The organism is Flavobacterium saccharophilum, assembly GCF_900142735.1.
Taxonomy (GTDB): Bacteria; Bacteroidota; Bacteroidia; order Flavobacteriales; family Flavobacteriaceae; genus Flavobacterium; species Flavobacterium saccharophilum.
In genome coordinates this window covers 749,729-807,399 of sequence record NZ_FRBY01000001.1, presented here as the reverse complement: position 1 = coordinate 807,399, position 57,671 = coordinate 749,729, and the positions used below count along the sequence as shown (strand labels likewise).

The 57,671-nt window shown below is 34.4% G+C and carries 50 protein-coding genes (2 of these 50 running past the window's edge); 38 read left to right on the top strand and 12 right to left on the bottom strand.

Annotated features, from left to right (window positions below):
• From BUA98_RS03400 to BUA98_RS03380, 5 genes are all read right to left on the bottom strand, one after another.
• Nucleotides 1-1,987, bottom strand: partial view of an efflux RND transporter permease subunit gene (locus BUA98_RS03400; protein ID WP_072970216.1) — the 5' portion only. Its footprint begins 1,190 nt before the window's first position; 1,987 of the gene's 3,177 nt are visible here — the first part of the coding sequence; the start codon lies at nt 1,985-1,987; its stop codon lies off the left edge, out of view.
• A gap of 114 nt (nt 1,988-2,101) precedes the next feature.
• Nucleotides 2,102-3,169 carry an efflux RND transporter periplasmic adaptor subunit gene (locus BUA98_RS03395; RefSeq protein ID WP_072970215.1) on the bottom strand — a complete coding sequence of 356 codons (1,068 nt, stop codon included), beginning with the start codon at nt 3,167-3,169 and terminating at the stop codon, nt 2,102-2,104.
• Nucleotides 3,170-3,178: 9 nt separating this feature from the next.
• Entirely contained in the window at nt 3,179-4,513 is a 1,335-nt protein-coding gene (locus BUA98_RS03390; protein ID WP_072970214.1) for a TolC family protein, read from the bottom strand.
• Between the two features lie 13 nt (nt 4,514-4,526).
• Nucleotides 4,527-5,126, bottom strand: coding sequence for a TetR/AcrR family transcriptional regulator (locus BUA98_RS03385; RefSeq protein ID WP_072970213.1), 600 nt, complete (start codon nt 5,124-5,126; stop codon nt 4,527-4,529).
• Nucleotides 5,127-5,232: 106 nt separating this feature from the next.
• Nucleotides 5,233-5,754 carry a YceI family protein gene (locus BUA98_RS03380; RefSeq protein WP_072970212.1) on the bottom strand — a complete coding sequence of 174 codons (522 nt, stop codon included), beginning with the start codon at nt 5,752-5,754 and terminating at the stop codon, nt 5,233-5,235.
• Between the two features lie 268 nt (nt 5,755-6,022).
• On the opposite strand from BUA98_RS03380, the gene BUA98_RS03375 reads away from it, so the two are divergent.
• Both BUA98_RS03375 and BUA98_RS03370 read left to right on the top strand, forming a co-directional pair.
• Nucleotides 6,023-6,997 carry a polyprenyl synthetase family protein gene (locus BUA98_RS03375; protein WP_072970211.1) on the top strand — a complete coding sequence of 325 codons (975 nt, stop codon included), beginning with the start codon at nt 6,023-6,025 and terminating at the stop codon, nt 6,995-6,997.
• Nucleotides 6,998-7,081: 84 nt separating this feature from the next.
• Nucleotides 7,082-7,435 carry a hypothetical protein gene (locus tag BUA98_RS03370; RefSeq protein ID WP_072970210.1) on the top strand — a complete coding sequence of 118 codons (354 nt, stop codon included), beginning with the start codon at nt 7,082-7,084 and terminating at the stop codon, nt 7,433-7,435.
• A gap of 22 nt (nt 7,436-7,457) precedes the next feature.
• Here BUA98_RS03370 and BUA98_RS03365 read toward each other — a convergent pair whose 3' ends face one another.
• Together BUA98_RS03365 and BUA98_RS03360 are read right to left on the bottom strand one after the other, a co-directional pair.
• Entirely contained in the window at nt 7,458-8,027 is a 570-nt protein-coding gene (locus BUA98_RS03365; RefSeq protein ID WP_139256988.1) for a hypothetical protein, read from the bottom strand.
• A 54-nt stretch (nt 8,028-8,081) separates the two neighbouring features.
• Complete coding sequence (locus tag BUA98_RS03360; RefSeq protein ID WP_072970592.1) at nt 8,082-8,633, bottom strand: hypothetical protein; 552 nt, start codon at nt 8,631-8,633, stop codon at nt 8,082-8,084.
• Nucleotides 8,634-8,749: 116 nt separating this feature from the next.
• Here BUA98_RS03360 and BUA98_RS03355 point away from each other — a divergent pair, with 116 nt between their 5' ends.
• From BUA98_RS03355 to BUA98_RS03330, 6 genes are all read left to right on the top strand, one after another.
• A complete protein-coding gene (locus BUA98_RS03355; RefSeq protein WP_072970208.1) occupies nt 8,750-11,524 on the top strand; it encodes a 2-oxoglutarate dehydrogenase E1 component in 2,775 nt (924 codons plus the stop codon).
• 83 nt (nt 11,525-11,607) lie between these two features.
• Nucleotides 11,608-12,849: a 2-oxoglutarate dehydrogenase complex dihydrolipoyllysine-residue succinyltransferase gene (odhB, locus tag BUA98_RS03350; RefSeq protein ID WP_072970207.1), complete on the top strand. Its 1,242-nt coding sequence runs from the start codon at nt 11,608-11,610 to the stop codon at nt 12,847-12,849.
• A 182-nt stretch (nt 12,850-13,031) separates the two neighbouring features.
• Nucleotides 13,032-13,364: a hypothetical protein gene (locus BUA98_RS03345; protein WP_072970206.1), complete on the top strand. Its 333-nt coding sequence runs from the start codon at nt 13,032-13,034 to the stop codon at nt 13,362-13,364.
• Between the two features lie 18 nt (nt 13,365-13,382).
• On the top strand, nt 13,383-13,685 hold the full coding sequence (locus BUA98_RS03340; protein WP_072970205.1) for a hypothetical protein: 303 nt from the start codon (nt 13,383-13,385) through the stop codon (nt 13,683-13,685).
• A gap of 2 nt (nt 13,686-13,687) precedes the next feature.
• Nucleotides 13,688-15,247 (top strand): PepSY-associated TM helix domain-containing protein, encoded by a 1,560-nt coding sequence (locus BUA98_RS03335; protein WP_072970204.1) that lies wholly within the window; start codon nt 13,688-13,690, stop codon nt 15,245-15,247.
• A gap of 57 nt (nt 15,248-15,304) precedes the next feature.
• Nucleotides 15,305-16,420 carry a PepSY-associated TM helix domain-containing protein gene (locus BUA98_RS03330; protein ID WP_072970203.1) on the top strand — a complete coding sequence of 372 codons (1,116 nt, stop codon included), beginning with the start codon at nt 15,305-15,307 and terminating at the stop codon, nt 16,418-16,420.
• 46 nt (nt 16,421-16,466) lie between these two features.
• On the opposite strand, the gene BUA98_RS03325 is transcribed toward BUA98_RS03330, so the two are convergent.
• Both BUA98_RS03325 and BUA98_RS03320 read right to left on the bottom strand, forming a co-directional pair.
• Complete coding sequence (locus tag BUA98_RS03325) at nt 16,467-16,814, bottom strand: toxin-antitoxin system YwqK family antitoxin (RefSeq protein ID WP_072970202.1); 348 nt, start codon at nt 16,812-16,814, stop codon at nt 16,467-16,469.
• A 210-nt stretch (nt 16,815-17,024) separates the two neighbouring features.
• On the bottom strand, nt 17,025-18,020 hold the full coding sequence (locus BUA98_RS03320; RefSeq protein WP_072970201.1) for a TlpA family protein disulfide reductase: 996 nt from the start codon (nt 18,018-18,020) through the stop codon (nt 17,025-17,027).
• A gap of 159 nt (nt 18,021-18,179) precedes the next feature.
• Here BUA98_RS03320 and aspS point away from each other — a divergent pair, with 159 nt between their 5' ends.
• The 18 genes from aspS (at nt 18,180) to BUA98_RS03230 (ending at nt 38,488) form a co-directional block, all read left to right on the top strand.
• The gene (gene aspS / locus BUA98_RS03315; protein WP_072970200.1) at nt 18,180-19,931 is read left to right on the top strand and encodes an aspartate--tRNA ligase; all 1,752 of its coding nucleotides are present in this window, start codon (nt 18,180-18,182) and stop codon (nt 19,929-19,931) included.
• A gap of 366 nt (nt 19,932-20,297) precedes the next feature.
• Nucleotides 20,298-20,492, top strand: coding sequence for a cold-shock protein (locus tag BUA98_RS03310; RefSeq protein ID WP_007137066.1), 195 nt, complete (start codon nt 20,298-20,300; stop codon nt 20,490-20,492).
• A gap of 241 nt (nt 20,493-20,733) precedes the next feature.
• Nucleotides 20,734-21,099: an NADH-quinone oxidoreductase subunit A gene (locus BUA98_RS03305; RefSeq protein ID WP_072970199.1), complete on the top strand. Its 366-nt coding sequence runs from the start codon at nt 20,734-20,736 to the stop codon at nt 21,097-21,099.
• 154 nt (nt 21,100-21,253) lie between these two features.
• Entirely contained in the window at nt 21,254-21,802 is a 549-nt protein-coding gene (locus BUA98_RS03300; RefSeq protein WP_029271568.1) for an NADH-quinone oxidoreductase subunit B, read from the top strand.
• Nucleotide 21,803: 1 nt separating this feature from the next.
• Complete coding sequence (locus BUA98_RS03295) at nt 21,804-22,325, top strand: NADH-quinone oxidoreductase subunit C (protein WP_072970198.1); 522 nt, start codon at nt 21,804-21,806, stop codon at nt 22,323-22,325.
• A gap of 25 nt (nt 22,326-22,350) precedes the next feature.
• On the top strand, nt 22,351-23,589 hold the full coding sequence (locus BUA98_RS03290; RefSeq protein ID WP_072970197.1) for an NADH-quinone oxidoreductase subunit D: 1,239 nt from the start codon (nt 22,351-22,353) through the stop codon (nt 23,587-23,589).
• A gap of 146 nt (nt 23,590-23,735) precedes the next feature.
• Nucleotides 23,736-24,266, top strand: coding sequence for a complex I 24 kDa subunit family protein (locus BUA98_RS03285; protein WP_026982598.1), 531 nt, complete (start codon nt 23,736-23,738; stop codon nt 24,264-24,266).
• Between the two features lies 1 nt (nt 24,267).
• Nucleotides 24,268-25,638, top strand: coding sequence for an NADH-quinone oxidoreductase subunit NuoF (gene nuoF, locus BUA98_RS03280; RefSeq protein ID WP_072970196.1), 1,371 nt, complete (start codon nt 24,268-24,270; stop codon nt 25,636-25,638).
• A 94-nt stretch (nt 25,639-25,732) separates the two neighbouring features.
• On the top strand, nt 25,733-26,764 hold the full coding sequence (locus tag BUA98_RS03275) for an NADH-quinone oxidoreductase subunit G (RefSeq protein WP_026982595.1): 1,032 nt from the start codon (nt 25,733-25,735) through the stop codon (nt 26,762-26,764).
• A complete protein-coding gene (gene nuoH / locus BUA98_RS03270; protein WP_208857970.1) occupies nt 26,764-27,822 on the top strand; it encodes an NADH-quinone oxidoreductase subunit NuoH in 1,059 nt (352 codons plus the stop codon). Before BUA98_RS03275 ends, nuoH begins: the two co-directional genes overlap by 1 nt.
• Before the next feature lie 161 nt (nt 27,823-27,983).
• Nucleotides 27,984-28,529 (top strand): NuoI/complex I 23 kDa subunit family protein, encoded by a 546-nt coding sequence (locus BUA98_RS03265; RefSeq protein WP_026982593.1) that lies wholly within the window; start codon nt 27,984-27,986, stop codon nt 28,527-28,529.
• The gene (locus tag BUA98_RS03260) at nt 28,530-29,069 is read left to right on the top strand and encodes an NADH-quinone oxidoreductase subunit J family protein (protein ID WP_035747761.1); all 540 of its coding nucleotides are present in this window, start codon (nt 28,530-28,532) and stop codon (nt 29,067-29,069) included.
• Nucleotides 29,069-29,389, top strand: a complete 321-nt coding sequence (gene nuoK / locus BUA98_RS03255; protein WP_026982591.1) for an NADH-quinone oxidoreductase subunit NuoK — start codon at nt 29,069-29,071, stop codon at nt 29,387-29,389. The genes BUA98_RS03260 and nuoK overlap by 1 nt, the downstream gene beginning before the upstream one ends.
• A gap of 6 nt (nt 29,390-29,395) precedes the next feature.
• A complete protein-coding gene (gene nuoL / locus BUA98_RS03250; RefSeq protein WP_072970590.1) occupies nt 29,396-31,279 on the top strand; it encodes an NADH-quinone oxidoreductase subunit L in 1,884 nt (627 codons plus the stop codon).
• A gap of 10 nt (nt 31,280-31,289) precedes the next feature.
• Complete coding sequence (locus tag BUA98_RS03245; RefSeq protein WP_072970195.1) at nt 31,290-32,729, top strand: complex I subunit 4 family protein; 1,440 nt, start codon at nt 31,290-31,292, stop codon at nt 32,727-32,729.
• A gap of 63 nt (nt 32,730-32,792) precedes the next feature.
• Nucleotides 32,793-34,184, top strand: a complete 1,392-nt coding sequence (locus tag BUA98_RS03240; protein ID WP_072970194.1) for an NADH-quinone oxidoreductase subunit N — start codon at nt 32,793-32,795, stop codon at nt 34,182-34,184.
• 162 nt (nt 34,185-34,346) lie between these two features.
• Nucleotides 34,347-35,120 carry a Bax inhibitor-1/YccA family protein gene (locus tag BUA98_RS03235; RefSeq protein ID WP_072970193.1) on the top strand — a complete coding sequence of 258 codons (774 nt, stop codon included), beginning with the start codon at nt 34,347-34,349 and terminating at the stop codon, nt 35,118-35,120.
• Nucleotides 35,121-35,644: 524 nt separating this feature from the next.
• Complete coding sequence (locus BUA98_RS03230; protein ID WP_072970192.1) at nt 35,645-38,488, top strand: pectate lyase family protein; 2,844 nt, start codon at nt 35,645-35,647, stop codon at nt 38,486-38,488.
• A gap of 78 nt (nt 38,489-38,566) precedes the next feature.
• On the opposite strand, the gene amaB is transcribed toward BUA98_RS03230, so the two are convergent.
• Entirely contained in the window at nt 38,567-40,120 is a 1,554-nt protein-coding gene (gene amaB, locus BUA98_RS03225) for an L-piperidine-6-carboxylate dehydrogenase (protein WP_072970191.1), read from the bottom strand.
• 182 nt (nt 40,121-40,302) lie between these two features.
• Between amaB and BUA98_RS03220 the strand changes: the two genes are divergently transcribed.
• Nucleotides 40,303-41,262: an MBL fold metallo-hydrolase gene (locus BUA98_RS03220; protein ID WP_072970589.1), complete on the top strand. Its 960-nt coding sequence runs from the start codon at nt 40,303-40,305 to the stop codon at nt 41,260-41,262.
• Between the two features lie 211 nt (nt 41,263-41,473).
• Here BUA98_RS03220 and BUA98_RS03215 read toward each other — a convergent pair whose 3' ends face one another.
• Complete coding sequence (locus BUA98_RS03215) at nt 41,474-42,013, bottom strand: 3-hydroxyanthranilate 3,4-dioxygenase (protein WP_072970190.1); 540 nt, start codon at nt 42,011-42,013, stop codon at nt 41,474-41,476.
• 121 nt (nt 42,014-42,134) lie between these two features.
• Entirely contained in the window at nt 42,135-43,241 is a 1,107-nt protein-coding gene (locus tag BUA98_RS03210) for an endonuclease/exonuclease/phosphatase family protein (RefSeq protein ID WP_072970189.1), read from the bottom strand.
• A 137-nt stretch (nt 43,242-43,378) separates the two neighbouring features.
• Between BUA98_RS03210 and BUA98_RS03205 the strand changes: the two genes are divergently transcribed.
• From BUA98_RS03205 to BUA98_RS03155, 11 genes are all read left to right on the top strand, one after another.
• Nucleotides 43,379-44,452 carry a serine hydrolase domain-containing protein gene (locus BUA98_RS03205; protein WP_086065136.1) on the top strand — a complete coding sequence of 358 codons (1,074 nt, stop codon included), beginning with the start codon at nt 43,379-43,381 and terminating at the stop codon, nt 44,450-44,452.
• Nucleotides 44,453-44,618: 166 nt separating this feature from the next.
• On the top strand, nt 44,619-45,518 hold the full coding sequence (locus BUA98_RS03200) for a S66 peptidase family protein (RefSeq protein ID WP_072970188.1): 900 nt from the start codon (nt 44,619-44,621) through the stop codon (nt 45,516-45,518).
• Nucleotides 45,519-45,679: 161 nt separating this feature from the next.
• Nucleotides 45,680-46,051, top strand: a complete 372-nt coding sequence (locus BUA98_RS03195) for a YraN family protein (RefSeq protein ID WP_072970187.1) — start codon at nt 45,680-45,682, stop codon at nt 46,049-46,051.
• A 121-nt stretch (nt 46,052-46,172) separates the two neighbouring features.
• Entirely contained in the window at nt 46,173-46,829 is a 657-nt protein-coding gene (locus BUA98_RS03190; RefSeq protein WP_008466087.1) for a hypothetical protein, read from the top strand.
• A 362-nt stretch (nt 46,830-47,191) separates the two neighbouring features.
• Nucleotides 47,192-47,755 carry an RNA polymerase sigma factor gene (locus BUA98_RS03185; RefSeq protein ID WP_072970186.1) on the top strand — a complete coding sequence of 188 codons (564 nt, stop codon included), beginning with the start codon at nt 47,192-47,194 and terminating at the stop codon, nt 47,753-47,755.
• Nucleotides 47,756-48,103: 348 nt separating this feature from the next.
• A complete protein-coding gene (locus tag BUA98_RS03180; protein ID WP_072970185.1) occupies nt 48,104-49,282 on the top strand; it encodes a FecR family protein in 1,179 nt (392 codons plus the stop codon).
• Between the two features lie 188 nt (nt 49,283-49,470).
• Nucleotides 49,471-52,692, top strand: coding sequence for a TonB-dependent receptor (locus BUA98_RS03175; protein ID WP_244279164.1), 3,222 nt, complete (start codon nt 49,471-49,473; stop codon nt 52,690-52,692).
• A gap of 8 nt (nt 52,693-52,700) precedes the next feature.
• Complete coding sequence (locus BUA98_RS03170; RefSeq protein ID WP_072970183.1) at nt 52,701-54,194, top strand: RagB/SusD family nutrient uptake outer membrane protein; 1,494 nt, start codon at nt 52,701-52,703, stop codon at nt 54,192-54,194.
• Nucleotides 54,195-54,208: 14 nt separating this feature from the next.
• On the top strand, nt 54,209-55,321 hold the full coding sequence (locus BUA98_RS03165) for a SusE domain-containing protein (protein WP_072970182.1): 1,113 nt from the start codon (nt 54,209-54,211) through the stop codon (nt 55,319-55,321).
• Between the two features lie 132 nt (nt 55,322-55,453).
• A complete protein-coding gene (locus tag BUA98_RS03160) occupies nt 55,454-56,854 on the top strand; it encodes an alpha-amylase family glycosyl hydrolase (RefSeq protein WP_072970181.1) in 1,401 nt (466 codons plus the stop codon).
• A gap of 40 nt (nt 56,855-56,894) precedes the next feature.
• A protein-coding gene (locus BUA98_RS03155; RefSeq protein ID WP_244279163.1) for a glycoside hydrolase family 97 protein crosses the window boundary here: on the top strand, nt 56,895-57,671 show its beginning. Its footprint extends 1,401 nt past the window's final position; 777 of the gene's 2,178 nt are visible here — the first part of the coding sequence; the start codon lies at nt 56,895-56,897; the stop codon falls past the right edge of the window.

The window sequence follows — 57,671 nt, the reverse complement described above, 5'->3', positions numbered from 1 at the left end:
CCGGAACTGTTTTTACTTTTGCGCCAACTAATACTTTTTCTAATTTACGTTTGATTTTTGCAGCGTATACGTTTGCATCATCTGTACGATCTTTTTGCTCGATCATTTTTACGTCAATCTCTGCTTTATAAGCTGTAGCTTGCGACGCTCCAAATCCTTCAGAAGTTTGTCCTACCGTTGTAATTTGGCTGTGAACATATTCCTGAGCTTTCAAATAAGCTTCTGCTTTTTGCGTCATGAAATTCGTTTGTTCTAACGAAGCATCTTTTGGCATTTCGATTTGAACTAAGAACTCTCCACTATCAGAAGAAGCGAAAAATTCTCCTCCAATGAAACCTCCACCCATTAATCCAACTGTAGATACTAAGAACAATACAATTACAACTACAAAAGTTTTAATATAATGATCCAAACACCAAGTCAATAAGTCAGAAACCCAGTTGGTAAAACGTGTTAAATAACTTTCGAAACCAAGAATAATTCTTCCGAATAAATTTTTTCCTTCAATATGCTCTAATTTACCAAAACGAGATGATAACCATGGAATAATAGTAAATGAAGCTAAAAGTGATAATAAAGTTGATATAATTACCGTAACACAGAATTGTGTAATGATATTAGAAACCAAACCAGAACTCATCGCGATAGGCAAGAATACCACCACAATTACTAAGGTAATCGAAGTTACGGTTCCACCAATTTCGGCTGTTCCATCATATGATGCACGGATTCGGCTTTTACCCATTTCCATGTGCCTGTAGATATTCTCCAAAACCACAATCGCATCATCCACAAGAATACCAACCACCAGAGATAATCCTAATAAACTCATTAAGTTTAATGTATATCCCATTAAATAAATACCAATAAATGTTGCAATCAAAGAGGCAGGAATAGAAACCATTACGATCAACGAGTTTCTAATACTGTGAAGGAAGAACAACATTACAAATGCTACCAGAATTACCGCAATCAATAAATCGTGAACAACAGAATCTGCTGCTTCAAGAGTAAAGATTGTACTGTCTTTTGCAACTTCTAATTTTAAATGATTTTTTTCATAATCTTTTTCAAGAATGGTAATTGTTTTCAATAATTGCTCACTTACCGCAACTGCGTTTGCATCCGATTGTTTAACGATTTGTAAAACAATCGCACTTTTTTGATCTACACGAGATATTTTCTCAGCTACTTTTTGAGTATCCTGAACGTCTGCAATATCACTTAAACGAACCTGAATTCCGTTTTGAGAAGAAACTACTAAGTTTCTTAATTCTTCAACACTTTTATATTTACCCGCTAAACGAATTAATATTTTTTGATTTCTCGTTTGGATGTTTCCTGTTGGGAAATCTAAGTTTGAACTCAAAATATTTTGTTGAACCTGAGGGATAGATAATCCATAACCCTGCATTTTTAATGCATCAAGATTTACCTGAATCTCACGTTCCTCACCACCGATAATATTTACCTGCGCCACACCTTGTACACGAGACAAAATAGGAGCAATTTTTTTATCAATTAAGTCATAAAACTCTGCTTCGTCCATTTTTCCGTTGGCACCAAGCGTCATGATTGGTAAATCACTCAGCGAGAATTTGGTTAACGAAGGCGTTTCAGCATCATCTGGTAAATCACTAATAATCGCATTGATTTTTCGTTGCGCATCATTTAAGGAAAAATCGACTTTTGCGTTTGATGTCAGTGTAATCGAAACGATAGATAAACTTTCGTATGATTTTGAGTCAATTTTCTTAACATTTTCCAGGGATGCAATTGCATCCTCAATTTTCTTAGTTACCGTGTTTTCTACCTCACTTGGAGAAGCTCCAGGATAAATTGTAGAAATTGTAATAACGTTTTGCTCAAATTTAGGGATCAGCTCATAGCCTAATTGGCTGTAGCTGAACAATCCACCAAGTGTCAGAATTGTAAACAATACAATTACTAACGACGGACGTTTTATGGATATTTCGGCTAATTTCATATATTTCTTTTAAATTTTATTAAGTCCTTAGTTTTTAGTCCTTAGTCTCTTGAGATTATTTACTTTGAATAATTCCAAGGACTAAGTACTCTGTACTAACCACTAATTACTTTTTTATTTAATAATTTCTACTCTGTTACCGTCTTGTAAGTTGATCTGACCGGTAGTAATTACTTTTTCGCCATCAGATAATCCATTGATGATTTCTACCTGATCTCCTAAAATTCTTCCCGCAGTTACTTTTCTCAATTTTGCGATACCATTCTCAGCTACAAAAATTTCGTTGCTGCTTACACTTCCTACGAATGCGTTTCTAGGCACAACCATTAACTGTTGTTTTTGTTGGTTTGAAGCAAAATTTGCCGTTCCGTACATACCTGCTTTCAGGTCATTGTTTGTATTATTTGCAATTTCAATTTCAACAGGAAAGTTTAAACTCTCGTCAGCTTTTGCAGCAATAAAAGTGATTTTTCCAGAGAAATTTTTATCAGGATAAACACTAGCAGATACATTGATAGTATTTCCAACTTTTAAACTTGCTACCTGATTTTCGTTTACTGTAACTACTAATTTTAATTTAGAAACATTTACGATATCAAACAATGCAGTTGCCGGCATTCCTGTTAAGATAGATCCTGGCTCAATGTATTTTTTATTGATAAATCCGCTGATTGGCGCTTTTACTCTTGTATCTCCAACATTAATGTTTGCCTGAGTTAAATTAGACTGAGCGTTTGTTAAAGCCAATTTTGCCTGATCTAATTGTTGTTTGGTAACACCGCCCGTTTTAAAAGCATTTTCATATCTCGCGTAATCTGATTTTGCATTTGCGTATACAGCCTGTGCTTGTTGTGCATTTACATTGATTACGTCACCTCTCATTGTCAATAAAGTTTGACCTACTCTTACGTAATCTCCTTCTTTTGCCAAAACGCTAATTACTTTCCCTGATTTCTCAGCAGAAAATGTTAACTGTTGGATTGGTTGGAAGTTTCCATTTGCAACGAAGTCTAATGAAACTTCTTCTGTTTTTACCGGAGAAATTTTTACTGAAACCGCAGCATTTTTTTCAGCAACGATATCGGTTTTAGCTTTATTCTCCTTCTTATTATTATTTAAGATATATCCAATCACCCCTAAGGCCGCGATTATGATTACGATTGTTATAATAGTTTTCTTCATTGTAATTAGTTATTTAATAAGAGTTTTTAGTTCGCCTTTTGATTTGATTAGTGTTATCTCAGCAATTTTGTAATTTAAAACTGCTCTTGTAAAATTATTTTGAGCCTCAAGAGATTCGTTTTCAGCATCTAATAAATCGGTTAATGACGCTAATCCCTGAAGGTAATTGTTTTTTGTATCGCTTAAAATCTCTTTTGCCAAACGCATGTTTTCTCTTTGATTATTAATCGTGATAAGGTTGTTCTCAATTTGAGCCATTGCGTTTCTGTAATCAAGATCCAATGAAAGTTTGGTGTCTTTAATATCTTCCTGAAGTGATCTAATTTCAACATCTGCCTGTCTTACTTTAGCACGAGTTCCGAAACCTGTAAAGATTGGCACATGTAAATTCAATCCAATTGCAGAATAATCAGACCAATAAACACCATCTCTTGGTTTTGCAAAAAGAGGCATTTCAGGACCCTGACCAATATAATTGTAACCCGCAACCAGGTTTAATGTTGGATAGTACAATGCTTCAGTAGCTTTCTTATTAAACACTAATAATTCTTCTTGTTTTTTCAAAAGCAAATATTCTGTTCTGTTTTCTACATTTGGAACTTCAGTTAAGGCAGCTGGAACCACTTCAAATTCTTCTTTCGGAATCTCGATTTGAGCTTCAATAGGCATTCCCATATAAAACTTCAAAGCATTTTCCTGTAAAGTAATCTGATTTTTAATTTGTTGACGTTCTGTATCAATGTTTGACATTTTTACAATAATACGGTCTAAATCAATTTTTTTAGCCAGACCATTATCAAATTGTCCTTGTACAATATTGCGGACTTTAGTTGTATTAACGTAATTGCTATCTAATAAAATTAATCTTTCACGTTGTACATATACTCCGTAGTAATTATTTGCAACTCTTTCGATAACTTGCTCCTCAGTCAACTGATCGTTTATTTGATAAAATTCACGAGTAGATTTAGCAGCTCTCAAACCTGTAAAAACAGACTGATCAAATAATGCCTGAGTCAAAGAGATTCCCGCTCCAGAAGTCCATTTTTGGCCAAAAGTCGCCTGAATAGTAGTTCCTGGCTGACCAAATGAACCTCCATCAATAACATTTGTTTGTAGAATTGGATTATAAGTTAAACTTGCGTTACCGGAGATTTGTGGCAAGGCTCTTGAGCGAATTTCCTGAATTTGATACTCACTATTTTCAACCTGAAGTTTAGATTTTTTTGCATCCGCTTTGTTTTGCAACGCGTATGTAAGAGCCTCTTTTAAGGTTAGGGTTTTGACTTGTGCGTTGGCAGTCAAGCCAATTGAACACAAAAATATAAGAATTACTCGTTTCATATAGATTGATTAATTAAGTACTAAATTTTTTAAGTTGTTTTTCTAATTCGATTATTCCCTTTTCGGTTGCCATTGCTCTGGTATGATATTCCAAAGCTTCTAATTCTATTTTTTGTGCTTCTCTTTCAGAAATTGTAGTTTCATTAATATGAAAAATTAAGGTGTAATAAAATTTCACATATAAATCAATATTCAAATCTGGTCTGTATAAGTTCTCACGGATTCCTTTTAAAATATTATCTTTAAAATAGTGATTGCACTGATCTATTTCATGTGTCATTACATTTTGATAGATTTCAGGATAATGTTTTTTTAACTGATAAAGAGGCGAAGTATCCGTCGCGTTTTTAAACATATCGCGAAACATTTCGCGAATTTCAAAGTTCTCATGAATGGCATTATAATCTTTCGCAACAATGGTATCAATAACCTCATGAACCTGTTTATGAACCATTGAAGTACTTTCTTCAATCAAAACTTCTTTATTACAGAAATATTTGTAAATCGTTTTTTTAGAAATACACATTTCGCCTGCAATATCATCCATCGTAACACTTTTAAAACCGAGCTTTAAAAACAACTCACTCGCTTTTGATATGATTTTCTCTTTCATTTTAAATTCAAATTACATTACAAATATAATTAGGAAACTAAAATTGAAAAAATAGTTTCCATTATATTTGTAATAATTTTACATTAATTTATTCATTATGTAAGATTTATATACTAAATTCCAGATTTGCAATAAGTTTAATATCCTTTCCTAATGCTAAACCACCGTTGAAGTTAAATGCATTATAATCTAAACCAAAGTCCTGACGTTTAATATCTCCCTTAATTTCAAAAGCAACTTTTTTCTGTCCGTTATAAGAATTGACCCCAATAAATTCTGCATCAAGTTCTACAACTCTGGTAACATCTTTTATAGTTAAATCACCTTTGAAAAAATTGATATTATCATTAATCTTCTGAAAGGATGTCGATTTGAAACTGATAATCGGATGCTCGTTTACATTGAATAAATCATTCAATTGCATATGAGAATCGATATGCTGAAAACTGTCATTTTTATTATTAACATCTAATGAAAATTCAACCGAAGCATCTTCGATTTCATTGTCTTCGATATTAACGTAACCGTCAAATTTATTTGTAGTTCCTCCTAAATAGGCAATAATCGAATGTCTCATTTTAATCAAAACATCTGATTGGCTAGAATCTAAGGTCCATGTTGTTTTCATAATTATTTGGTTTTGTTTAGTTTATAACTTATCTAAACTTAAAACGGAAACTTTTACAGTGTTCTGGGTTTCCATTTGAGATTGCAAATATAGACAGGAAACTCTAAACACCAAATAAGTTTCCAAGTTTTTTTTAAAAATAATTTAACAGATTAGAAATGAGATCAATTTTACCTGATTTTAAATCTTAGTTAGCATTTAAATTTTAGCAGGGAATAATTAACATTTGAATTGTATCTTTGAGCCTCGATAATCAGATTTTCATTTTATGCACGATATTAGTCAGTACCAGGAATTTTTCATTAGTTATTTAGAAAACCAAAGCATAGACAAAGAACCCAAAAATCTTTACGAACCTATTACTTATATCTTAGGGCTTGGTGGAAAACGAATGCGTCCGGTATTAACTTTAATGGCTGCAGAAGTTTTTGATGCCGATTATAAAGTAGCGCTTCCGGCAGCTATGGCGGTTGAAGTTTTTCATAACTTTTCGTTAGTTCATGATGACATTATGGACGATGCGCCTTTGCGAAGAGGAAAAGTAACCGTTCATGAAAAATGGAATATTAATACCGGAATACTTTCTGGTGATGCAATGTTGATTCTGGCTTATCAATATTTCGAACAATACGAACCAACTATTTTTAGAGATTTAGCGAAATTATTCAGCAAAACGGCTCTTGAAGTTTGTGAAGGACAACAATGGGATGTTGATTTTGAAGAAAGAAACAATGTTACCATTCCCGAATACCTGAAAATGATTGAATATAAAACAGCAGTTTTAGTTGCAGCAGCCATGAAAATGGGGGCTATTGTAGCGAAAACTTCTGAAAAAGAAGCTGATTTAATTTATGATTTCGGACTGAATTTAGGATTGGCATTTCAGTTGCAAGATGATTATTTAGATGCTTTTGGAGATCCTGAAACCTTTGGAAAACAAGTGGGTGGAGATATTATCGAAAACAAAAAAACCTATTTGTATCTAAAAGCAATTGAGTTTTCATCTGAAGAAAAAGCAGCAGAATTACAACAGTTATTCGGATTACAATTAGAAGATAATTTACAAAAAATAGAAACTGTAAAAGCCATTTTTAATGCATCAGGAGCTTCAAAAGCGACTCAGGAAGCGATAGAAATGTATACCTTTAAAGCTTTTGAAACTTTAGAAAAAATGGATATTAATGCCGAAAAGAAGAGTATTTTGAGAACTTTCGGTGAAAATTTAATGGGACGTAAGGTATAAAAACAATAGCAATAACAATTTCAAAAATCAATTATAAAAGATTGAAAATTGCAATTGACATTGAATTTTGAAATTGATAAAAATATGTTTGTAGCACCAATTAATACAGAATCTTTACTAGCAGAAGCTCAGGCAGAAACTTTATATCTCAACCTGATCGAACAAATCAACAAGGACTTTAATTTAGCGAATGAAGGCATCGATTTCCCGTTAAGTATTTCTCCCAACGAATTGAAGATCCAGCTTCACGAAAAAATCTACCGAATGATTCAGTATAAATTCGCTGAATACTTAAACCTCCTATATATTATTGATGTTTCTGAAATTGAAATAAAAAAACTTGATGGATCGGATTTAGTGATTCTTGCTGAACAAGTTTCGTTTTTGATTTTAAAACGAGAATGGCAGAAAGTTTGGTTTCGAAAGAATTTTAAGTAGAAGGTTCTAAGTTACTGAGATGCTAAGGTTCTAAGGTTTTTGGCCTGATAATACTTTTCAACTTATCTAATTCAGACCAAAGTCCAAATCCATTAGTATCTAGTTTACTTCCTATTATCTGAAAACGACCGCATTTAAAACAGATTTTTGCTATTCCAATCGTTTTTTCTTTCTTCTTAAAAATAAAAATATCCCGATATTCTGCAGCACAAGAAGCATAAGAATCTGGTGACGAATCTTTTTCGCTAAAAACATTTTGAATGTCTTTTTGCTGTTTACTAGTTAAGCTTGATTTTCTATAATTATGCTTTAATAGAATTTTCTCAAAATTTTCTTTTGGAATACTATCAGGAAAATGATGTACATAAATTTCAAAAAATTCTTCTTCCTTTTTAGTATTATTATCCTTCATAAGGATTTTAGTAAAATCATCTTCGGAAAAATCCAAATAATAATGATCGACTTTATCCGAATCAAAAAAAGGTCTTAGTTCTTTTTTTACAACTTTTTTGTTTTCAGTCTTATCTGCCTTTTGAGAATGATTACAACTCAAAGCTATAATTATTGCAATTATGAAAATGTATTTTTTCAAATTTTCTTGTTTTAAAAACCTTAGCAACTTAGTACCTCAGAACCTTAGCACCTTTTAAAAATACGCTCTCACAAAAGGCATAAATCCAGAACCATAAAGACTCTTATTTGGATTATACAAAACATCGTAGCGAGCACCAATCGTTACATTTCCTGTTCTGTAACCAGCACCAAGATACAAGGCCGTATTCCAAAAATCATCAGAATAAGCAGGGACATAATAGGTTTCTTCATAATCTGCATTGACTCTCACCTGCTCTAATTCGGCAGATAACTGCAATTGAGGAATTGGATTTACATAGGTTAGAAAACTTGCTCCGTACACAAAAGATTCATAATAATTTTTTTGATATAAATAACCAAATTGCAACCCAACACCCAGAGATACAATCTCATTAACATTATAAATTGCACTTGGCATTACAGAAATATCGGTGTAACCAGATCCAAATCCAAGACCTAATCCGCCTCCGAACTGAACTTTATCCCAAAAATCATTGTGGTTGTTTATAACATAGTTTTGCTGAGCGGTTGCATAACTAGAAAAAAAGACTGTCATAATCACAAAAAAAGATTTGAAAACGATTGAAATTTGATTTTTCTTCATAGTTAGATCTATTTTTAACAAATTTTTACGTAAAAGTACGTAAAAAAAAGATTTAAATAAATGTGATTGTTGTACTTTTGCCATTCTATTTAACAAAAAGTATATTCACTAATATTATGGATAGGTTTTCATTTTTAAATGCAGCGCATACAGAGTTTTTCGCACAATTATACGATCAATATTTAGTAAACCCAGACAGCGTTGAGCCTAGCTGGAGAAGTTTTTTTCAAGGTTTCGACTTTGGACAGACGACTTATAATGACGAAAATCCGGTTCAACAGATTGTTGAATATGTGACTAGCGACAACACAGATTACAGCAAAGTTTCAGAAAAACTACAAAAAGAATTCAATGTATTAAAATTGATTGATGGTTACCGTACGCGCGGGCATTTGTTCACAAAAACAAATCCGGTGCGTGATCGTAGAACTTCATCTCCAACTTTAGATATTGAGAATTTCGGATTAACAACTGCTGATCTTTCGACAGTTTTTGATGCGGCTAAGACTATTGGAGTTGGACCTTCTACTTTACAGGATATCGTAACGCGTCTTAAATCTATTTACTGCCAGCATATTGGAATTGAATATATGTACATCAGAAATCCTGGTGTTGTAAAATGGATTCAGGATAAATTAGCGGTTAATGTTAATCAGCCTAATTTTTCTACAGAAGAAAAGAAAACGATCTTAAATAAATTAAACGAAGCAGTTTCTTTCGAGAACTTCTTACACACTAAATATGTTGGACAAAAACGTTTTTCACTAGAAGGTGGAGAATCTATTATTCCGGCTTTAGATGCTTTGATCGAGCAAGCTGCTGAAAAAGGTGTTGAACAATTCGTAATGGGAATGGCACACCGTGGTCGTTTGAACGTTTTGGCAAACATCTTCGGAAAATCTACTCAGGATATTTTTGGTGAGTTTGACGGTAAAGATTACGATCAGGAATATTTTGATGGTGACGTAAAATACCACTTAGGTCTTACAGCTGACAAAAAAACAAGATCAGGAAAAAGCATCAACATCAATTTAGCACCAAACCCTTCGCACTTAGAAACGGTTGGAGCTGTAATTGAAGGAATCACAAGAGCAAAACAAGATAAATATTATGCTGACGATTTCTCTAAAGTATTACCTATCGCCGTTCACGGAGATGCTGCAATTGCAGGACAGGGTATCTTATATGAAATCATTCAGATGGCACAGCTTGACGGTTACAAAACTGGAGGAACAATCCATATTGTAATTAACAACCAGGTTGGTTTTACAACAAACTATTTAGACGCTCGTTCTTCTACTTATTGTACAGACGTTGCTAAAGTAACTTTATCTCCGGTATTACACGTAAATGCTGATGATGCTGAAGCTGTTGTACATGCAGTATCTTTTGCATTAGACTACAGAATGCAGTTTGGACGTGACGTATTTATCGATTTATTAGGATACAGAAAATACGGTCATAACGAAGGTGATGAACCTCGTTTCACCCAACCGGTTTTATATAAAATCATCGCAAAACATAAAAATCCAAGAGATATTTATGCTGAGAAATTATTGTCTGACGGCGTAATCGATGCTTCTTATGTAAACGCTTTAGAAAAAGAATACAAATCTAATATGGAGGAGAATTTAGAAGCTTCCCGTAAAAAAGATTTGACAATTATAACACCATTCATGAAAAACGAATGGGATGGATTTGTTCAGGTAACTGATACGCAAATGCTTCAAAAAGTTGATACTACTTTTGACAAAAAAGGATTAGATTCTATCATCAATACAATCTCAACTTTACCATCTGACAAGAAATTCATCAACAAAATAACCAAAATTGTTACGGATAGAAAAGCAGGATACGACAACAACACTATTGACTGGGGAACAGCTGAAGCATTAGCTTATGGCTCTCTTTTGACAGAAGGATTTGATGTTCGTATTTCAGGTCAGGACGTAGAGCGTGGTACTTTCTCTCACCGTCATGCCGTAGTTAAAGTGGAAGATTCTGAAGAAGAAGTAATTCTATTAGATGCTATCGAAAACAAAAAAGGAAAATTCGGTGCCTTCAACTCTCTTTTATCTGAGTATGGTGTTCTTGGTTTTGATTATGGATATGCACTAGCTAATCCAAATGCATTAACTATTTGGGAAGCACAATTTGGAGATTTCTCAAATGGAGCTCAAATTATGATTGACCAATATATTTCATGTGGTGAAGACAAATGGAACAACCAAAATGGTATTGTTTTATTATTACCTCACGGATATGAAGGACAAGGTGCAGAACACTCTTCTGCAAGAATGGAACGTTACTTACAACTTTGTGCGAGACAAAATATGTACGTTGCAGATTGTACAACGCCAGCTAACTTCTTCCACTTGTTGAGAAGACAAATGAAAACAAATTTCCGTAAGCCTTTGGTAGTTTTCTCTCCAAAAAGTTTATTGCGTGACCCAAGATGCGTTTCTACAGTAGAAGAATTAGCAACAGGAAGTTTCCAGGAAACTATAGATGATAACACAGTAGATAAAAAAGCAGTAAAAACGTTAGTTTTTGTTACTGGTAAATTCTACTATGACATTGTTGCTGAAAGAGAAAACAACGGAAGAAATGACGTTGCAGTTGTTCGTGTTGAGCAATTATTCCCTTTACCAGTGGAGCAATTAAAAGCAATTATTGCACAATATCCAAATGCTGATGATTATGTTTGGGCACAAGAAGAGCCTAAAAACATGGGAGCTTACAGCTTTATGTTAATGAACTTCGATCTTGTAAAATGGAGATTGGCTTCATTAAAAGCTTATGCTGCTCCGGCATCAGGAAGTTATACAAGAGCTAAACGTCGTCATGCAGATGCGATTAGAATGGTTTTCGATAAAAATTTATTCAGATAAAAAATTAGTTTATACGCTTAAGTTTTAAAGTTAGACCAAACGCTTTAATCTTTAAGCAATACAAACCTTAAACAAAAACAAAGATGATTTTAGAAATGAAAGTCCCATCACCAGGGGAATCAATAAAAGAAGTTGAAATTGCAACTTGGTTAGTAAAAGACGGAGATTATGTAGAGAAAGATCAGGCTATTGCTGAAGTTGATTCAGATAAAGCTACTCTTGAATTGCCTGCTGAAATGAGCGGTATCATTACGCTTAAAGCTGAAGAAGGTGATACAGTTGCAGTAGGAGCTGTCGTTTGTTTAATTGATACTGATGCAGCAAAACCTGCAGGTGATGCACCAGCAGCTCCGGCAGCAGAAGCGCCAAAAGCAGAGGCTCCAAAGACAGAAGTAAAAGCAGAAGCGCCTAAAGCAGCTCCGGCACCGGCAGCGGCTCCAAGTTATGCAGCAGGAACTCCATCTCCGGCAGCAAGAAAAATATTAGACGAAAAAAATATAGCACCAGCAACAGTTTCAGGAACTGGTAAAGGTGGAAGAATCACAAAAGATGACGCTGTAAATGCAGTACCTTCAATGGGAACTCCAACAGGAGGAAGCCGTGGATCTGAGCGTACAAAATTATCAATGTTGCGTCGTAAAGTAGCTGAAAGATTAGTTTCTGCTAAAAACGAAACAGCAATGTTAACTACTTTCAATGAAGTAAACATGACGCCAATCAACCAAATTCGTAATGAATACAAAGATGCTTTCAAAGCAAAACATGGTGGTTTAGGCTTAGGTTTCATGTCATTCTTTACAAAAGCAGTTACAAGAGCTTTACAATTATATCCAGATGTTAACTCTATGATGGATGGTGATTACAAAATCGCTTACGATTTTGCTGATATCTCTATCGCAGTTTCCGGACCAAAAGGGTTAATGGTTCCTGTAGTTCGTAACGCTGAACTTTTAACTTTCCGCGGAATCGAAGCTGAAATCAAAAGATTAGCTTTAAGAGCTCGTGATGGTCAAATTACTGTTGACGATATGACTGGTGGAACTTTCACTATCACTAATGGTGGAGTTTTTGGAAGTATGTTAAGTACTCCAATCATCAATCCTCCTCAATCAGGAATTTTAGGAATGCACAACATTATCGAGCGTCCAATCGCTGTAAACGGTAAAGTTGAAATTCACCCAATGATGTATGTTGCACTTTCTTACGATCACAGAATTATCGACGGACGTGAGTCAGTTGGTTTCTTGGTTGCTGTAAAAGAAGCTTTAGAAAATCCACTAGAATTATTGATGAATGGCGATGCTAAACGTGCTTTAGAATTGTAATTTGAAATAATTTTCAATTTATATAAAACCTGCTCAAATAACGAGCAGGTTTTTTTATATCCAAAATCAAGAAAACTTACTTAGAATAAATAAAAATAACTTGTTTTGTTTTGATTCTTAACTTAGATTTGCACTATTAAAATTTATTCTAAATAATAGTTACACGTTTTAAATTACTAATCATGATAACAATTGCAAGTCTAATCGTTTTTTTAGCTTTTTACACTTTGTATTACACATCAAAAAGAGCTGCTTTATCATATGATTTAGGTTTTGAAAAATGGATGCAGAAAAATCCAAGACAAACTAAAATCACAGGACTCTTGCTTCTTCTATCTGCTTATTCCATATGGCTCTTTTCGCAATCATTGTGTTGTGGTACTTTCATGTTTTTCATTCAGCTAATGACTATTGGTAGTTTGATTATTATATTGAAACCTCTGAAAAAAGTAAATAGCATCGCTCTTTTAGTGTTATTTATAATTGTTGCCTTATTAGAATTTTATTACTACTAAATTATTCTTAAGCTCTCTATGCCAGCAAATCCAAAATATTTAACCCAGTCCAAATGGCAACGTTTTGCCAAAATTACCGCTGCCATTCTAGGCGGCTACTTTGTTTCTGTTACCTTTCACTTGGCACTCGCTTCATGGTTTAACCGTGCAAACATATTGATGACAATGGCTTTTACTGGTTTTATCCTTTGGGTTGCACTTATGGTAATTGCTTTTCTGGCAAAAAGTGGCTGGAAAATTTGGGGCATTTATCTTCTTCTAACACTAGTTTTTTCTCTATTAATTTATCTGGGTCTAACCTACAATCCAACGGCACAATAAGCATGAGCAATCGCAATTATAATATCTACTTTCATACACATACCGTTAGCGGAATCGTTATTAGTGTTGTCCTATTTGTCATTTTCTTTGCAGGATCTTTTTCTTTTTTTAGGGATGAAATAATTAACTGGGAAAGAAGTGAATCTACTCCTATAACAAAGGAAATTCAACTAGACTATAATGCTGCTTTACAAAAGCTAGACAAAGAATATGTATTACACGGCAGAAACATTACCATTTCTAAACCAACTAATGAAAGAAGGGTTGCCATTTATATGGAAGGTACCAAAGATACTTTGGCTCCAGCCAAACAAAAAGAAGGATCGTTTTTTTATCTTGATACCAAAAACTTCAAAACCTTTACCTATGAAGAATCTTATTCTTTAGGAGAGTTTTTGTACCGATTGCATTTCCTGGCACAAGTCCCATATCCTGTTGGATATTATCTTTCCGGATTTGTAGCTTTATTTTTCTTATTTGCAATTATAACCGGCGTTTTATTACACTGGAAAAAAATTGTTTCTAACTTTTATGTGTTCCGTCCAAAGGAAAAATTAAAAACGTTGTGGACAGATGCTCACACGGCTTTAGGAATGATTGGATTACCTTTTCAGTTTGTTTACGCTGTCACCGGAGCTTTTTTTATGATTAAACTTCTAATCGTGGCTCCCGCTGTAATGGCATTATATAAAGGAGATCAGGACAAATTATATAAAGAATTAGAATACACCGATCCAGATTATAAATTTGAAAATAAAAAATTAGCCAATTCTTTTAACATCGATCAACTGGTTGCAAAAGCAAAAAGCAATTGGTCTGATTTTGAAATCACACGTGTTTTCATCCAAAATTACGGCGATACTAACATGCACGTTTTAGTTGAAGGTGAAATGCCAAACCACAAAAAATTTACCGGAATTGGAAAAGTAGTTTACCGAATTGCTGATGGAAAAGAAATTGCAAAGAAAAATCCTGTAACTGATAACAATTATCTGGATGTTGTGAAAAATGTTTTGTACAAAATTCATTTTGGCGATTATGGCGGTTATGCACTGAAAATAGTCAGCTTCATTTTAGGAATTATTACTTGTTTTGTCATCATTTCAGGTGTAATGATTTGGTTGGTTGCACGACAAAAGAACAATATGCCGGAAAAGAAGAGACGTTTCAATGCAGCTGTTGTTCGTATTTATTTGGCGATTTGTTTGAGTATGTATCCAATCACCGCGCTTGCTTTTATCGTTACCAAAATATTCTATCCATTGACTCAGAATAATCTTTACACCGTTTATTTTGTGGGATGGTTAATACTGACAGTATTTTTTATACTTAAAAAGAATGATGCCTTTACCAATAAAGTATGTCTGATTTCCGGAAGTATTTTAGGCTTCTTAATTCCGATTACAAACGGAATCGTTTCAGGTAATTGGTTCTGGACTTCTTTTATGGAGAATAAAATTCAGGTCTTCTTTATTGACGTTTTCTGGATTGCTCTGGCTTCAATTTCTCTTTATGTAGCTTATCATTTAAAGCCAAAAAAAGAAGTAGTTGCCGAAAAATAATTGAAATAATTTGCCCCTAATTGATTTAGCACATACTTTTACGCTTTTATTCAAAAAATGGGCTTCAAAAAACAAATACGTTTTCTACATAAATGGCTCGGATTAATTTCCGGGCTTATTGTTTTTATAATAAGTATTACCGGATGTATCTTTTGTTTTCATGACGAAATAAAAGATATTACAAGAAAAGAATGGCGATTTGTTGAACCTCAGGACAAATCTTTTTTGACGCCATCTGTTTTACAGCAAAAGGCAAAAGAAATACTTCCTAAAAATACAGCAAGCATGGTTTCGTATTACGGAAGAAATCGGTCTGCGATCGTCTATACCTACTCTGATACTGAAAATTTATACCTGTATTTTAATCCGTACACTGGAAAATATTTAAAAACTGAAAATCCAAAAACTGATTTTTTTATTATTGTCGAATACATTCATTTGTATTTACTCCTGCCCGATTATATTGGAAAACATATTATTGGCGGAGCAACCATAATCTTTATTTTATTATTAATCTCAGGAATTATTCAATGGTGGCCAAAACGAAAACATGATATAAAAAGAAGTTTTACAGTAAAATGGTCGGCCAAATGGCGTCGTGTAAACTATGACTGGCACAATACTTCTGGTTTCTACATTTCACTTATTGTACTTATTCTTGCCATAACCGGATTAACCTTTACCTATGAATGGGTTGGTGATGGTATTTACAAAACTTTCAATTTTGGCGGAGATAAAGCTGCAGAAACCAAAGCACCCGCAATTGACACAACAAAATTTAAAACAAATAGTATAACTGCGGTTGATCGCGCATTTATTGAAACTGCAAAATTGCAACCAAAATCCGAAATGTTTTTTATTTTGCTTCCGCAGAAAAAAGGAGACATAATCAGTACCGGAGCTTATCCGCATACCTTAAGATATGATCATCAAAGCAATTACTATTTTCATCCGCTTGACGGAAAACTACTTCAGAACGATCCTTATGATCAAAAAAGTTTAGGTCTGCAGGTTGTCGAAATGAATTATGGAATTCATACAGGACAAATTCTGAATTTACCCGGAAAAATTATTGCTTTTATAGTAAGTTTAATTGCAGCAGCTCTTCCCGTCTCTGGTTTTATAATCTGGTATGGAAGAAGAAAAAAAAGCTGCAAAAAATTAAAGGCATAAAAAAACCGCTTATAAAAGCGGTCTTAAATGTATCTTAGAAATTACCTTAGTTTCTATTGGCTAAAGCATTTTTCTGTAAGTTTTTAACTGAGCTTACTTTGCTATTTTCATAAGCAACCTCGCATAGGCTATTTTCATTAAAGAAAATCCATTTTCCAGTTTTCAATCCGTCTGTGTATTCTCCCACTGCAACTTTATTTCCTTTTTCATCATACGATACCCAAACGCCATCTAGTTTACCATCCTTAAAGAAACCTTCTTGTTGTACTTTACCATTTTCATGGTAATAAGTAGCTTTCACTTTATTTCCAACAGCTTCCAATTCTGGTTTTACCTCTTGTGCAACTAAAATTCCAGAGAACATCATTGCAACTAAAATCACACATTTTTTCATATCTTTAGGTATTAATGTTATCAAATTGTTATCAAATATAGTTAATAGTTTACATTAAACAAACTTTTACTTAACAATTTGGTAACATTGAATAAAAACTTAACATTGGAGATTTTCTAAAAACAAAAAAACCAACGCCGAAGCATTGGTTTTACTGGTATTTTAACGAAAATGCAAACGTACTATATCGTTATATATTTGGTAAATAAATTACTTCAATAATGCGTCTAATTGCGTTTGAAGCTCTGGAGACGATGGTCGCTCTGCATCTGGAGTCACAATATTTCCTTTTGGATCTATCAGGATAAATCTTGGAATTCCGGTCACACCATAACTTGTTACAAACTCAGATTCCCAATCTTTATCAGCAAACAATTGGGTTCCTCCTAATTGTTTATCCGTTACAAACTTTTTCCATTTTTCATTATCCTTTGCTTTATCAATAGAAACACTCACGAACTCAATATTCTTTCCATGGTATTTCTCTTCGATTTTTTGCAAATAAGGAATCTCAGCTCTACATGGCGCACACCAGGTTGCCCAAAGATCGATATAAACATACTTTCCTTTTAACTCAGAAAGTTTTGTTTTCCCTCCTTTAAAATTCTCATAATCAAAATCAGGTGATTCTTTACCAACCAATTTCTTTGCTTTCAAAGCTCTTTCATATTCTTCAGAAGCATATTGATTAAAGCTTTCGAAATTATGCTTTAAAGCTTCTTTAAATTCAGGATCAAAATCTCCTTTTTCAAGATTTTCTAAATCTGTTTTTTTCTTTTGTTCTAATAAAGTAGCAAATTCTACTGCTTCTTTTGAAAAAGCTTCATTCTGAAATTTTTCATCTTTTAAAGCTTGTTGTGCAAGGAAATTACTTTCATTGACACCTTTACCTTTATAAACAATAGTTTCATCAAATTCTTTGGCATTCATTGTTAAGCTAACATCTGAACTTGGTTTCAAATATAAACGTGAAGATTCTGTACCATCAGAAAACATATAAAACCCTTTTGGAGCATCAAAAGAAGCCACAAAAAGTTGTTTATTATTGATAGGAATTACTTGTTTAAAGTTATTTTTTCCTTTAATGACTAAAGTGTCACTATTTCTATTCTCAATTTTAGCAGTAAATTTAACTTGATTTTTGGCTTGACCAATAACATTCAAAGCGCTAAAAATCAACAGACCAGTTACAAAAAGTTTGTTCATATCTATTAAAGTTTGTTTTTAGTGATTCAAATCTAAAGAAATTACCGCGGCAAAATTTAAGAATTAACAAAATATTTCAAATTAAATGAGCATCAAGTTGTCACTTTACTATATTAATTTGAATTTTGTTGTTTACTTTTGCAGTCTAAAATTTTGATCATGTATAGAAGTCATAATTGTGGCGAGTTAAATGCCTCAAACATTAATACGGAAGTTACACTTGCAGGTTGGGTTCAAAAATCACGCGATAAAGGATTTATGAATTGGGTTGATTTACGCGACCGTTACGGAATTACACAATTAATTTTCGACGAAAGTCGTACTGATAAAACTGTTTTTGAATTAGCCAAAACACTTGGTAGAGAATTTGTAATTCAGGTAAAAGGAACTGTTATTGAGCGTGAAGCCAAAAACAAAAACATTCCGACTGGTGAAATCGAAATTTTAGTTTCTGAATTAAACATTTTAAATGCAGCTTTAACACCTCCATTTACAATTGAAGATGAAACGGATGGTGGAGAAGATATCAGAATGAAATATCGTTATTTAGACATTAGAAGAAATCCTGTAAAAAACAGTTTGTTATTCCGTCATAAAGTTGCGATGGAAGTTCGTAAGTATCTGTCTGATTTAGATTTCTGCGAAGTTGAAACGCCTTATTTAATCAAATCGACTCCGGAAGGTGCGAGAGATTTTGTTGTTCCAAGCAGAATGAATGAAGGACAATTTTACGCATTGCCACAATCTCCACAAACTTTCAAACAATTATTGATGGTGGGTGGAATGGATAAATATTTCCAAATCGTGAAATGTTTCCGTGACGAAGATTTGCGTGCAGACCGTCAACCTGAGTTTACACAAATCGATTGCGAAATGGCATTTGTGGAACAGGAAGATATTTTGAATGTTTTTGAAGGACTGACAAGACATTTATTGAAAGAAATTAAAGGTATTGAAGTAGATAAATTTCCAAGAATTACCTACGAATATGCTATGAAAACATATGGAAATGACAAACCGGACATCCGTTTCGGAATGGAGTTTGGTGAGTTAAACGAATTTGCACAACATAAAGATTTTCCAGTATTCAATGCTGCAGAATTAGTAGTAGGAATTGCTGTTCCGGGAGCAGGAAATTATACTCGTAAAGAAATTGACGGGTTAATTGACTGGGTTAAGCGTCCTCAAGTTGGCGCATCTGGAATGGTTTACGCAAAATGCAATGATGATGGAACATTCAAATCATCTGTCGATAAATTTTACGATCAGGATGATTTAGGACAATGGGCAAAAATTACAGGAGCGAAACCTGGCGATATGATTTTTGTACTTTCTGGACCTGCAAATAAAACACGCGCACAACTTTCAGCACTTCGTATGGAATTAGCAACTCGTTTAGGATTGCGTAATCCTGAAGAATTTGCTCCGTTATGGGTTGTAGATTTCCCATTATTGGAACTTGATGAAGAAAGCGGACGTTACCATGCAATGCACCACCCATTTACATCTCCTAAACCAGAAGACATGCAATTATTGGAAACTGAACCAGGAAAAGTTCGTGCCAATGCTTATGATATGGTATTAAACGGAAATGAAATTGGAGGAGGATCGATTCGTATTCACGATAAGGCTACTCAACAATTAATGTTTAAATATTTAGGATTTACGGAAGAAGAAGCAAAAGCACAATTCGGTTTCTTAATGGATGCTTTCCAATTTGGAGCACCGCCACACGGAGGATTAGCATTTGGATTGGACAGACTTGTTGCTATTTTAGGAGGTCAGGAAACTATTAGAGATTTTATTGCTTTCCCAAAAAACAATTCAGGACGCGACGTAATGATTGACGCACCTGCAACAATTGATGACGCTCAACTAAAAGAACTACATATTAAGGTTGATATCCAATAAAAATTCTAAAAATTATATTATACAAAACTGCAATTATCTTTAGTTGCAGTTTTTTTTATTCCTTATTGCGAATTTGACAAAGTCTTAAAAACCATAACAAACAAGAGACTTTACAATAATTATTACTAAATAATTGAACAAATTAGGATAATTGTCAAAATGACCTTAAATACAGGTTCAGTTTTCCTAGTTCGTTTCCTACAATTAACGATTCTCAAATAAAGCACATCTGTATAGGATTTGATGCAATATAAATAGCGAAAAGACTGTGAATCAATAATTTTTACAAAAAATTAACACCTTATTGTCTTTTGTATGAATTTATATCTTACATTTGCTTCATTATAAATTATTATTACAATTACAATGCGTACAGGTACAGTAAAATTTTTCAATGAATCTAAAGGTTATGGATTCATTACAGACGAAGAAACAGGAAAAGATATCTTCGTTCACGCTTCAGGAATTAACGCGGAAGAATTACGCGAAGGTGACCGTGTAAGCTATGAAGAAGAAGAAGGAAGAAAAGGGAAAGTTGCTGCTAAAGTAGCAGTAATCTAAGAAAAATATAGCAATTTATTTTTTTTGCCTCTGAATGGTTTTAAGAACGTCCCGAAGTATCGGGACGTTTTTTTTTGCTCAAATCTTAAAAAAATATTAAAATTCGAGATTGTTATTTATAATCAATAAAAATTAGACACAAACACCGTTTCTCAACATACTTAAATCATTTTTTATCTTGTGATTTACATAGTTGAAAGTTATCTTTGTGGCTTATTCTTTAAGTAAAAACCCTAAGTTTATGCAATCTGATCAATACAGTTACATTCCTATTCTAATGCAGTTCATTTTAGCTGTTGGTTTTGTGGTAGGAACAATCATAATTTCTGGAAAATTAGGACCAAAAAGAACCTCTGAAGTTAAAGACAAAAACTTTGAGTGCGGTATCGAATCTGTTGGTAATGCCCGTATTCCGTTTTCAGTAAAATACTTCCTGGTAGCTATTTTGTTCGTATTATTTGACGTAGAGGTAATTTTCCTTTATCCTTGGGCAGTAAACTTCAAGGAATTAGGAATGGAAGGAATGCTAAAGATGATTGTTTTTATGTCGCTTCTTTTAGTTGGTTTTTTCTATATCATCAAAAAGAAAGCTTTAGACTGGGAATAAGAAATTTTAGATTTCAGATCTTAGATTTTAGATTGATTTAGAATTTTAGATTTGAAAGACAATTTCTCAAAATATAATATTGACTTTTAAAATATTGATTTCGATTTACAAGATTTACAAAATCTAAAATCAGAAATTTAAAATCTAAAATAAAATGAGCGATTCAAATGTAAATATGGTTGCGCCGCCGGAAGGAGTTGTAGGAGAAGGTTTCTTCGCTACAAAACTAAATGATGTTGTAGGTTTAGCAAGAGCCAATTCATTATGGCCATTGCCTTTTGCAACTTCATGCTGTGGTATCGAATTTATGGCTACAATGGCTTCACATTACGATTTAGCACGATTTGGTTCTGAGCGTGTGAGTTTCTCTCCCCGTCAGGCTGATATGTTAATGGTAATGGGAACTATTTCTAAAAAAATGGCGCCTATTTTAAGACAGGTTTACGAACAAATGTCTGAGCCTCGCTGGGTAATTGCAGTTGGAGCTTGTGCTTCATCAGGTGGAATCTTCGATACTTATTCTGTTTTACAAGGAATTGATAAAGTAATTCCGGTTGACGTTTACGTTCCGGGATGTCCTCCAAGACCAGAACAAATTGTTGATGGAGTAATGAAACTTCAGGAATTGGTAAGAAGCGAATCTGTTAGACGCAGAAGCTCTCCAGAATACCAAGAATTACTAGCTTCATATAACATTTCATAAGATGGCCTTAGAAAATACCCTGATTCAAGACAAACTTACAGAAACATTTGATTCAAGTGTTTTTAACTTTCAACAAGAAAGAGATATTTTTTCAATAGAAACAACAGCAGATAAAATCACTGCTTTAATTCTTTTTTTGAAAAACGATTCTGATTTACGTTTTCACTTTTTAACTGATTTATGCGGAATTCACTATCCGGACAACGAAACAGATCGTCAGTTCGCGATAGTATATCATTTGCACAACTGGTACGAAAACAAGCGTATCAGAATCAAAGTATACCTTAATGGTGAAAAACCAGAGATAAAAACCATTTCAAATATTTTCTTAAGTTCAAACTGGATGGAAAGAGAAACATACGATTTCTTCGGGATTAACTTTATTGGACATCCGCAATTGAAACGTATTTTGAATATGGACGAAATGATCTCTTTCCCAATGCGAAAAGAATTCCCAATGGAAGACAGCGGAAGAACGGATAAAGACGACAGATTCTTTGGAAGAACAACAACAAATTGCTAAAAAATAAATAATTCAACATTATAAAATGTCAGAACTATTATTACCACCAGAGCATCGATATGCTAAAATAATAAAGGAGAAACTAAATGAAGACGGAAGCGAGCTTTCAGTACTGAATTTAGGTCCAACTCACCCTGCAACTCACGGTATTTTTCAGAATATCTTATTGATGGATGGTGAAAGAATTCTTGAGGCTGAACCAACCATTGGTTATATCCACAGAGCATTCGAAAAAATTGCCGAAAATCGACCTTTCTATCAAATTACGCCTCTTACAGATCGTATGAACTATTGCTCCTCTCCTATCAATAATATGGGATGGTGGATGACTTTAGAAAAATTGTTAAATATTGAAGTTCCTAAAAGAGCACAATATTTCAGAGTTATCGTAATGGAATTAGCCCGTATTACAGACCACTTAATCTGTAACTCGATTTTGGGTGTAGATACTGGTGCCTATACTGGTTTCTTATACGTTTTTCAATTTAGAGAAAAAGTTTACGAGATCTACGAAGAAATTTGTGGTGCTCGTTTAACAACAAATATGGGAAGAATTGGTGGTTTCGAAAGAGATTGGTCACCAGAAGCTTTCCGCAAACTAGAAGTGTTTTTAAGAGATTTTCCTGTCGCTTGGCAAGAATTTGAAAACTTATTCGAAAGAAACAGAATTTTCCTTGACAGAACTGTAAATGTTGGAGCAATCTCAGCAGAGCAAGCAATGGCTTACGGGTTTACAGGTCCAAATTTACGTGCTGCCGGAGTTGATTATGACGTTCGTGTTGCACATCCTTATTCATCTTACGAAGATTTCGATTTTATTGTTCCTGTTGGAAAATCAGGTGATACATACGATCGTTTCTGTGTTCGTAATGCCGAAGTTCGCGAAAGTTTAAGCATTATTCGCCAGGCTTTAGACAAAATGCCAGCCGGAAACGAATATCATGCAGAAGTACCGGATTATTACCTTCCTCCAAAAGAAGATGTTTACACTTCAATGGAATCTTTAATTTATCACTTTAAGATTGTAATGGGAGAAGTTCCTGTACCAGTTGCAGAAATTTACCACCCCGTTGAAGGAGGAAATGGAGAATTAGGATTTTACTTAGTTACTGACGGAAGCAGAACTCCATATAGATTACATTTCAGAAGACCTTGCTTTATTTATTACCAAGCTTATCCTGAAATGATTAAAGGCGCTTTATTATCGGATGCAATTGTTATCCTTTCAAGTTTAAATGTTATTGCAGGAGAATTAGACGCGTAAAGAATTGCAGATTTTAGAGTTTAGATTGCAGATTGAAAAATCTACAATTTAAAATCAGAAATCTAAAATTAAAAAAGATTGCAGAATGCTGATTCTAGATACAGATTGAAAAATCTAAAATCTAAAATCTAAAATCCAAAATAAGAATGGAAAGAAAACATTACAAACAAGAAATAAACATGACTGAAGCATTGATGACTCGCATCAATGAATTGATCAGTCATTATCCTGAAGACAAAAGAAAATCAGCTTTGTTGCCTGTTTTGCACGAAGTGCAGGATGCGCATGATAACTGGTTGAGCACTGAGTTGCAGGATAAAGTTGCTGAAATTTTGCACATCAAACCAATTGAGGTTTACGAAGTGGTTACTTTTTATACCATGTACAACCAAAAACCAATTGGAAAATACATGTTCGAATTCTGTCAGACTTCTTGTTGTTGTTTAAATGGTGCTGAAAATTTAATGGATTATACTTCTGAAAAATTAGGCATTAAGATGGGAGAAACAACTCCAGACGGAATGTTTACTATTGCCGGAGTAGAATGTTTAGGTGCTTGCGGATACGCTCCGATGATGCAGTTAGGCGATTTCTACAAAGAGAAATTGACAGAAGAAAAAATCGATCAGTTAATCGCTGATTGTAGAGATGATAAAATAATATTACACGATAAATAAGATGTCACAGAAAATATTATTAGATAAAATCAATGTTCCAGGTATTAAAACCTACGAGGTATATCGCCAAAATGGTGGTTACGCTTCTGTAGAAAAAGCTTTGAAAACACTTACGCCAGACGAAGTTGTTGAAGAAGTTAAAAAATCAGGACTTCGTGGTCGTGGTGGTGCGGGTTTCCCTGCCGGAATGAAATGGAGTTTTATTGATAAAAAATCAGGTAAACCAAGACACTTAGTTTGCAATGCCGATGAGTCTGAACCAGGAACTTTCAAAGATCGTTATTTGATGGAATTTATTCCTCACTTATTGATCGAAGGAATGATTACTTCAAGTTTTGCCTTAGGCGCTAACCTTTCGTATATCTACATTCGTGGAGAATATATGTGGGTTTTCAAAATTTTAGAAAGAGCAATCGCCGAAGCGAAAGCTGCCGGTTGGCTAGGAAAAAATATATTAGGAACAGGTTACGATTTAGAATTACATGTTCACTGTGGAGCGGGAGCTTATATTTGTGGTGAAGAAACTGCACTTATAGAATCTTTGGAAGGTAAAAGAGGAAATCCTCGTATCAAACCACCATTTCCAGCGGTTTCTGGACTTTGGGCTAATCCAACAGTAGTAAACAATGTTGAAACTATCGCAGCTGTGCCTTGGATCATCAACAACTCTGGAGATGATTATGCTAAAATCGGAATTGGACGTTCAACTGGAACTAAATTAATTTCTGCTTCAGGACACATTAAAAACCCTGGCGTGTACGAAATTGAATTAGGATTAAGTGTTGACGAATTCATGAATTCTGATGAGTATTTAGGCGGAATGTCTTCAAGCAGACCTTTGAAAGCGTTTGTTCCCGGAGGATCTTCAGTGCCAATTTTACCAGCTGAATTGATTTTCAAAACAGCAAACGGCGAAGACCGATTAATGACTTACGAATCTTTAAGTGATGGTGGTTTTGCTACCGGATCTATGTTAGGTTCTGGAGGATTTATCGTTTATAATGATACTGCTTGTGTGGTAAGAAATACTTGGAATTTTGCACGTTTCTACCACCACGAATCTTGCGGGCAATGTACACCTTGCCGTGAAGGAACTGGATGGTTAGAAAAAATCTTGTGGAGAATTGAAAACGGTCAGGGCCGTGAAGAAGATATCGAATTATTGTGGAGTATTCAAAGTAAAATCGAGGGTAACACCATTTGCCCACTAGGGGACGCAGCTTCCTGGCCAGTAGCAGCAGCGATCCGTCACTTTAGAGATGAATTTGAATACCACGTTCGTTTCCCTGAAAAAATTAAAAATAGAGATCATTTTGTTGCTGAACCTTTCTCGCAAGTGAAACATTTAGTAGGCGGTAAACTAATCGTATAAAGAAATATAAAGCAGAAAGTTATAAAGTTAATAATATAAAAAGGACAGCAAATCTTTTCAATATTCCGACTTTCAACATTCAAATCAATAAGAGATGAAAGTAACCATAGACGGTCAAAGTATAGACGTAGAGCCAGGAACAACGATCCTGCAGGCTGCACGTATGATTGGTGGAGATTTGGTACCGCCAGCCATGTGCTATTACTCAAAATTAAAAGGCAGCGGCGGAAAATGTCGTTGTTGTTTAGTTGAAGTTTCTAAAGGTAGTGAAGCTGACCCAAGACCAATGCCAAAATTAATGGCATCTTGTGTAACAGGATGTATGGACGGAATGGAAGTAAACAGTAAATCTTCTGACAGAGTAACGGAAGCCCGTAAATCTGTAACAGAATTTTTATTGATCAATCACCCGCTTGACTGCCCGGTTTGTGATCAGGCCGGAGAATGTGATCTTCAAAATTTAAGTTTTGAACACGGAAATCCAAAATCACGTTTTATTGAAGAAAAAAGAACATTTGAACCAGAAGATATCGGTCCAAATATTCAACTACATATGAACCGTTGTATCTTATGTCAAAGATGCGTACAAGTTGCAGATCAATTGACAGACAACAGAGTTCACGGAGTATTAGATCGTGGAGATCACGCTAATATTTCAACAGGAATCTCAAAAGCTATCGACAATGAATTCTCTGGAAATATGATTGACGTATGTCCGGTTGGAGCATTAACTGATAAAACTTTCCGTTTCAAATCAAGAGTTTGGTTCAACAAACCTTACAATGCACACAGAGAATGTACAACTCCGGGATGTTGTGGAAAAACCACCGTTTGGATGTTTGGAGGAGAAATTCAACGTGTAACAGGTCGTAAAGATGAGTATCATGAAGTGGAAGAATTCATCTGTAACTCTTGTCGTTTTGATCACAAAAACGTAAATGACTGGGTTATTGAAGGACCAAGAGAGTTTGAAAAAGATTCTGTTATCAACCAAAATAACTACACTCAAAAATTAGAGAAAGTAGAAATCGATACCGAAAAAACTATCCTTATGGGTAGAGATATTGACCGTAAAAAAATTAGTATGGCTGAAATTCCATTAAACACTAACAACAAAATTTCTTAATGATGGTAGATGGTACGTTTATTATAGAGAAAAGTGTTGTAATTGTTGTGGTCTTTGCTATAACAATGATCATGGCGATGTATTCTACCTGGGCTGAACGTAAAGTTGCGGCTTTTCTTCAGGATCGTGTAGGGCCAAACCGTGCCGGATGGGGAGGTTTATTACAACCACTTGCAGATGGTATGAAATTATTCTCAAAAGAAGAATTTGAGCCAAACACGCCTAATAAATTTTTATTCGTTGTTGGTCCGGCAATTGCCATGAGTACGGCTTTGATGACCAGCGCTGTAATTCCATGGGGAGACAGACTGCATGTTTTTGGACGTGACGTTTTATTGCAGGCAACAGATGTAAATATTGCTTTATTATATGTTTTCGGAGTAATTTCTGTTGGAGTTTACGGAATCATGATTGGTGGATGGGCTTCAAACAATAAATTTTCTTTGATGGGAGCTGTTCGTGCAGCTTCGCAAATGGTTTCTTATGAAGTTGCCATGGGATTATCAATGATTGCATTATTGATGATGACTGGAACTTTAAGCTTAAAAGAAATCTCTGAGCAACAAGCGGGAATGAACTGGAATGTTTTTTACCAGCCTTTATCTTTCTTGATTTTCCTGATTTGTGCTTTCGCAGAAACAAATAGAACGCCTTTTGACTTAGCAGAATGTGAGTCTGAGTTGATTGGTGGATATCATACTGAATACTCATCGATGAAAATGGGATTCTACTTATTTGCTGAATATGCGAATATGTTTATTTCAGCTACTATTATATCAGTGTTGTTTTTTGGAGGATACAATTATCCTGGAATGCAATGGATGGTAGAAAATGTGGGAGTTAATATCGCTAACGTTTTAGGAATTGCAGTATTATTTGCTAAAATATGCTTCTGGATCTTTTTCTATATGTGGGTACGCTGGACTATTCCAAGATTTAGATATGACCAGTTAATGAATTTAGGATGGAAAATTTTGATTCCACTTTCGATCATTAATATCATAATTACAGGGGTTGTAATTTTAAGACATGATATCGCAGCATACTTAGGGTTTTAATACCTGAGTGCCCTAGCCCCGATAGAAGCGGTATCCTTTTATGGTGGGGTTCACCATAAAAGATACAAGCGGATAGCGGGATTAGCTTCAAATTAAAAATAAAACAGATTTTGGATTTGACTTAACTGCCAAATTGTGAATCGTAAATCATACATTAAAAAATGTCAATAGAAACTATATCATTATCGGGTAGAAAAAAGATGGTCTCGAACAAAGAGATGACTTTTTGGGAACGATTGTATCTTGTGGCGATTGTGAAAGGATTGCTTATTACACTTAAGCACCTTTTCAGAAAGAAAGTAACCATTCATTATCCTGAACAAGTACGTGAAATGAGTCCGGTTTATCGTGGTCAACACCAGTTGAAGCGTGATGAGCAAGGTCGTGAAAACTGTACGGCTTGTGGATTGTGCGCTTTATCTTGTCCAGCAGAAGCGATCACTATGAAAGCTGCTGAGCGTAAACCAGATGAAAAACATTTATACAGAGAAGAAAAATACGCTGAGATTTATGAAATCAATATGTTGCGTTGTATTTTCTGTGGTCTTTGCGAAGAAGCTTGTCCAAAAGACGCTATCTATTTGACAACTTCAAAAGTTTTGGTTCCTTCTAGTTATGAAAGAGAAGATTTCATTTTTGGAAAAGACAGATTAGTGATGCCTCTTGACGTGGCTATCAAAAATGCTCAACTTAATAATGCTAACTAAATGATACATATTCCTGATTTTGCACACGCAACAACTGTACAAATTATATTTTGTTTCTTAGCGTTTATTACGGTAATTACCGCATTTTTGACCATTTTTAGTAGAAACCCAATTCATAGTGCTATCTATTTAGTGATTTGTTTCTTTTCGATTGCTGGTCACTATCTATTATTAAACTCTCAATTTTTGGCTATTGTACATATTATAGTCTACTCGGGGGCGATTATGATTTTATTCCTCTTTACGATCATGTTAATGAATCTAAACGAACGCCATCAGGTTCACAGACCTAGAATTACTCGTTTAGGTGCTATTGTTTCTTTTTGTTTAATTGTTATTGTATTGATTACAATTTTCATCAATTCTAAACCAATTGTTGGCGAATATGATTCAACCGGAGAAGATTTTCAGTCTATCAAAGTATTGGGTAAAATATTATTGAACGAATATATGGTTCCATTTGAATTTGCTTCGATTTTGCTTTTAGTAGCCATGATTGGAACAGTATTATTGTCTAAAAAAGAAAAATTAAATAAATAATGGGTAATATATTAAATCAAATAGGTATTGAAAACTACATCTTTTTAAGTGTTGTACTTTTTTGTATTGGTGTTTTTGGTGTATTGTACAGACGAAATGCTATTATCGTTTTCATGTCTATCGAAATCATGTTGAATGCAGTTAACCTTTTATTTGTTGCTTTTTCAACGTATCATCAAGATGCACAAGGACAAGTTTTTGTGTTCTTTTCGATGGCAGTTGCTGCAGCAGAAGTTGCGGTAGGATTGGCCATTCTGGTTTCTATTTTTAGAAATTTAGGCTCAATTAGTATCGATAATTTAAAAAATTTAAAAGGATAAATGGAAATGGATACCAATTTAGCTTTAGTCTTAGTTTTATCTCCTTTTTTAGGATTTTTAATCAATGTTTTTTTCGGGAAAAGCTTAGGAAAAACGGTTTCGGGTATTATCGGAACAGTTGCCGTAGCGGTTTCTTTTGTGGTTACTCTTATACTTTTTAATCAAATTACTTCAACTGGAAAAGCCATTCAGGTAACTTTATTTGACTGGATCCAGATCAGTAATCTTCATATTGATTTAGGATTTTTATTAGATCAATTATCTGTTCTTTGGTTGCTTTTTGTAACCGGTATCGGATCATTGATTCACTTATACTCGATCAGTTACATGCACGATGATGAGAATATGCATAAGTTTTTTGCGTATTTAAATCTGTTCGTATTCTTCATGATTACGCTTGTAATTGGAAGCAACTTACTAGTATTATTTATTGGTTGGGAAGGTGTTGGACTTTGTTCGTACTTATTAATTGGATTCTGGCATAAAAACCAGGATTACAATGATGCTGCGAAAAAAGCTTTCATCATGAACAGAATTGGAGATTTAGGTTTATTAATCGGAATGTTCATTATCGGTTCAATGTTCTCTACTTTAGATTATGCAACTTTAAAAACGGCGATTGCCGGAGCAACAAATCTAAACTTGCCTTTGCTTTCTTTAGCAGCTTTATGTTTGTTTATTGGAGCTTGTGGTAAATCAGCGCAGATTCCTTTATATACTTGGTTACCTGATGCAATGGCTGGACCAACTCCGGTTTCTGCATTGATTCACGCGGCAACAATGGTTACTGCTGGTATCTTCATGGTAACAAGATTAAACTTTGTTTTTGATTTAGCGCCAGACGTTCAGACTGTAATAGCTATTGTTGGAGCTGTAACTTCATTAGTTGCTGCAACAATTGGTTTGGTTCAGACAGATATTAAAAAAGTACTGGCCTACTCTACCGTTTCTCAATTAGGTTTAATGTTTTTAGCCTTAGGATTTGGAGCTTATGAAGTAGCTGTTTTCCATGTAATCACACACGCTTTTTTCAAAGCTTGTTTATTCTTAGGATCTGGATCTGTAATTCACGGATTGCACGGAGAGCAAGATATGCGTAAAATGGGTGGATTGCGCAAAGCAATGCCAATTACTTTTTGGACCATGTTAATTTCATCATTAGCGATTTCTGGTGTTCCGTTTTTCTCTGGTTTCTTCTCTAAAGATGAAATCTTAATGACTGCTTTCCATCATAGTATTCCATTATATGTTATTGGATCTATTGCTTCAATCATGACAGCATTTTATATGTTCAGATTGATGTTCCTTACTTTCTTTAAAGAGTTTAGAGGAACTGAAGAGCAAAAACATCATTTACACGAAAGTGACGGATTAATTACTTTCCCATTAATGATATTAGCTGTTTTGGCAACTTTTGGAGGTCTTATCAGTCTTCCTGGAAACAGCTGGTTAAATGAATATATGGCTCCACTTTTTACCAAAGTGGCTGGAGAAGAGCACCATTTAGGTACAACAGAATATACTCTTATGGGAGTTGCTGTTTTAGGTGGATTGATCGGTATCTTGATTGCTTATATTAAATATTTTAAACAAGATAATGTTCCTGAATCAGATGAAAACATCACTGGTTTAACCAAGGTTTTATACAACAAATATTATGTAGACGAAATTTACGATGCAATATTTGTACGCTCAATAAACGGATTGTCAAAATTCTTTAGAGACTATGTTGAAACTGGTTTATCAGCAGTTGTTTTCGGATTAGGTAAAGTGACTAATGAACTGGCTTTTCAAGGTAAAAAATTACAAAACGGAAGTATTGGATTATATCTGTTTGCTTTTGTTTTGGGTCTTTGTGCCATTATTTCCTATATATTTTTAGCTCAATAATTTTATAACTATGAACGTTTCTCTTATATTAATTATTCTTTTAATTGGTGCATTTGCCACTTATTTTGTTGGTGATAAACTAGCATCAAAAGTAGCTTTGTTCTTTAGTTTGGCAGCTTTGGGCTGTTCGGTTGTATTGTTAAACCATTTCTGTGCTGGTGAAGACATCAGTGTAATAAATGCGTGGATTACACAACCTAAAATTTCATTTGCTTTAAATGCTGATGGATTGGCAATTGCTATGCTTTTATTAACGGTAGCTTTAACGCCAATTATTATATTTTCTTCTTTTGGGAATGAATATAAAAATGCTAAAAGTTTTTATGCTTTAATATTATTTATGGCTTTTGCAATGACAGGAACTTTCCTCGCTGCAGATGGTCTTTTATATTATATTTTCTGGGAATTAGCTTTAATTCCGATTTACTTTATTGCACTTATTTGGGGTAATGGAGATGCTGAAGAACGCAGAAAAGCAGTCGTTAAATTCTTTATTTATACACTAGCAGGTTCATTGTTCATGTTAGTAGCTTTCATTTACTTATACCAAAAAGCTGGAAGTTTCTTAATCGAGGATTTATACAAAGTAAACTTATCTGCCGGTGAGCAGTTATGGATATTCTTAGCTTTCTTTTTAGCTTACGCAATCAAAATTCCAATTATTCCTTTCCACACCTGGCAGGCGAATGTTTACCAAAAAGCACCAACCGTTGGAACTATGCTTTTATCAGGTATCATGCTAAAAATGGGATTATATAGTGTTATTCGTTGGCAATTGCCAATTGCGCCTCTTGCTGCAAAAGAATACATGCATATTTTCATTGCTTTAGGAGTTGCTGGTGTAATCTACGGATCAATTGTTGCCTTAAGACAAAAAGATTTGAAGAAATTATTGGCTTATTCTTCTCTTGCTCACGTTGGTTTAATTGCTGCGGCAACTTATACGTTAACCGTTGACGGTTTACGTGGAGCTGTTTTACAAATGATCGCTCACGGTTTTGTTGTGGTTGGATTATTCTACGCAGCTGAAATCATTTATAGAAGATATGAAACAAGAAACATTTCAGAGATGGGTGGTATCCGCACACAATCACCAAAATTCACTTCTATGTTTCTAATTTTGGTTTTAGCTTCTGTAGCTTTGCCAGGTACTTTTAACTTCGTTGGAGAATTTACGGTTTTGTATAGTCTTTCTCAAATCAATATTTGCTTCGCTATTTTAGGTGGAACAACTATTATTTTAGGAGCTTACTATATGCTTAAGATGTTTCAGGGTGTGATGTTAGGAGAAACGAATTCGAAAACTTTTGCTGATGTAACTGTAAATGAAGGAATTTCATTAGTTGTAATTATCGCTGTTTTAATTTTCTTCGGATTTTATCCAAAACCAATTACAGATTTGATTACACCAAGTTTAGAAACGATTTTGAACGTTATCAATAAAAATTAATATTTTAAATAAAAATAAATTAGGACACTTGTAGTTTGAGTTTCCTAAATCAAAAAAGCAAAAATGAATACATTAATAGCTATAACAGGATTGGGTATTTTCTGCCTATTATTTGAAATTCTTAATTTAAGAAAAGCCATTGTTCCAATTACCATTTTGGGTTTATTGGGCGTTTTGGCAATTAATTTTTCTGAATTTGGATCAACAGAAAGTTACTACAACAATATGATCACAGTGAGTAAATTCTCTACTGCGTTTTCTTCATTGTTCATCATCCTGACCATTTTCCTAGTGGCATTAAGTCATAATTTCTATGAAAACCATCCAACCAAAATTTCAGATTTTGTAGCTATAAAAATATTTTTATTGGCTGGAGGAGTTGCAATGGTTTCTTTTGGAAACTTAGCAATGTTTTTCTTAGGGATTGAAATTCTATCAATTGCTTTATATGTACTTGCTGCAAGTGAGCGTTTGAATTTGAAAAGTAACGAAGCTGGTATGAAATACTTTTTGATGGGATCGTTTGCATCAGGAATTATCCTTTTTGGTATCTGTTTGATTTACGGTGCGATGGGAAGTTTTGATGTAGTTGAAATCAGCGAAAGTTCTTTATCTGCTGAATTACCAATATGGTTCCCTATTGGTATGGTTTTGATGGTAATCGGAATGTTGTTTAAAGTAGCTGCAGTTCCATTTCACTTTTGGGCTCCGGATGTTTATGAAGGATCACCTGCATTGACAACTGCTTTAATGAGTACTTTGGCAAAAGTTGTAGCTATTGCAACATTATATAAATTAATCTCAGCGCTGAATTTAATTCCATCACTTGAGAATCAAGATTTATTACCAACTTTTGAAACTATCGTAGTTATCATTTCTATTGCTTCTATGACTGTTGGAAATATTATGGCATTACGTCAGGTAAATGTAAAACGTATGTTGGCATTCTCAGGAATCTCACATGCAGGTTTTATGTTGATGACTTTATTGACAATTGCAACGTCAGCAGGAGTATTGTTATACTATACAGCTGCTTATGCATTAGCGGGAATCGCTGCATTTAGTGTTATTTTATACGTTTGTAAAAATCAGGATAACGAAGATATTACCAACTTTCACGGTTTAGGAAAAACTAATCCGTTATTAGCAGCGATCTTGACTGGATCTTTATTATCAATGGCAGGTATTCCAATTTTCTCTGGATTTTTTGCCAAATTATTCTTATTCAACCAAACAATCGAATCTGGTTACATCGCTTTAGTAATTGTAGCTGTTATCAACTCAATTATAAGTGTTGGATATTATTTCAAATTGATTTTAGCAATGTATTCTAAAGAACCAAATCAGGAACGTACCGGAAAACCATTCCTTATCTATGCTGTTGCAATCGTTTCAATGGTATTAAATATTGTTTTAGGTTTATTTCCATCTTTAGTTTTAGATTTATTGAACTAAATTTCATCAAAATAAATACAAGTCCATCAAGAGTTTTTTTGATGGACTTTTTATTTTAACGACTTTTTAGAGCGAAGAAAATTTCATGTTAAAAATTTAACGCAAACAATTGCACTTCAAAAAAACTCCATATATTTGAATACAATTAAATGTATTAGAAATATGAACTTCAATTCAAAAAATCCATTTTTAAGCGACAAGCGTTTTTCATCAAATGCTGTTTCAAAAGCTGAAGAAGTGCACGAAGCAAAGATTATTGATTACAATCAGGAAATGACTTTGTCAGGTACGATCAATAAAACAGCTATTTTATTTTTAATTTTGACAGCTGCTGCTATGGTAACATGGTGGATGGCATTTAACGGAATGAATCCTATTGTACCAGCTTTTGGTGGCGCAATTATTGGTTTAATTCTGGTTGTTATAGCTTCTTTCAAACAGCATCTTTCTCCTTATTTGGCCCCAGGTTATGCCTTATTTGAAGGTCTATTTATTGGAGGAATCTCTGCTATTTTTGAAATAAAATATCCTGGAATTGTTGTCAACGCTGTCAGCGCAACTTTAGTAACTTTCTTGGTTTGCTTAGGTTTATATAAATTTAAAATTGTGAAAGTTACGGAGCAATTCAAATCTGTTGTTATTGCTTCTACACTGGCAATAGCAACTTACTATTTATTTTCATGGTTAGCTTCTCTAATTTTCAATTTCACACCGGTACATTACGGAAACGGTATGATGAGTATTGGAATTAGTGTATTTGTAATTATTATTGCAGCTTTAAATCTGTTCTTAGATTTTGATCAAATCGAAAAAGGAGTTCAACAAAGAATGCCAAAATTCATGGAATGGTTTGGCGCTATGGGATTAATGATCACGCTAGTTTGGTTATACGTTGAATTTTTAAGATTACTATCTAAATTGTCAAGCAAAGACTAAAAACTTACTTCAACATATTTAAAGCCTTTTTGAGTTTTCAAAAAGGCTTTTTTTATGCGCTAATTTTACCTCCTCATTTTATCCTCTTTCTTAAAAAAGAAGAATGTTTTTAAGTTAAGCCATTAAAAAAGTAATCGAATAAATTCTTTTTTAATGAAAATTTACTGCCTTAAAAAATTAAAAAGTAATCTTTTTCATTCAAAAATATAGTTGTGTCCTAATAATCGATTTAAAATTGAAAAAGACTTTTGCAAAAATAAAGTTGCATTCTTCAAATTCAGGAAAGCTAATAAAATTAAGACTTTTCACGGTTTATTTTTTGTATGTAATAAATTACAATTAATGCAATTTATTACATTATTACAAATACAAAGCGTAATTTTTTACACAATATTATTTTTTATTACAAAAATATTAGGAATTTGAAAAAATCATATATTTTTGTGTAATCGATTACAAATAAGAATAAAATGTAAAAGATAAAAAACCACATTAACTATTTAACCACTTAAACCAAAACAATTATGAAAAAAAACCTACTTTTTCTGACTGTGTTTTTTATTACCATTCAAATTTGGGCACAACAAGTTCAAATCAACGAAGCATCTGGCTGGCTGGAGTCGGCTTTTGTAAAATGGCAGCCCGTTAGCGGAGCACAAACGTACAACGTCTACTACACCGGTCAAGGGGTGACAGACAAAAAAATTGATGATCAGCTTATTCGTAGTTACGGAAGTTATTTTAGAGCTGATATTCCAGGATTGCAAGCCGGAACTTATACGGTAAAAGTAAAACCAGTAATCTCTGGTGTTGAAGGAACCGGAGCAACAACCGGTAATTTAACTGTTGCCGCGCAGGACCGTAATGGCTTCGCTTTTTCCGGCGGTCGCGTTCCCGGAGGATATAAAGCAGATGGAACTCCAAAAGACAATGCGGTAATTGCCTACATTACTCCAAATACTAAAAACACCATTTCGATGAACATCACTGGTGCGAGCTCAAATCCTTGCGTTGGTTTACAAAACATTTTGTACGCTATCAAAAAAGGACAAGACACACGTCCGTTTATTTTCCGATTGATAGGAAATATTACCGACTTAACCGTAATGGAAGGCGGAGACATCGTTATCGAAAACGCCAATAACGCATCAAGCTATATTACTTTAGAAGGTATAGGAACAGATGCTGTTGCAAATGGCTGGGGAATCCGACTTAAATCAGCCTCTAATGTAGAAGTTAGCAATATTGGTGTTATGAATTGTAATAGTACTGCAGGAGACAATATTGGAATGCAACAAGCTAATGATCATATTTGGGTTCATAATTGCGATTTGTTTTATGGAAATGCAGGAAGCGATGCAGACCAAATTAAAGGAGACGGAGCACTTGATAATAAAACTTCAACTTACATTACTTTATCTTACAATCACTTTTGGGATAGCGGAAAAGCAAGTCTACTTGGACTTAGCGAAGGAACAACAAGTGGTTTATACATAACGTATCACCACAACTGGTTTGACCACTCTGATTCTCGTCACCCTCGTGTACGTTATTATTCAGCCCATATTTATAATAACTATTTTGATGGTGTTTCTAAATATGGCTCAGGATCAACATTAGGTTCTTCTTTATTTATTGAGGGAAATTATTTCCGCAATAGCAAAAATCCAATGCTTACCTCTTTACAAGGAACGGATATATGGGACGAAGCAAATCAGGTAAATAATGCCGGAACAATGGGAACCTTTTCAGGTGAAGCTGGTGGATCAATCAAAGCGTTCAATAATACTTTTGATGCCTCAATTGGAACAAATGACATGCGTTTTGTCGCTTATAATGATCCAAATCCTTTATACAATATTGCAGGGAAAATTAGTTCAACTACTGATTTTGATGCTTACGTAGCCACAACAAGAGGCGAAACGGTAAGCAGCGCTGTTAAATCTAAATCAGGCGCAAATGTTTACAATAACTTTGATACTGATGCTTCCTTATACGTTAAAAATTTAGTGGTGGATCAGCCTGCAACGGCAAAAACCAAAACGACACAATATGCAGGACGTATTTCTGGAGGAGATTTAAAATGGACTTTTGACAATAGTGTAGATGACAAATCTTCACTTGTAATTACTACTCTTAAATCGACATTGACAAATTATTCAGGAACTCTTGTTGCGGTACAGGGAGAAGGAAATCCTCCAGCAAGTTCTCAAACATTAACTTCTACAGGTAATAATAATCAAACCGTAACAAGCGGAACTGCCATTGCAACAATTGTATTTACATGGGGCGGAAATGCAACAGATGCTACTGTAACTGGATTACCAGCTTCGGGAATTAGTTTTGTAAAAAATACTACAGCTAAAACAATCACTATTACAGGAACTCCAACGGCAACATTATCATACTCAATTGCCACAACTGGTACTGGAACGCCTGCAACGGGATCCGGAACAATTACGGTTAATCCGGCAGGAACTCAAACACTAACTTCAACTAGCAACAACAATCAAACAGTTGCGAGTGGTACGGCTATCAGTTCAATTGTTTTCACTTGGGGAGGAACTGCAACAGACGCTACTGTAACTGGACTACCAGCTTCAGGAATTAGCTTTGTAAAAAATACAACGGCAAAAACAATCACAATTACCGGAACTCCAACTGCAACATTGTCTTACTCAATTGCAACGACTGGTACTGGAACACCTGCAACGGGTTCAGGGACAATTACGGTTACAACCGGAACACCAAGTGGAGATCAAATTCACAACTTTACCACTTCAGGAAAAACAAGTTCCTTTTATACTATTACAGGAAACATGAATTCGACTCCCGGATCTGTAACTTATGCAGGATTGACATTGACAGCACGCTTAAAAATTGAATCAAGCACTTCGATTACTTATACTACTACAAGTGCATCAACATTAACTTTGGTTTTTGATTCAAATTTTACAGGAACAATTAAAGTAAACAACGTTTCTTATACAGCAGCTGCCGGAATTGTTACAGCTTCAATCCCAGCTGGCTCAAATACTATTACAAAAGGATCTGTTGCAAACTTGTTTTACATTAGTACACATTATACTGGCGGTACAGCTCGCATGGCACAAACAACAGAAGTTGTTGCAGAACCAGAAACTGCAAAAATACTTTTATATCCAAATCCGGTTGCTGATACTTTATACCTTTCAAAATCAGCTCAAACAGTAGAAAAAGTTCAGGTTTACAATATGTCTGGTACATTAGTTAAAAGTGGAGGAAAAAATACTGAAAGTATCGATTTAAGCAACCTTATTCAGGGAACTTATTTAGTAAAAGTGTATACGAATGATGGTTCATTCAATCAGACCATTCTTAAAAAATAAAACTCATAAAACAGTTTTCAAAAATAAAAGGCTTCCAAATTTGGAAGCCTTTTACATTATGTAAGTTTTGAAGATTTATTACAAATCAAATTTAATTCCTTGTGCCAAGGGCAAACTTGTGGTATAATTGATCGTATTCGTTTGACGACGCATATAAATTTTCCAGGCATCAGAACCAGATTCTCTACCTCCTCCGGTTTCTTTTTCTCCTCCAAAAGCACCACCAATTTCGGCTCCCGAAGTTCCGATGTTTACGTTTGCAATTCCGCAATCAGAACCTACAACAGATAAAAATCTTTCGGCTTCACGTAAATTATTGGTCATAATTGCAGAAGATAATCCTTGTCCTACTCCATTCTGAATTTCGATTGCATTATCAACTTCACCAGAATATTTAACTAAGTACAAAACCGGAGCAAATGTTTCGTGTTGTACAATTGCGAAAGAATTTTCAGCCTCAGCAATAGCCGGTTTTACATAACAGCCACTTTCGTAACCTTCTCCTGAAAGTACTCCGCCTTCAACCAGAATTTTTCCGCCTTCAGCAACTACTTTGTTTAAAGCGATTGCATACATTTCAACTGCGTGAGTATCAATAAGTGGTCCGACATGATTGTTTTCGTCAAGCGGATTTCCTATGCGCAATTGTTTATATGCTGCCACTAAAGCATCTTTCACTTTATCGTAAATACTTTCGTGAATAATTAAACGACGCGTTGAAGTACAACGTTGTCCTGCAGTTCCTACAGCTCCAAAAACAGCTCCAATAACGGTCATTTTAATATCAGCATCCGGAGTTACAATTATCGCATTATTTCCTCCTAGCTCTAATAATGATTTTCCTAAACGTCCGGCTACAGCCTGTGCCACGATTTTTCCCATTCGCGTTGAACCTGTTGCAGAAATTAAGGGTATACGAGTATCTTTTGTCATTAACTCCCCTATTTTGTAATCTCCGTTAATCAAACATGAAATTCCTTCCGGAAGATTGTTTTCTTTGATAACCTGAGCTATAATATTTTGACACGCAATTCCGCATAAAGGTGTTTTTTCAGAAGGTTTCCAAACGCAAACATCTCCGGAAATCCATGCTAATGCCGTATTCCAGGACCAGACTGCCACCGGAAAGTTAAATGCAGAAATAATTCCAACAACTCCCAACGAATGATATTGCTCATACATACGGTGTCCTGGTCTTTCAGAATGCATTGTTAAGCCGTGCAATTGTCTTGATAATCCAACTGCAAAATCACAGATATCGATCATTTCCTGAACTTCTCCGTAGCCTTCCTGCAATGATTTTCCCATTTCATAAGAAACCAATTTACCAAGCGCTTCTTTATTCTGACGTAATTTTTCTCCAAACTGACGTACAATTTCACCACGTTGTGGCGCAGGAATCAAACGAAATGTTTTGAATGCTTCCGTTGCTGAACGCATTACTTTTTCGTAATCTTCCTGTGTTGACATTTTTACCGAAGCAATTAATTTTCCGTCAACTGGCGAAAAACTATCCAGAATTTCTCCTGATGAAAAGTTTTGCAAACCTGTTGATGTTCCGTCATTTATCAATTTGATGCCCAATTTATCCAGAGCCTCATTCATTCCAAATTGCGATGCTATTGTTGTCATTGTAACTTTTTTAGTTAAAATTGTTATATTTTTTCTGTAAAGATATTATTTCGCGTTGAATTCTGATCCAATTCTATTATTAAAAACAAAGTAAATTTAGTGCTATTTATGATGAATTTTGGAAATATGGATCGATTTATTCGCTTTAATTCATGAAATTTGCACTACAAAATTATTTAGATATGACCATTTTCAATCGGTTTTTGATTTGTTTCCTTTTAATTTCATTGAATGCTTTCTCGCAAAAAACAGAGAAACCTTCTTTTCAGGTTGTTCCTTTGGGAGTAAAAGGTGGTATTGATGAAAAAAATCTATCAGCCTATTTATTAGCTCCAATCAATACAAACGATTATATCAGTTTAGACGCCGGAACTATAAATGCCGGAATTGAAAAAGCAATTGAAAATAAAACTTTCAAAGTCTCAACGAGCGAAGTTTTGAGAAAATATATAAAAGGCTATTTCATTTCGCATGCGCATTTGGATCATGTTTCAGGATTGATTATTAATTCACCAGCCGATTCGTCTAAGACCGTTTACGCTACAAGTAAGTGCATGGAAATGATGGAAAACCATTATTTTAATGATCAGACCTGGGCTAATTTTGGAGATATAGGTCCCGGAAAACCCTTGAAAAAATATCATTTCCAAACTTTAAATATTGGCGAAGAAACTCCGATCACCAATACTACAATGACAGTTAAAACTTTTCCGTTAAGCCATGTCAATCCTTTTGAGAGCACCGCTTTTCTAATTAAAAATGGAGATGCTTATGCTTTATATTTAGGAGATACCGGACCTGATGCTGTTGAAAAAAGTAATGATTTGAAAGATTTATGGACAGCAATTGCACCACTTGTAAAAAGCAAACAATTAAAAGGAATTTTTATTGAAGTATCCTTCCCGAACGAACAGCCGGACCAATTTTTATTTGGGCATTTAACCCCAAATTATTTGATGAAAGAACTTCACGTTTTAGAAGAGTTAGCTGGAAAAGGAACTTTGAAAGGTTTTAAAATTATCGTGACGCATTTAAAACCGCCAACAAAAAATATTTTAACGCTTAAAGAACAAATTAAGAATCAGAATGATTTAGGAGTACAAATTATTTATCCGGAGCAAGGGAAACGATTTGAATTGTAAATCTTTTTTCCACAGATTATTTAGATTAAAAGATTTTATTGGTATCGATCTTTACCAAAGTTTTGAACTTAGACAAAGATTATGATAATTGAAAATTAAAATTTCTTTTGAAAACGGGTGCCCTAGCCCCGATAGAAGTGGAAATCCTTTTGTGCCGGGGTTCGGCACAAAAGATTGTAATGGATAGCGGGATTAGCTCCTAAAAATTAAACTACTTCTTCGCGACAAACCTCGGATCAGATTCCATTACAGTTCCGCAATTATCACAAGTTCTTAAATCTTCTGAATTATAGAAATGTTCGAAATGCGGCAAGAAGTCTTTCTCGATATTATGCAGTTCAAAATACACTTCGTATAATTTATGATTGCAGTTATCACAATGCCAAAGCAATCCGTCAGTATACCCTTTTCCGGCACGTTTGCGCTCGATTACCAAGCCAATTGAACCCGCAGAACGAACTGGAGAATGCGGAATTTTAGCAGGATGCAGGTACATATCTCCGGCATTTAACTCCATTTCTTTGCGTTCACCATCTTCCTGAATTACTACTTTTATACTTCCTTCGAGTTGATAAAAAAGCTCTTCGGTTTCGTTGTAATGATAATCTTTTCGGGCATTTGGACCCGCAACAATCATTACAATATAATCGCCTGAATCAACATAGAGATTTTTATTTCCAACTGGTGGTTTTAATAAATGACGGTTTTCGTCGATCCATTTTGTAAGATTGAAAGGTTTTGCTATTGACATGTTTTAAGATACTAAGTTTCTGAGTAGCTAAGTTAAGGAAAAGTTTTTGTAGAGGCGCACAGCAGTGCGTCACTTTCGTAAATGGAAAATGTTTAGACGCACTGCTGTGCCCTCTACAATTTCAAATTTTTTCTTTTATCAAATAAATATAAACCGGAAAGTGATCACTAAAACCGACTTCGGTTTGACTATGCCGAAGCGGATATCCTTTGTATTGACCAGAAGTCTGAACTAAAAAAGGCCGGTTAAAAATACCTGCTTTCCAAAACGTAAAAGCGGAATAATTGGGTTTTATAACGGATTCTGTCATCATAATCTGGTCAAAAATATCCCAGGAATCCCGAAATGCAATAGTTCCCATTCCTTTATTAGCCATTTCTTCAAAGGGATTGAAAATACCAAATTCGGGAACTTCACTTTTTTTCGCTTTTGCTCCCAAAGCTATTTTAATGCTTTTATTAAAAGGGCCATCATTTAAATCGCCCATTGTAAAAACTTTGGCGTTTGGATTAATTCGCTGTAGAGAATCGATAATCTTTCTATCTAATCTTCCGGCTGCTTCACGAAATTGGCTCGAAACTTTTTCTCCGCCTGATCTTGACGGCCAGTGATTTACAATAACACTTATTTCCTCACCTTCTAAAAATCCAGTTATTAAAAGCTGATCTCTGGTAAAAACACGGTTATTATCTTTTGTTATTTCTGTTTTATCTTCAAGTTCATCATCAGTTTCTTCCTTTTTCTCTTCCTTTACTACGACCTTATTTTTATAAATTAATAACGGAATATTAGAAAATGAAGTTGGTTTGAAATATTTCTTTTGATACAGTAAAGCAACGTCGATTCCGCGTTTATCAGGCGAATCAAAATGAATGATTCCGTAATCAAAAGGAAGCAGTTTGGGTTCTTTAATCAAATCTTCCAAAACTCCCCGATTTTCGATTTCAGAACCTCCAATAATTGTTGCTGCATTTGGGTTCTCGGGTGTTCCAATTTCAGAAATGACTCTGGAAAGATTTCTTAATTTTTGGTGGTATTTCTCTTCTGTCCAATGCTGCGCTCCCGTTGGCGTCCATTCGTCATCGTTTGTGTTGATGTCATTATTGGTATCAAAGAAGTTTTCGAAATTGTAAAATGCAACCGTGTGGATGATATATTTTTTGGATTGCGCCTGAAGTGAAATAGAAAATAGAATAATCAGATAAAAACGGAATTTAATAATCTGCATGAGTTAATTTTTTTAGGATTCAATAGTATGAAAAATATTTTAAAATGTAAGAAAATTCTAATAAAATATTTATTCAATTTGTTTGTATATCCTATAATCTCTCGTAACTTGCTTACTTAATTTACGGCTTCTCCAAAATGAAAAAATTGCTTTTCGCTCTTGCACTCTCTTTCTTTTTCCAAATTTCTCATTCACAAAAGAACAGCTCCTTTGCTGACAGCATTAGAATAAAATATCATATTCCGGAATTGGCGTATGCAGTAGTTTCGTCAGATTCTATTATAGAAATTCAAGCTTTAGGATATCAGCGTATCAATACTAATTTTAAGGCTAAGTTGTCGGATAAATTTCGTTTGGGATCGATAACAAAAACGGTTACCAGTTACTTGGCTACGGTTTTAGTTAAAGAAGGAAAGATTAAATGGGATACGAAATTTTTTGATTTGTATCCTGAATTAAAAGTAAAAAGTAATCCAGCTACTTATGATTTCACTTTGCAGGATTTCATCACTTTTAGAGCTAAAATTAATACATGGTCCTACGGAAATGAAACACCAACGCAAAATGAAATTAAAGGAAATAATCAGCAGCAGCGATATGAATTTATTCGTTGGTTTTTACAACAAGAACCAGCTTCAGAAAAACAAGATGTTTATTGGTCAAATCCAAGTTATGTTGCTGCGGGACTAATGCTCGAAAAAGCATCTGGAAAGACTTATGAAAATTTAGAAAAGGAATTAGGGAAAAGCTTAGACATCCATTTTGAATTTGGTCAGCCGAATTTAAAAGATATTAATCAGCCTTGGGGACACGACGAAGATTTAAAGCCTGAAGAACCGTCCCTAAACTACAAACTAAACTGGCTTTCATCAGCAGGAAATATAAGTGTTAGTTTGCCGGATTATTGTAAATTTATCCAAATGCAACTTCAGGGTTTAAAAGGAAAATCGAAAGCCTTAAGTACCGAAGAATTTCAAAGAATGCATTATGGTTTACCTGAATTTTCTTTCGGATGGAATTCAGAAATTAACGAAAAAAGTAAATTGTTATATTCTTTTCACAATGGAAATCCCGGAACTTTTTTGACCAAAGTGTATCTTTGTAAAAGCATCAACAAAGCATTTATAATTTTTGCAAATGTTCAGGCTGAAGAAGCAGACAAAGGATTAATGCTATTGTTAGAAGAATTACAAACCAAATATGGTGGCTGATACTACCCAAAACCGATTTAAAAAATAATTTTATAATTTTAAGCGAACGAAAAAGGAAAATATGAAAAAGGAAAATATCCGTTACTTAAAGAAACTCTCTATACGATGTAAATTCGTATTTCTTATTTTTGCTTTACAATCATTCACCTGTCAATCTCAACAAAACATGATCACACCACCTTATTTACAAAAAGGAGATACTGTAGCACTTTTAGCAACTGCCAGAAAAAATATCGACGACAACCTTAAACCTACTATAGATTTATTGCATAGTTGGGGATTAGAAGCTGTTGTTGGAAGTACAATTGGACTTGATTTTAATCAATTAGCGGGAACAGATGAACAGCGTGCAGCTGATTTTCAAAAACAATTGGATAATCCGAATATTAAGGCAATTTGGTGTGTTCGTGGTGGATATGGAACTGTGAGAATGCTTGATTTATTGGATTTTACCAAATTCAAACAACATCCAAAATGGATTATTGGTTTTAGTGACGTGACCGTTTTGCATAACCATTTAAATACAATGGGTTATAAATCGATTCATGGTGTAATGCCTGTAACGATTCCGCGAGCAACTCCGGCAGCTATTAGTTCTATGAAAGCGAGCTTGTTTGGAGAGCCTTTATCTTACTCAGTTGGTCCGGACAGAATGAATCGTTTCGGAAAAGCAACCGGTGAATTAGTGGGGGGAAATTTATCTATTTTATACAGTTTATTAGGATCTCCATCGGCTATAGATTGTAAGGATAAAATTTTATTTATAGAAGATTTAGATGAATACCTTTATCATATCGATCGTATGATGATGAATCTTCGTCGCAACGGATGCATCGAAAGTCTGAAAGGAATTGTTATTGGAGGAATGACAAAAATGAAAGATAACGAAGTTCCCTGGGGTAAAAATGCTGTCGAAATTATCGACGACGTAACCAAAAAATATAATATTCCTGTAATCTTCAATTTCCCAGCAGGACATATTCAGGATAACAGAGCCTTGATTATGGGAAATACTGTAACTATTGATGTAAATGCATCAGGAAGTACGCTTAGTTTTAAGAAATAAATTCCGCTGGCTATTCATTAATTGAAAAAGCCTTAAATACCACATATAATAATCTCGCAAAGACGCAAAGTCGCAAAGTAAATTAAAACTTTGCGACTTTGCGTCTTTGCGTGAAATTACTAACGCGCACTGCACAGCTGCAACTGAAAACTTAAAAAAAAATGGCTGAACACAATGAACTAGGAAAAGAAGGAGAAAAACTGGCCGCAAAATACCTCCAGGAAAACGGATATGAAATTTTGGATCAAAACTGGACTTTTCAGAAAGCCGAAATTGATATTATTGCACAAAAAGATAACTACTTAGCCATAGTTGAAGTGAAGACAAGATCGAGTTTAGATTTTGGAGATCCACAGGATTTTGTGAAACCCAAAAAAATCCAGTTACTCATAAAAGCAGTAAATGCCTACATAAACGATAGGGAAATGGATTTTGATGATGCAATGCAAGTCCGTTTTGACATCATTGCGATCCATAAAGACGGCGAAACATTTGCAATTGAACATCTTACCGACGCATTTTATCATTTTTAACATATTTTTTCATTGTTATAATTGTAACAAATTGTTTTTTTATTTATCTTTGTCAAGATTTATAACATCACTATTAAACCAAACCAACACAATTACGTTACAAAAAAAAAGAAAAAAAATTATGAAAACCGTTTCTTCAATCGTCGAAAATTACATCAAAACAAAGCCGTTTTTATTAAATGCATTATCATTAGGAATTATTAATTTAACCTCTCTTTCCCGGAACATTATGACCGAATTGGAAAGTGAATTTGGCAAAGAAGTAAAACAAGGCGCTGTAGTAATGTCACTTAAAAGACTGACTGAAGAATTAGATTTTAAATTGAACCATAAAATCAATAAAGTAATCAAGAATATTGGTGAAATTACCGTTCGTTCTGAGTTGACGGATTACACTTTTGCAGCTTCAGAAACTGTATTAAATAAACAAGCCGATTTAATTTCTGATATTAATGCTTTATCTGATATTTTCTACACCTCATCTCGTGGTGTAAATGAGACGAATATCGTTGTCAGCAGTAGCGTTAATCATTTAGTTGAAAAGCACTTTATGCGCGAAAAACTAATTCAGAAATTAGATAATTTAGCTTCAATTACCGTAAAATTACCAAAAGAAAACATCGTAGTTCCAGGTATTTATTACTTCATTTTCCAGCGTTTAGCCTGGGAAGGAATTATCATCAATGAAGTAATTTCGACTTCAAATGAATTCACCATTTTAGTGGGAGAAGATCAGGTTGATGTTGCTTTTAAAGTAATTAAAGATCTTAAAAACTAGTTATATTTTAATTTCCATTATAGAATCCTTTTGTTTTCAATTGAAGACAAAAGGATTTTTTTTTGAATTATTTTTGCCATTCCCTTTACATTTTCATTTTCGCAAATAAGAATATTCTCAAAAGACAAATTCTAAATTAAATAACATTTTACTAAAGCGTCAAAAATACACTTACTTGGTAAAAAGCGACTTTCGGGCTGTTTTTATATCATTCGTTCAAAATTTGTTATAAAAATCAGAATTAAGTTTTTTTATATATAATTTGTTGCGAATAATATTTTTATATATTTGCTACCAAGTCAAACGCAAGCCCTTCAGTTTGATGATAAACTATAATTAGAATTAAACAAAGACTAATTAAATTGCTGGAAACAAAAAACCATAGCGAACAATTATTAGTTAGTGAACTCAAAAATGGGAACGAAAAAGCCTTTCGCCAACTTTTTGATTTATACTATCAGGATATCTATGGTTACAGCATTAGTCTTTTAAAATCGAAAGAAGCAGCTGAAGAAAATGTACAGGATGTTTTTATGAAGGTCTGGTTGCATCGCGAAAACTTAAATCCAGATCAGTCATTTAAAGCCTACATTTTTACCATTGCAAGAAATCAGGCTTTTAACACCCTAAATAAAGCTGCAAACGATTTGGCTCTTAAAGAAGCTATTTTTTACGAAAGTCAAAAATCTCATGAATATGGAGATTATTCCATTCGGGAAGCCGATTGTAAAAAGCTTCGAAAGCAGGCCATGAAGCAGCTTCCTCCAAAACGAAAGCAAATATTTAAAATGTCACGAAAGAAAGGCATGAGTTACGAAGAAATTAGTCAGGAACTCGGCATCTCTATAAATACAGTCAGGAACCAAATGAGTAAAGCATTAGAATCGATGCGAGTCTTTTTTCACGTTCATGATGAAATTATCTAAACCAAAAAACCACAAACCATTAAAATCACTCTTTTCGAGTGATTTTTTTTGTACTTAACCGCGAGGAGCGCGAAGATCTACGCAAGGAGCGCAGAGTTTTATTCATTCCGTTCTTTGCATAAACCTTTGCGAACTTTGCGGTTAAATCTACAGCTCGAATGACAAAAAAATGATCTCTTGCAAAAAAAAACAAAAATTATTCTTCATGACAGAACTCAGCAAAATCAACACATAACAAAGATGTATTAAATATAAAAATGTTAAAATTTAAAAATTTACAACGTTTGAGTAGTACTCAACTTCCTTTCAACTGTATTATATAAAAACCGGACCTAAAAACAATTCGTAATGAATTCAAATTCTGAAATAAAAAACCTTTTACAAAAGTTTGTTTTAAACCAATGTACACCTGAGGAAACAAATGAAGTAATTGCGTATTACAAAAAAAATCAACTTACAGACGAGTTTCCAACTGTAGAAGACATTCAAAATCTTTTGGGCGAAATGCCAAAAATGACTGAGAAAACTGCTGATGATATTTTCTTAAACATTCTAAGTGCCACTAAAGAAAATCAAACAACAATTTCTATCGCACCTAAAAAATCAAATTTCAAAAAATACATTTCGATTGCCGCTTCGGTAGTTGTTTTATTAGGAATTGGTTTTGCTTATCAAAAAGGAGCTTTTAATACTAAATCAGAACCAAAATTCGACTTTAAAAGCACCGACATTGTATTACAATTAGAAAACGGAAATATTCAAATTATTTCTGAGAATAATAAAGTTGAAGTAAGAGATGCTGATGGGAATATTGTTGGAAATCAAGATGGAGATAAAATTACTTACGACAATAATTCTGATTTAGAAAAAATCGCTTATAACACCATCAAGATTCCATACGGCAAAAGATTTCAATTGCAGTTATCTGATGGAACTACGGTTCACTTAAACTCTGGAACTACTTTAAAATATCCTGTGAAATTTATTCCTGGCGAAAACAGACAAGTGTTTTTAGATGGAGAAGCTTTCTTTGATGTTGCCAAAGACAAAAAACATCCTTTTATCGTAAATGCTGACAATTTGAATGTTCGTGTTTTAGGGACGCATTTCAATGTGTCAAATTATGCAGAAGATGCTGCAACAGATGTTGTTTTAGTAGAAGGTTCAGTTGGAATGTATAATGTAAAAGAAGAGTTTGATGCTAATAAAAATACTGTTCTGAAACCTGGCTACAAAGGAAGTTTCAACAAACAGAATAACGTGATTTTTACTAAACCAGTTATTACCGATATCTATACTTCATGGATTAATGGTGGATTGACATTCAGAAATATGACTTTCAAAAATATCATCACCAAATTAGAAAGACGATACAACGTAACTATCGTAAACAAAAACGAAAAACTGGCCAACGAAAAATTCAATGCTAGTTTCAGCGATGAATCAATAGAAAAAGTAATGAGCTATTTTAATGACATTCATGGCATTAATTACACGATAAAAAACAATCAAATACTAATTAAATAACCACTAAAACCAATGAAAAAGCATGAAGAGAAAGTACTAAAATAAAAAAATCGGAAAGAGCTGCGAACAATTTCCGATTAACTAAGTGATTGAATATAACGAATTAACTACAATCAATTAACAAAATTATGAAAAAAAAATCAAAGAATACTGGGTTTCTATACCGAGTGTTCCAAAATGACCTAAAATTGAAATTAACTACACTACTTATTTTGGTCGCCATGTTTAATATTAGAGGGAATACTTATGCCCAAAAGACAAAAGTAACCCTGGAATTAAACAATTCAACAATCGAAAAGGTTATTGAGACCATAGAACAAAAAACAGACTTCAGGTTTATTTACAAACTGAATGACATCGATTTAGATCGCACGATTTCAATTAATGTAAAAGATCAATCTATTTATGTTGTTTTAGATAAACTTTTTAAAGGAACTCCAACTGAATTTAAAATCAGGGATACGCAGATTATCTTGAAAAAGCCAGAATTAAAAACGCAAATTATTGAATTTCAAAAACAAACTGTAAGCGGAATTATTACGGATGAAAACGGCCTGCCTTTGCCTGGAGCTTCGGTTCTGGAAGAAGGGACCAGAAATGGAATGGTAACCGATTTTGATGGAAAATACAAGATTACAGTTGAAAGCAGTTCATCTGTAATTATAGTAAGTTTTGTTGGATACAAAGAAAAAAAAGTAACCGCTAATCAAAGTATTATAAATATTCAGCTTATTCCGGATGCAACTGATTTACAAGAAATTGTAGTAGTTGGTTACGGTACTACAGCAAGAAGAGATGTTACCGGAGCTGTTTCGTCTATAGGGGCAAAAGATATGAATCAGGGAGCAATTGTTAATCCGTTGCAATTGATTTCAGGTAAAGCTGCCGGTGTAAATATTAACCAAATAGGTAGCGAACCAGGTTCAGGACCAAGTGTTCGTATACGTGGAGTGAGTTCATTAATTGGCGGTAGTGATCCATTGGTTGTGGTAGATGGAATACAAGGAAATTTAGACTTGCTAACTTCGATTCCCCCAACTGAAATTGAATCTATTGACATTCTAAAAGACGCCTCTGCAACAGCTATTTACGGATCAAGAGGAGCTGCCGGAGTTATTCTTGTAACTACAAAAAGCAACAAAAATGGAAAATCTACTATTGAATATGTTGGATCTACTTCTATAGATTTTATTCCGAAAAAATTAGATATGCTAAATGCTAGTGAATGGACTGCGGCAGCGGCTGCCAATGGTGTTCCTGCCTCTTCAAATCATGGCGCTGATACGGATTGGTATGGCGTATTAACCCAAACTGGCTTTACACAAACCCACACACTTTCATTTGGAGGGGGTACAAATAAATTAAATTACCGTGCTTCTTTGACTGCTATTTCGCAGGATGGTGTGGTCATCAACTCTAGTAACAAAAAATATATTGCCAGAGTACAAGCGACTCAAAAAGGACTGGACGATAAATTAAAATTAACTTTTAATTTAAATAACGGAGTTGAAACTAGCACAAGGAGTATAGCAGATTTGGGTAGATCAGGACAGGTTTCTAACTTGATTTCACAAGCTTACTTAATGCGTCCAACTGACCCTGTTTTTGATACTGATGGAAAATCTTATTTTACAGACCCAGGTTTGTTTCAATATATAAATCCTTATGCAGTAGCAGAAAAAACAATTAATGACTCGCAATGGGATAACTTATTTGGGAGTCTTAAAGCTGACTTAGACTTAGCTGATGGCTTACAAGCTGGTTGGTTTGGTAGCTGGAGAAAAACGAATTCAACAACTGGTTTTTATTTGCCATCATCATCAACGGATCCTGGCGCTGTTAGACAAGACGGTTTTGGAAACATTTCAAATAAGAGACAGAATGAGAAGTTGATGGACATCAGTTTGACTTACAAAAAAACCTTTGGTGTTCATAGTATTAATGCTTTGGCATTATACGAATGGCAAAATCAAACTTACGAAGGAAGTTTTTTACAAGCACGAGGATTTATTAGTGATGTAACTTCATATAATGCATTACAATATGGCGATATGTCTAAAGTATTGTATAATGATATAAATTCATATAAAAATGACAGAACATTAGCTTCATTTGTAGCAAGAGCTAATTATACTTTATTAGACCGTTATTTAGTTACCGCAAGTATGAGACGTGATGGATCTTCTGTTTTTGGAGCGAACAACAAATGGGGTAATTTCCCATCGGCATCAGTTGCATGGCAAATTACTAAAGAATCATTTATGAGCAATCAAACATTAATAAATGAGTTGAAATTGCGTGCAGGTTATGGTGTTACAGGAAACCAGCAGGGTTTAAATCCACAGGGTTCTTTATCTTTGGTTGATGGTGCTGGATCTACCTATTTTGGAGGTTCTCAAATTACCAATTTCGCCATTAGTCAAAATCCAAATGCCGATTTAAAATGGGAAACCAAAAAACAAACCAATTTAGGTCTTGATTTTGCCTTACTTGATAACCGACTAAGAGGTACTTTTGATGTATATACTGCTACAACTGACAATCTTTTATTTAATTACACAGTACCACAACCGCCTTATCCAAAAAGTGATATTAAAGCCAATGTAGGTAGTATTAGAAACGAAGGATTAGAGGTTTCTTTAGGTTATGATGTTATTCGTAATGAAAATACAACATTGACATTAGCTGGAAACGCTTCTTTTATGCGCAATGAAGTACTTAACTTAAGCGGAAGTATCAATGGTATACCTTTGAATACTGATTATGTAGCTTGGGGCGGAGGAACGCCTAACATGTATTTGATAAAAGGACAGCCAATTGGTACATTTAACATTTTACAACATGAAGGTGTAAACGCTTCCGGTGTTGAAACTGTAGTGGATCAAAATGGAGATGGGACTTTTGATCAGGGAGCCAGAAGCCCTGACCGCGTAATGGAAGGATCTGCCTTACCAACTTACACTTTTGCTTTCAATCCATCTTTACGATATAAAAACTTTGATGCTTCTCTTTTATTAAGAGGTTCAGGAGGTAATAAGGTCTACAACCTTGTTAATCAACGTTCAAGTTATTTAGAGAATATCGGTAAATCAAATGTATTAGACAGTGCTTTAGACAAAGGTATCAGAACTTCTACATATGGTTCAGACATATGGTTGGAAGATGCTTCTTTTATTCGTTTAGAAAATGTTACTGCAGGATACAATTTTGTTTTTAAAGACCGCTTTTTTGAGTCTATCAGACTTTCTCTTACTGGAAACAACTTATTTCTTATCACAGATTACACAGGTATCGATCCTGAAATTAACCTAAACGGAAGTAATGCTGATAATGCATATTTTGGTGGTGACAGAGGTATTTATCCTCGTACAAGAAGTGTTGCGTTTGGTGTAATTGTCAAATTTAAATAGTAAAAGAAATGAAAATTAAAAATATATTGATAGCAGGAAGCATTTGTTTCTTTGCTCTGGTTGGCTGCACTAACGTTGATGAAACTGTGTATGACAAATATCAGCCTGATGAATTTTACGGAACACCAGAAGGAGCGGATATCGCTCTGGCAAGTGTTTATGCCCAGATAGGCGGTAATTGGAATGGTGTAGGTTATGCCGGTGCCGATTTAGGCTGGTATGATTTGAATTCAATGTGCGCCGATGAACAAGTTATTCCGCACAGAAATACAGGTGACTGGGGTACTGATTTTGCACGCACCTATAAACACGATTGGTTGCCAACAGATACAATGATAAATAATACCTGGAATTGGTTGTATTTATCTGTTTTCAATGCCAATTTAGCTGTTAATCAATTAGAGTTAGCAGGTGCAGATTCTTCAAAAATTGCTGAAGCAAAAGTATTAAGAGCTTTTTTCTACTACTTATTGATTGATGATTTTGGCGACGTTCCTTTTTATACAGACAATAATATTACTGTAGATAAAATTCCACAAGCGAGTCGTCAGGTAGTATTTGATTTCATAGTTTCTGAATTAAAAGCGAATGTTGATTTACTGCCAACAGGTAAAGGAGGAGAATTATATGGCCGATTCAATAAATGGGCAGGATACACATTGCTTGCCAAAGTATATTTGAATGCAGGTGTACTTACCGGAACACCAAAATGGGCTGAGTGTCTGGCAGCTTGTAACGTTGTCGACGGTGGTGGTTTTTCACTACACTCAGGTGCTGAAGATCTTGCCAATCCTTTATCAAGCAAATATTACGAATTATTTGGCGATGTACTTCCTCAGGATGAAACAATTTTATCAATTTATACAACTGTCGACGTGGTTTCGCGAAACATCTTTACCGTACGTAGTTTGTATGGTGCACATTGCCGAGCCTTATTTGGTTATGACGGATGGAACGGGACGATTGTTCCTAAAGAATTTTATTTGAAATATCAAGATGGCGATGTACGTAAAAACCAATTTTTAGTAGGACAACAACCAGGAGGAGCTAATTATACACTGGATGTAACTTCATTAGACGACCCGGGTGCTGGTGCACAAGAAGGAGTTCGTAATATTAAATTTTATCCTGTTGTACCAAGAGGTGGCGGTGGAGCATCTAATGATTTCCCTATTTACAGATATGCCGATCTTGTTTTAATGATGGCAGAATGTAATGTACGTTTGGGTAATCCCGCAGCAGCTAAACCATTTGTAGATGCTATTAGAACGCGTGCAGGAATTTCTGGTCTAACGGGAAATCCAACTCTTGAAGATATTTATGATGAAAGAGGTCGTGAACTAAATTGGGAAGGACACCGTAGAGAAGATATGATTCGTTTTGATAAATTTTTATTACCAAATCAATTCAGAGGTGTTTCACCTGAATATAGAAAAATATTCCCTATCCCAACTTCAGCTTTAAATGCTAATCCAGGACTTAAACAAAATCCAGGTTACTAAAAACAGTACACATTATGAAAAAATATATCAATAAATTAGTAGCATTACTCACCATTGTAATGTTTGCTACTTCTTGTGACAGTGATTCGCCATTGACAGTTTTACAATCTGTTAGTTTTCCGGCACCAATTACTTCTTCAGTAAATACAATTGTACTAACAGAAGCCAATGCAGACAATGAGGCCGTAACAATCTCTTGGCCGGCTGTTGTTTTCCCCGTTGAAGCTCCCGTTCTGTACACGGTTCAATTTGATTTAACCGTAAACACTAAAGGCAAAAATGCGTGGCTAAATGCCAAAGCTTTCGAGGCTGGAAATGACGTTTTGAGTAAATCTTTTACCGTAAGAGACTTAAATAAAATTGCTACAGACTTAGGTCTTAAAGCCGATGTTGCTAGTGCAATATCTGCCAGAGTTGTAGCCGTAATGGATAGAAGTATATATTCTAATGCTATTGACCTTACAGTTACTACTTACGAAAAAGCAGTTGTTTTTGGTGAAATCTATATGCCTGGAGCTTATCAGGGAGAATGGGATGTAAATACAGCTTCTGTTTTAACCGCCATCGAAAAAGGTATTTACCTAGGGTACGCAACTGTACAGCAAGGTTACGGAACTATATTTAAAGTAAATACTGCCAGAAACTGGACTGAATTTTATGGAGCAGGTCCCGGAGAAGGTAATCTGGAGAAAATGAATGACAAAAATCTTGAATTTCCTGGCGTTGGTTCTTATCAGGTTAAGGTAAATTTAAACACTTTAAAATGGTCTGCTACTCCTTATGCATGGGGCATTGTTGGACCTGCATCTGCAACAGCGGAGCAAACAGCCAGTGATCCAAATTACGGATGGAACCACTCAGTACCAATGTCTTATGATCATAAAACAAAATCATGGAAAATAACAGCTAATTTATTACCAGGTGCAGTAAAAATTAGACTGAATGATGATTGGGCTGTTAATTACGGACCAGCAAATCCAGAAACTAATATCATCGATAAAGATAATGGAGGTGCATATACCATTACTGAAGCTGGAAGTTACGAAGTAACTTTTACAATAGATGAAACCGATCCGGATTCTAAAGGTTATCCCGCAACGGCAACTTGCACTATAGTTAAAAAATAATCTAACATATTAAATATAAGCTAGATTAGTTTGAGTGATACCTGCCTTTTTTGAGCGAAAGGCAGGTTATCTATCAAACTTTAAAATCAATAATTACAGCTCAGCCTTATAAAAAATTTAAATTCCTGAATTATGAAGTCGAATACCAACATCGTTTTTTTACTATTGCTAGCTCTGGCATTTATATCCTGTAGTTCTTCTGAGGATAATCAGAATCCGGATCCAAAACCCAATCCAAATCCGGATCCAGTTTATCAGCAATACGGCGAACCATTTGCTAATATGCCTAAAAGCACCGATGCCATTATTTATCAGGTAAATATTCGCGCTTTTAGTAGCGAAGGAACATTAAAAGGCGTTGAGAAAAAATTAGATTCAATAAAAAAATTAGGGGCAAATGTGGTGTATTTAATGCCTATTTATCCTGTTGGACAAGTAAAAAAATCAGGGAAATTAGGTTCTCCTTATTCTGTTAAAGATTATAAAGCCGTTAACACTGATTTTGGAACTTTAGAAGATCTTCGTTCATTAGTAAATGAATCTCATAAACGCAATATGGCTGTTATTTTAGACTGGGTTGCCAATCATACTTCCTGGGATAACAAATGGATTACAGAGCACTCAGACTGGTATCAAAAAGATGCAAGCGGAAATATTATTATTCCTCCCGGAACAAATTATAACGATGTTGCGCAATTAAATTTTACTAATACTCAAATGAAAACTGCAATGATTGATGCAATGTCCTATTGGGTTTACAATGCGAACATTGATGGTTTTAGATGTGATTATGCCGATTTTGTACCAACGGCTTTTTGGACACAGGCAATTTCTACTGTTAGAAAGATCAAGAATCAAAATTTACTGATGATGGCAGAAGGTACCCGTGCCGACAATTTTACAGCTGGATTTGATTATAATTTCGGTTTTGGTTTTTATGATTCATTAAAAAAAGTAGTTGCCAATGGGCAACCTGCCTCAAATTTGCAGTCACAAAATACAAAAGAATATGGAACCACTTCAACTGGAAGAATTGTTCGCTATACAAGCAATCACGATGTGAATTTGTCTGATGGTACTCCGCTAGAATTATTTGGTGGCAAAAAAGGATCACTTGCAGCTTTTGTAGTCGCTTTTTCTATGAACTCAATTCCAATGATTTATAACGGTCAGGAAGTAGGTTACAATAAAAGAATTGATTATTTCGATCGTACACCAATCGATTGGTCAACGGCAGATTACGCAATGCTAAAAGAATACAAAAAATTAATTGCTTTTAGAAATACTAGTGATGCCTTAAGAAAAGGAAAATTAACAGGATATAGTAATACTGATGTGAGCGCTTTTATAATGCAAACTGATACCGAAAAAGTTTTAGTTGTGGTGAATTTGCGCAACAGTGCGGTAACCTATGGCGCTGCAACAGGAATTGCTGACACTACCTGGAAAAACGCACTAACAGGCGAATCAGTTGCAATAACGAATCAAATTAAATTGGAAGCTTATCAATATTTAATCCTAAAAAAACAATAAAAGCATCTAATAAAATTAGCTTTGCAAAAAACTAAATAACATGAATTTTCAATCCCAAAAAATGCTTCAAATTCGTTTGAACAAAAAACTAGCGCTTTTACTTTTCTTGTTTGTGAACTCCTTATGGATTCAGGCACAGGAAATCAATTCGCCAGACAAAAATCTTTCTTTAAAATTTGAATTAAAAGAAGGCGGAATTCCGTCTTACCAATTATCATATAAACAAAAAGCAGTTATAAAACCAAGTTCTTTGGGTTTAGAACTTCAAAATTTGCCTTCGTTTTTGGATGGTTTTACCATTACAAATACAGCACAATCCTCTGTTGATGAAAATTGGAATCCGGTTTTAGGAGAAGAAAAAACCATTCGTAATCATTATAACGAATTGGTTGTCACTTTAGCGCAAGCGAAAAACAACAACAGATATATTCGCATTCGTTTCCGTTTATTCAATGACGGATTAGGTTTTAGATATGAATTTCCAAAGCAAAATGATTTGAGTTATTTTGTGATTAAAGAAGAGCGTTCTGAATTTAATTTGGCCGGAAATCATAAAATTTTCTGGATTCCTGGAGATTATGATACCAATGAATATGCGTATACCACTTCGAAAATTTCTGAAATTCCTTCGTTGATGAAAAAAGCCACAATCGAAATCAATTCGCAATGGCCGATAAAAGAACTTGCTGTTCAAACGCCATCAATGATGAAATCTGATGATGGTTTGTACATCAACATTCACGAAGCTGGTTTAATCAATTATCCGGCAATGTATCTTGAAGTTGATGCTGTAAACAACAAAATGTGCAGTCATTTA

Coding starts and splice junctions, on each gene's coding strand:
- BUA98_RS03325 (WP_072970202.1), bottom strand. CDS start 16,814: ATGAAAAAATGTGTGATTTTAGTTGCAATGATGTTCTCTGGAATTTTA.
- BUA98_RS03260 (WP_035747761.1), top strand. CDS start 28,530: ATGATACATATTCCTGATTTTGCACACGCAACAACTGTACAAATTATA.
- BUA98_RS03305 (WP_072970199.1), top strand. CDS start 20,734: ATGCAATCTGATCAATACAGTTACATTCCTATTCTAATGCAGTTCATT.
- BUA98_RS03240 (WP_072970194.1), top strand. CDS start 32,793: ATGAATACATTAATAGCTATAACAGGATTGGGTATTTTCTGCCTATTA.
- BUA98_RS03385 (WP_072970213.1), bottom strand. CDS start 5,126: ATGAAAGAGAAAATCATATCAAAAGCGAGTGAGTTGTTTTTAAAGCTC.
- nuoH (WP_208857970.1), top strand. CDS start 26,764: ATGATGGTAGATGGTACGTTTATTATAGAGAAAAGTGTTGTAATTGTT.
- BUA98_RS03290 (WP_072970197.1), top strand. CDS start 22,351: ATGTCAGAACTATTATTACCACCAGAGCATCGATATGCTAAAATAATA.
- BUA98_RS03265 (WP_026982593.1), top strand. CDS start 27,984: ATGTCAATAGAAACTATATCATTATCGGGTAGAAAAAAGATGGTCTCG.
- BUA98_RS03295 (WP_072970198.1), top strand. CDS start 21,804: ATGGCCTTAGAAAATACCCTGATTCAAGACAAACTTACAGAAACATTT.
- BUA98_RS03190 (WP_008466087.1), top strand. CDS start 46,173: ATGAAAACCGTTTCTTCAATCGTCGAAAATTACATCAAAACAAAGCCG.
- BUA98_RS03165 (WP_072970182.1), top strand. CDS start 54,209: ATGAAAAAATATATCAATAAATTAGTAGCATTACTCACCATTGTAATG.
- aspS (WP_072970200.1), top strand. CDS start 18,180: ATGTATAGAAGTCATAATTGTGGCGAGTTAAATGCCTCAAACATTAAT.
- BUA98_RS03215 (WP_072970190.1), bottom strand. CDS start 42,013: ATGTCAATAGCAAAACCTTTCAATCTTACAAAATGGATCGACGAAAAC.
- BUA98_RS03275 (WP_026982595.1), top strand. CDS start 25,733: ATGAAAGTAACCATAGACGGTCAAAGTATAGACGTAGAGCCAGGAACA.
- BUA98_RS03160 (WP_072970181.1), top strand. CDS start 55,454: ATGAAGTCGAATACCAACATCGTTTTTTTACTATTGCTAGCTCTGGCA.
- BUA98_RS03230 (WP_072970192.1), top strand. CDS start 35,645: ATGAAAAAAAACCTACTTTTTCTGACTGTGTTTTTTATTACCATTCAA.
- BUA98_RS03355 (WP_072970208.1), top strand. CDS start 8,750: ATGGATAGGTTTTCATTTTTAAATGCAGCGCATACAGAGTTTTTCGCA.
- nuoF (WP_072970196.1), top strand. CDS start 24,268: ATGTCACAGAAAATATTATTAGATAAAATCAATGTTCCAGGTATTAAA.
- BUA98_RS03360 (WP_072970592.1), bottom strand. CDS start 8,633: ATGAAGAAAAATCAAATTTCAATCGTTTTCAAATCTTTTTTTGTGATT.
- BUA98_RS03370 (WP_072970210.1), top strand. CDS start 7,082: ATGTTTGTAGCACCAATTAATACAGAATCTTTACTAGCAGAAGCTCAG.
- BUA98_RS03320 (WP_072970201.1), bottom strand. CDS start 18,020: ATGAACAAACTTTTTGTAACTGGTCTGTTGATTTTTAGCGCTTTGAAT.
- nuoK (WP_026982591.1), top strand. CDS start 29,069: ATGGGTAATATATTAAATCAAATAGGTATTGAAAACTACATCTTTTTA.
- BUA98_RS03375 (WP_072970211.1), top strand. CDS start 6,023: ATGCACGATATTAGTCAGTACCAGGAATTTTTCATTAGTTATTTAGAA.
- BUA98_RS03245 (WP_072970195.1), top strand. CDS start 31,290: ATGAACGTTTCTCTTATATTAATTATTCTTTTAATTGGTGCATTTGCC.
- BUA98_RS03285 (WP_026982598.1), top strand. CDS start 23,736: ATGGAAAGAAAACATTACAAACAAGAAATAAACATGACTGAAGCATTG.
- BUA98_RS03205 (WP_086065136.1), top strand. CDS start 43,379: ATGAAAAAATTGCTTTTCGCTCTTGCACTCTCTTTCTTTTTCCAAATT.
- BUA98_RS03395 (WP_072970215.1), bottom strand. CDS start 3,169: ATGAAGAAAACTATTATAACAATCGTAATCATAATCGCGGCCTTAGGG.
- BUA98_RS03235 (WP_072970193.1), top strand. CDS start 34,347: ATGAACTTCAATTCAAAAAATCCATTTTTAAGCGACAAGCGTTTTTCA.
- BUA98_RS03170 (WP_072970183.1), top strand. CDS start 52,701: ATGAAAATTAAAAATATATTGATAGCAGGAAGCATTTGTTTCTTTGCT.
- BUA98_RS03310 (WP_007137066.1), top strand. CDS start 20,298: ATGCGTACAGGTACAGTAAAATTTTTCAATGAATCTAAAGGTTATGGA.
- BUA98_RS03200 (WP_072970188.1), top strand. CDS start 44,619: ATGATCACACCACCTTATTTACAAAAAGGAGATACTGTAGCACTTTTA.
- BUA98_RS03195 (WP_072970187.1), top strand. CDS start 45,680: ATGGCTGAACACAATGAACTAGGAAAAGAAGGAGAAAAACTGGCCGCA.
- odhB (WP_072970207.1), top strand. CDS start 11,608: ATGATTTTAGAAATGAAAGTCCCATCACCAGGGGAATCAATAAAAGAA.
- amaB (WP_072970191.1), bottom strand. CDS start 40,120: ATGACAACAATAGCATCGCAATTTGGAATGAATGAGGCTCTGGATAAA.
- BUA98_RS03210 (WP_072970189.1), bottom strand. CDS start 43,241: ATGCAGATTATTAAATTCCGTTTTTATCTGATTATTCTATTTTCTATT.
- BUA98_RS03300 (WP_029271568.1), top strand. CDS start 21,254: ATGAGCGATTCAAATGTAAATATGGTTGCGCCGCCGGAAGGAGTTGTA.
- BUA98_RS03345 (WP_072970206.1), top strand. CDS start 13,032: ATGATAACAATTGCAAGTCTAATCGTTTTTTTAGCTTTTTACACTTTG.
- BUA98_RS03335 (WP_072970204.1), top strand. CDS start 13,688: ATGAGCAATCGCAATTATAATATCTACTTTCATACACATACCGTTAGC.
- BUA98_RS03330 (WP_072970203.1), top strand. CDS start 15,305: ATGGGCTTCAAAAAACAAATACGTTTTCTACATAAATGGCTCGGATTA.
- BUA98_RS03340 (WP_072970205.1), top strand. CDS start 13,383: ATGCCAGCAAATCCAAAATATTTAACCCAGTCCAAATGGCAACGTTTT.
- BUA98_RS03180 (WP_072970185.1), top strand. CDS start 48,104: ATGAATTCAAATTCTGAAATAAAAAACCTTTTACAAAAGTTTGTTTTA.
- BUA98_RS03390 (WP_072970214.1), bottom strand. CDS start 4,513: ATGAAACGAGTAATTCTTATATTTTTGTGTTCAATTGGCTTGACTGCC.
- BUA98_RS03380 (WP_072970212.1), bottom strand. CDS start 5,754: ATGAAAACAACATGGACCTTAGATTCTAGCCAATCAGATGTTTTGATT.
- BUA98_RS03220 (WP_072970589.1), top strand. CDS start 40,303: ATGACCATTTTCAATCGGTTTTTGATTTGTTTCCTTTTAATTTCATTG.
- nuoL (WP_072970590.1), top strand. CDS start 29,396: ATGGATACCAATTTAGCTTTAGTCTTAGTTTTATCTCCTTTTTTAGGA.